The sequence below is a fragment of the Lentzea sp. NPDC005914 genome (genome assembly GCF_040629405.1).
Lineage (GTDB): Bacteria > Actinomycetota > Actinomycetes > Mycobacteriales > Pseudonocardiaceae > Lentzea.
Genome location: NZ_JBEXVQ010000047.1, coordinates 1 through 55,570, shown reverse-complemented (window position 1 = coordinate 55,570; position 55,570 = coordinate 1). Strand labels below are relative to the sequence as shown.

The 55,570-nt window shown below is 66.9% G+C and carries 60 protein-coding genes and 4 tRNA genes (1 of these 64 cut by a window edge); 20 read left to right on the top strand and 44 right to left on the bottom strand.

Going from position 1 to position 55,570, the window contains the following annotated elements:
• The 6 genes from ABZ345_RS41800 to ABZ345_RS41775 all read left to right on the top strand — a co-directional run.
• On the top strand, positions 1-443 hold the 3' end of the coding sequence (locus tag ABZ345_RS41800) for a hypothetical protein (protein ID WP_359860517.1). It extends 1,093 nt beyond the left edge of the window; the window shows 443 of its 1,536 coding nt (coding positions 1,094-1,536); the start codon falls outside the window, past its left edge; it ends in the stop codon at positions 441-443.
• A 20-nt stretch (positions 444-463) separates the two neighbouring features.
• Positions 464-1,288, top strand: coding sequence for a phosphotransferase (locus ABZ345_RS41795; protein WP_359860516.1), 825 nt, complete (start codon positions 464-466; stop codon positions 1,286-1,288).
• A 39-nt stretch (positions 1,289-1,327) separates the two neighbouring features.
• Positions 1,328-1,639: a zf-TFIIB domain-containing protein gene (locus tag ABZ345_RS41790; protein ID WP_359860515.1), complete on the top strand. Its 312-nt coding sequence runs from the start codon at positions 1,328-1,330 to the stop codon at positions 1,637-1,639.
• Positions 1,640-1,728: 89 nt separating this feature from the next.
• Positions 1,729-2,175, top strand: a complete 447-nt coding sequence (locus ABZ345_RS41785; protein WP_359860514.1) for a hypothetical protein — start codon at positions 1,729-1,731, stop codon at positions 2,173-2,175.
• Entirely contained in the window at positions 2,172-2,609 is a 438-nt protein-coding gene (locus tag ABZ345_RS41780; RefSeq protein WP_359860513.1) for a hypothetical protein, read from the top strand. Before ABZ345_RS41785 ends, ABZ345_RS41780 begins: the two co-directional genes overlap by 4 nt.
• Positions 2,610-2,717: 108 nt before the next feature.
• A complete protein-coding gene (locus tag ABZ345_RS41775; RefSeq protein ID WP_359860512.1) occupies positions 2,718-2,999 on the top strand; it encodes a DUF4287 domain-containing protein in 282 nt (93 codons plus the stop codon).
• A gap of 280 nt (positions 3,000-3,279) precedes the next feature.
• Here ABZ345_RS41775 and ABZ345_RS41770 read toward each other — a convergent pair whose 3' ends face one another.
• From ABZ345_RS41770 to rplJ, 15 genes are all read right to left on the bottom strand, one after another.
• Positions 3,280-7,176 carry a DNA-directed RNA polymerase subunit beta' gene (locus ABZ345_RS41770; RefSeq protein ID WP_359860511.1) on the bottom strand — a complete coding sequence of 1,299 codons (3,897 nt, stop codon included), beginning with the start codon at positions 7,174-7,176 and terminating at the stop codon, positions 3,280-3,282.
• Between the two features lie 102 nt (positions 7,177-7,278).
• Positions 7,279-10,764, bottom strand: a complete 3,486-nt coding sequence (locus ABZ345_RS41765; RefSeq protein WP_359860510.1) for a DNA-directed RNA polymerase subunit beta — start codon at positions 10,762-10,764, stop codon at positions 7,279-7,281.
• Between the two features lie 516 nt (positions 10,765-11,280).
• Positions 11,281-12,135 (bottom strand): hypothetical protein, encoded by an 855-nt coding sequence (locus ABZ345_RS41760; RefSeq protein ID WP_359860509.1) that lies wholly within the window; start codon positions 12,133-12,135, stop codon positions 11,281-11,283.
• Between the two features lie 29 nt (positions 12,136-12,164).
• Positions 12,165-12,665, bottom strand: coding sequence for a hypothetical protein (locus tag ABZ345_RS41755; RefSeq protein ID WP_359860508.1), 501 nt, complete (start codon positions 12,663-12,665; stop codon positions 12,165-12,167).
• Positions 12,665-13,897 (bottom strand): MlaD family protein, encoded by a 1,233-nt coding sequence (locus ABZ345_RS41750; protein ID WP_359860507.1) that lies wholly within the window; start codon positions 13,895-13,897, stop codon positions 12,665-12,667. The genes ABZ345_RS41755 and ABZ345_RS41750 overlap by 1 nt, the downstream gene beginning before the upstream one ends.
• Positions 13,894-15,030 (bottom strand): MCE family protein, encoded by a 1,137-nt coding sequence (locus ABZ345_RS41745; RefSeq protein ID WP_359860506.1) that lies wholly within the window; start codon positions 15,028-15,030, stop codon positions 13,894-13,896. Before ABZ345_RS41745 ends, ABZ345_RS41750 begins: the two co-directional genes overlap by 4 nt.
• Positions 15,027-16,193 (bottom strand): MCE family protein, encoded by a 1,167-nt coding sequence (locus ABZ345_RS41740; RefSeq protein ID WP_359860505.1) that lies wholly within the window; start codon positions 16,191-16,193, stop codon positions 15,027-15,029. Before ABZ345_RS41740 ends, ABZ345_RS41745 begins: the two co-directional genes overlap by 4 nt.
• A complete protein-coding gene (locus ABZ345_RS41735) occupies positions 16,190-17,191 on the bottom strand; it encodes an MCE family protein (RefSeq protein ID WP_359860504.1) in 1,002 nt (333 codons plus the stop codon). Before ABZ345_RS41735 ends, ABZ345_RS41740 begins: the two co-directional genes overlap by 4 nt.
• Positions 17,188-18,219: an MCE family protein gene (locus tag ABZ345_RS41730; protein ID WP_359860503.1), complete on the bottom strand. Its 1,032-nt coding sequence runs from the start codon at positions 18,217-18,219 to the stop codon at positions 17,188-17,190. The genes ABZ345_RS41735 and ABZ345_RS41730 overlap by 4 nt, the downstream gene beginning before the upstream one ends.
• A complete protein-coding gene (locus tag ABZ345_RS41725) occupies positions 18,216-19,532 on the bottom strand; it encodes an MCE family protein (protein ID WP_359860502.1) in 1,317 nt (438 codons plus the stop codon). Before ABZ345_RS41725 ends, ABZ345_RS41730 begins: the two co-directional genes overlap by 4 nt.
• Complete coding sequence (locus tag ABZ345_RS41720; RefSeq protein ID WP_359860501.1) at positions 19,529-20,338, bottom strand: ABC transporter permease; 810 nt, start codon at positions 20,336-20,338, stop codon at positions 19,529-19,531. The genes ABZ345_RS41725 and ABZ345_RS41720 overlap by 4 nt, the downstream gene beginning before the upstream one ends.
• A 2-nt stretch (positions 20,339-20,340) precedes the next feature.
• Complete coding sequence (locus ABZ345_RS41715) at positions 20,341-21,126, bottom strand: ABC transporter permease (RefSeq protein ID WP_355553828.1); 786 nt, start codon at positions 21,124-21,126, stop codon at positions 20,341-20,343.
• Positions 21,123-22,190, bottom strand: coding sequence for an ABC transporter ATP-binding protein (locus ABZ345_RS41710; RefSeq protein WP_359860500.1), 1,068 nt, complete (start codon positions 22,188-22,190; stop codon positions 21,123-21,125). The genes ABZ345_RS41715 and ABZ345_RS41710 overlap by 4 nt, the downstream gene beginning before the upstream one ends.
• A 312-nt stretch (positions 22,191-22,502) precedes the next feature.
• Positions 22,503-22,889, bottom strand: a complete 387-nt coding sequence (gene rplL / locus ABZ345_RS41705; protein WP_359860499.1) for a 50S ribosomal protein L7/L12 — start codon at positions 22,887-22,889, stop codon at positions 22,503-22,505.
• A gap of 55 nt (positions 22,890-22,944) precedes the next feature.
• Positions 22,945-23,499 (bottom strand): 50S ribosomal protein L10, encoded by a 555-nt coding sequence (gene rplJ, locus ABZ345_RS41700; RefSeq protein WP_359860498.1) that lies wholly within the window; start codon positions 23,497-23,499, stop codon positions 22,945-22,947.
• A 245-nt stretch (positions 23,500-23,744) separates the two neighbouring features.
• Between rplJ and ABZ345_RS41695 the strand changes: the two genes are divergently transcribed.
• Positions 23,745-24,446, top strand: coding sequence for a hypothetical protein (locus tag ABZ345_RS41695; protein ID WP_359860497.1), 702 nt, complete (start codon positions 23,745-23,747; stop codon positions 24,444-24,446).
• Positions 24,447-24,473: 27 nt separating this feature from the next.
• Here ABZ345_RS41695 and ABZ345_RS41690 read toward each other — a convergent pair whose 3' ends face one another.
• A complete protein-coding gene (locus ABZ345_RS41690) occupies positions 24,474-25,325 on the bottom strand; it encodes an NAD(P)-binding domain-containing protein (protein WP_359860496.1) in 852 nt (283 codons plus the stop codon).
• 84 nt (positions 25,326-25,409) lie between these two features.
• Between ABZ345_RS41690 and ABZ345_RS41685 the strand changes: the two genes are divergently transcribed.
• The gene (locus ABZ345_RS41685; RefSeq protein ID WP_359860495.1) at positions 25,410-26,378 is read left to right on the top strand and encodes a helix-turn-helix domain-containing protein; all 969 of its coding nucleotides are present in this window, start codon (positions 25,410-25,412) and stop codon (positions 26,376-26,378) included.
• Between the two features lie 63 nt (positions 26,379-26,441).
• Here ABZ345_RS41685 and rplA read toward each other — a convergent pair whose 3' ends face one another.
• The 12 genes from rplA to ABZ345_RS41625 all read right to left on the bottom strand — a co-directional run bounded on the left by rplA (position 26,442) and on the right by ABZ345_RS41625 (position 34,277).
• The gene (rplA, locus tag ABZ345_RS41680; protein ID WP_359860494.1) at positions 26,442-27,152 is read right to left on the bottom strand and encodes a 50S ribosomal protein L1; all 711 of its coding nucleotides are present in this window, start codon (positions 27,150-27,152) and stop codon (positions 26,442-26,444) included.
• A gap of 77 nt (positions 27,153-27,229) precedes the next feature.
• A complete protein-coding gene (gene rplK, locus ABZ345_RS41675; protein WP_030478269.1) occupies positions 27,230-27,664 on the bottom strand; it encodes a 50S ribosomal protein L11 in 435 nt (144 codons plus the stop codon).
• A gap of 87 nt (positions 27,665-27,751) precedes the next feature.
• Positions 27,752-28,579, bottom strand: a complete 828-nt coding sequence (gene nusG / locus ABZ345_RS41670) for a transcription termination/antitermination protein NusG (protein ID WP_359860493.1) — start codon at positions 28,577-28,579, stop codon at positions 27,752-27,754.
• A gap of 40 nt (positions 28,580-28,619) precedes the next feature.
• On the bottom strand, positions 28,620-29,033 hold the full coding sequence (gene secE, locus ABZ345_RS41665) for a preprotein translocase subunit SecE (protein WP_359860492.1): 414 nt from the start codon (positions 29,031-29,033) through the stop codon (positions 28,620-28,622).
• A 34-nt stretch (positions 29,034-29,067) separates the two neighbouring features.
• A tRNA-Trp gene (locus ABZ345_RS41660) sits at positions 29,068-29,140 on the bottom strand.
• A 173-nt stretch (positions 29,141-29,313) separates the two neighbouring features.
• Complete coding sequence (locus tag ABZ345_RS41655; RefSeq protein ID WP_359860491.1) at positions 29,314-29,721, bottom strand: MaoC/PaaZ C-terminal domain-containing protein; 408 nt, start codon at positions 29,719-29,721, stop codon at positions 29,314-29,316.
• Positions 29,718-30,167, bottom strand: a complete 450-nt coding sequence (locus ABZ345_RS41650; protein ID WP_359860490.1) for a MaoC family dehydratase N-terminal domain-containing protein — start codon at positions 30,165-30,167, stop codon at positions 29,718-29,720. The genes ABZ345_RS41655 and ABZ345_RS41650 overlap by 4 nt, the downstream gene beginning before the upstream one ends.
• Positions 30,168-30,240: 73 nt before the next feature.
• A complete protein-coding gene (gene rpmG / locus ABZ345_RS41645; RefSeq protein ID WP_015105301.1) occupies positions 30,241-30,405 on the bottom strand; it encodes a 50S ribosomal protein L33 in 165 nt (54 codons plus the stop codon).
• A gap of 88 nt (positions 30,406-30,493) precedes the next feature.
• Positions 30,494-30,566: transfer RNA gene (locus ABZ345_RS41640), tRNA-Met, on the bottom strand.
• A gap of 46 nt (positions 30,567-30,612) precedes the next feature.
• Positions 30,613-30,685 (bottom strand) — tRNA-Thr (locus ABZ345_RS41635).
• Between the two features lie 72 nt (positions 30,686-30,757).
• The gene (locus ABZ345_RS41630; protein WP_359860489.1) at positions 30,758-33,364 is read right to left on the bottom strand and encodes an EAL domain-containing protein; all 2,607 of its coding nucleotides are present in this window, start codon (positions 33,362-33,364) and stop codon (positions 30,758-30,760) included.
• Positions 33,365-33,524: 160 nt separating this feature from the next.
• Positions 33,525-34,277 carry a PhzF family phenazine biosynthesis protein gene (locus ABZ345_RS41625; protein ID WP_359860488.1) on the bottom strand — a complete coding sequence of 251 codons (753 nt, stop codon included), beginning with the start codon at positions 34,275-34,277 and terminating at the stop codon, positions 33,525-33,527.
• Between the two features lie 30 nt (positions 34,278-34,307).
• On the opposite strand from ABZ345_RS41625, the gene ABZ345_RS41620 reads away from it, so the two are divergent.
• Together ABZ345_RS41620 and ABZ345_RS41615 are read left to right on the top strand one after the other, a co-directional pair.
• Positions 34,308-35,102: a GNAT family N-acetyltransferase gene (locus ABZ345_RS41620; RefSeq protein WP_359860487.1), complete on the top strand. Its 795-nt coding sequence runs from the start codon at positions 34,308-34,310 to the stop codon at positions 35,100-35,102.
• A gap of 164 nt (positions 35,103-35,266) precedes the next feature.
• On the top strand, positions 35,267-35,476 hold the full coding sequence (locus ABZ345_RS41615) for a hypothetical protein (RefSeq protein ID WP_359860486.1): 210 nt from the start codon (positions 35,267-35,269) through the stop codon (positions 35,474-35,476).
• Between the two features lie 120 nt (positions 35,477-35,596).
• Here the strand turns inward: ABZ345_RS41615 and ABZ345_RS41610 are convergent, their stop codons facing one another.
• From ABZ345_RS41610 to ABZ345_RS41600, 3 genes are all read right to left on the bottom strand, one after another.
• Positions 35,597-36,022 (bottom strand): carboxymuconolactone decarboxylase family protein, encoded by a 426-nt coding sequence (locus ABZ345_RS41610; protein WP_359860485.1) that lies wholly within the window; start codon positions 36,020-36,022, stop codon positions 35,597-35,599.
• Between the two features lie 82 nt (positions 36,023-36,104).
• Positions 36,105-36,839: an SDR family oxidoreductase gene (locus ABZ345_RS41605; RefSeq protein WP_359860484.1), complete on the bottom strand. Its 735-nt coding sequence runs from the start codon at positions 36,837-36,839 to the stop codon at positions 36,105-36,107.
• On the bottom strand, positions 36,836-37,651 hold the full coding sequence (locus tag ABZ345_RS41600) for an NAD(P)-binding domain-containing protein (protein WP_359860483.1): 816 nt from the start codon (positions 37,649-37,651) through the stop codon (positions 36,836-36,838). The genes ABZ345_RS41605 and ABZ345_RS41600 overlap by 4 nt, the downstream gene beginning before the upstream one ends.
• Before the next feature lie 83 nt (positions 37,652-37,734).
• Here ABZ345_RS41600 and ABZ345_RS41595 point away from each other — a divergent pair, with 83 nt between their 5' ends.
• Entirely contained in the window at positions 37,735-38,088 is a 354-nt protein-coding gene (locus tag ABZ345_RS41595; RefSeq protein WP_359860482.1) for a helix-turn-helix domain-containing protein, read from the top strand.
• Here ABZ345_RS41595 and ABZ345_RS41590 read toward each other — a convergent pair.
• From ABZ345_RS41590 to ABZ345_RS41580, 3 genes are all read right to left on the bottom strand, one after another.
• Entirely contained in the window at positions 38,078-38,896 is an 819-nt protein-coding gene (locus tag ABZ345_RS41590) for a hypothetical protein (RefSeq protein WP_359860481.1), read from the bottom strand. The genes ABZ345_RS41595 and ABZ345_RS41590 overlap by 11 nt on opposite strands.
• Complete coding sequence (locus tag ABZ345_RS41585) at positions 38,893-39,570, bottom strand: protein phosphatase 2C domain-containing protein (protein ID WP_359860480.1); 678 nt, start codon at positions 39,568-39,570, stop codon at positions 38,893-38,895. The genes ABZ345_RS41590 and ABZ345_RS41585 overlap by 4 nt, the downstream gene beginning before the upstream one ends.
• 79 nt (positions 39,571-39,649) lie before the next feature.
• Positions 39,650-39,730, bottom strand: a tRNA-Tyr gene (locus tag ABZ345_RS41580).
• Positions 39,731-39,849: 119 nt separating this feature from the next.
• Between ABZ345_RS41580 and ABZ345_RS41575 the strand changes: the two genes are divergently transcribed.
• On the top strand, positions 39,850-40,341 hold the full coding sequence (locus ABZ345_RS41575; RefSeq protein ID WP_359860479.1) for a YajQ family cyclic di-GMP-binding protein: 492 nt from the start codon (positions 39,850-39,852) through the stop codon (positions 40,339-40,341).
• Entirely contained in the window at positions 40,338-41,210 is an 873-nt protein-coding gene (rfbA, locus tag ABZ345_RS41570; RefSeq protein WP_359860478.1) for a glucose-1-phosphate thymidylyltransferase RfbA, read from the top strand. Before ABZ345_RS41575 ends, rfbA begins: the two co-directional genes overlap by 4 nt.
• Here rfbA and htpX read toward each other — a convergent pair.
• From htpX to nuoB, 4 genes are read right to left on the bottom strand one after another with little or no spacing between them, the layout of a single operon-like run.
• On the bottom strand, positions 41,207-42,067 hold the full coding sequence (gene htpX / locus ABZ345_RS41565; protein ID WP_359860477.1) for a zinc metalloprotease HtpX: 861 nt from the start codon (positions 42,065-42,067) through the stop codon (positions 41,207-41,209). The genes rfbA and htpX overlap by 4 nt on opposite strands.
• Before the next feature lie 18 nt (positions 42,068-42,085).
• On the bottom strand, positions 42,086-42,538 hold the full coding sequence (locus ABZ345_RS41560; protein ID WP_359860476.1) for a 4Fe-4S binding protein: 453 nt from the start codon (positions 42,536-42,538) through the stop codon (positions 42,086-42,088).
• Complete coding sequence (locus ABZ345_RS41555; protein WP_359860475.1) at positions 42,535-43,062, bottom strand: NADH-quinone oxidoreductase subunit C; 528 nt, start codon at positions 43,060-43,062, stop codon at positions 42,535-42,537. The genes ABZ345_RS41560 and ABZ345_RS41555 overlap by 4 nt, the downstream gene beginning before the upstream one ends.
• Entirely contained in the window at positions 43,059-43,484 is a 426-nt protein-coding gene (gene nuoB / locus ABZ345_RS41550) for an NADH-quinone oxidoreductase subunit NuoB (protein ID WP_359860474.1), read from the bottom strand. Before nuoB ends, ABZ345_RS41555 begins: the two co-directional genes overlap by 4 nt.
• A 225-nt stretch (positions 43,485-43,709) precedes the next feature.
• On the opposite strand from nuoB, the gene ABZ345_RS41545 reads away from it, so the two are divergent.
• A complete protein-coding gene (locus ABZ345_RS41545; RefSeq protein WP_359860473.1) occupies positions 43,710-44,741 on the top strand; it encodes a LysR family transcriptional regulator in 1,032 nt (343 codons plus the stop codon).
• Between the two features lie 23 nt (positions 44,742-44,764).
• Here ABZ345_RS41545 and ABZ345_RS41540 read toward each other — a convergent pair whose 3' ends face one another.
• Together ABZ345_RS41540 and ABZ345_RS41535 are read right to left on the bottom strand one after the other, a co-directional pair.
• Positions 44,765-44,914: a hypothetical protein gene (locus ABZ345_RS41540; RefSeq protein WP_158102858.1), complete on the bottom strand. Its 150-nt coding sequence runs from the start codon at positions 44,912-44,914 to the stop codon at positions 44,765-44,767.
• Between the two features lie 147 nt (positions 44,915-45,061).
• The gene (locus tag ABZ345_RS41535; protein WP_359860472.1) at positions 45,062-45,856 is read right to left on the bottom strand and encodes a transglycosylase SLT domain-containing protein; all 795 of its coding nucleotides are present in this window, start codon (positions 45,854-45,856) and stop codon (positions 45,062-45,064) included.
• 488 nt (positions 45,857-46,344) lie between these two features.
• Between ABZ345_RS41535 and ABZ345_RS41530 the strand changes: the two genes are divergently transcribed.
• Positions 46,345-46,572 carry a hypothetical protein gene (locus ABZ345_RS41530; protein ID WP_359860471.1) on the top strand — a complete coding sequence of 76 codons (228 nt, stop codon included), beginning with the start codon at positions 46,345-46,347 and terminating at the stop codon, positions 46,570-46,572.
• On the opposite strand, the gene ABZ345_RS41525 is transcribed toward ABZ345_RS41530, so the two are convergent.
• The 3 genes from ABZ345_RS41525 to ABZ345_RS41515 form a co-directional block, all read right to left on the bottom strand.
• Positions 46,569-46,946 carry a hypothetical protein gene (locus ABZ345_RS41525; RefSeq protein WP_359860470.1) on the bottom strand — a complete coding sequence of 126 codons (378 nt, stop codon included), beginning with the start codon at positions 46,944-46,946 and terminating at the stop codon, positions 46,569-46,571. The two genes, ABZ345_RS41530 and ABZ345_RS41525, sit on opposite strands and share 4 nt — an antisense overlap.
• Positions 46,947-47,160: 214 nt before the next feature.
• Positions 47,161-48,024: a CU044_5270 family protein gene (locus ABZ345_RS41520; protein WP_359860469.1), complete on the bottom strand. Its 864-nt coding sequence runs from the start codon at positions 48,022-48,024 to the stop codon at positions 47,161-47,163.
• The gene (locus ABZ345_RS41515; protein ID WP_359860468.1) at positions 48,017-48,586 is read right to left on the bottom strand and encodes an RNA polymerase sigma factor; all 570 of its coding nucleotides are present in this window, start codon (positions 48,584-48,586) and stop codon (positions 48,017-48,019) included. The genes ABZ345_RS41520 and ABZ345_RS41515 overlap by 8 nt, the downstream gene beginning before the upstream one ends.
• 778 nt (positions 48,587-49,364) lie before the next feature.
• Here ABZ345_RS41515 and ABZ345_RS41510 point away from each other — a divergent pair.
• On the top strand, positions 49,365-49,742 hold the full coding sequence (locus ABZ345_RS41510; protein WP_359860467.1) for a MerR family transcriptional regulator: 378 nt from the start codon (positions 49,365-49,367) through the stop codon (positions 49,740-49,742).
• Positions 49,743-50,204: 462 nt separating this feature from the next.
• On the opposite strand, the gene ddaH is transcribed toward ABZ345_RS41510, so the two are convergent.
• Positions 50,205-51,017 (bottom strand): dimethylargininase, encoded by an 813-nt coding sequence (ddaH, locus tag ABZ345_RS41505; RefSeq protein ID WP_359860531.1) that lies wholly within the window; start codon positions 51,015-51,017, stop codon positions 50,205-50,207.
• Positions 51,018-51,164: 147 nt separating this feature from the next.
• On the opposite strand from ddaH, the gene ABZ345_RS41500 reads away from it, so the two are divergent.
• The 4 genes from ABZ345_RS41500 to ABZ345_RS41485 all read left to right on the top strand — a co-directional run bounded on the left by ABZ345_RS41500 (position 51,165) and on the right by ABZ345_RS41485 (position 55,447).
• Positions 51,165-51,605 (top strand): Lrp/AsnC family transcriptional regulator, encoded by a 441-nt coding sequence (locus tag ABZ345_RS41500; protein WP_109628898.1) that lies wholly within the window; start codon positions 51,165-51,167, stop codon positions 51,603-51,605.
• Positions 51,606-51,610: 5 nt separating this feature from the next.
• The gene (locus ABZ345_RS41495) at positions 51,611-52,351 is read left to right on the top strand and encodes an enoyl-CoA hydratase (RefSeq protein WP_359860466.1); all 741 of its coding nucleotides are present in this window, start codon (positions 51,611-51,613) and stop codon (positions 52,349-52,351) included.
• 211 nt (positions 52,352-52,562) lie between these two features.
• Positions 52,563-54,401, top strand: a complete 1,839-nt coding sequence (locus tag ABZ345_RS41490; protein WP_359860465.1) for a 2-oxoacid:acceptor oxidoreductase subunit alpha — start codon at positions 52,563-52,565, stop codon at positions 54,399-54,401.
• Positions 54,398-55,447: a 2-oxoacid:ferredoxin oxidoreductase subunit beta gene (locus tag ABZ345_RS41485; protein WP_359860464.1), complete on the top strand. Its 1,050-nt coding sequence runs from the start codon at positions 54,398-54,400 to the stop codon at positions 55,445-55,447. The genes ABZ345_RS41490 and ABZ345_RS41485 overlap by 4 nt, the downstream gene beginning before the upstream one ends.
• The last annotated feature ends 123 nt before the right edge of the window (positions 55,448-55,570 follow it).

Here is a 55,570-nt window from a genome sequence, read left to right as displayed (position 1 = left end):
GGGTGTGGCCGGGAGCGATCGCCCACTACCTCGAGCACTACGACATCGCGCCGGAAACCCAGTTCCTGGGCCACATCCGGTCGCGGGGGTGGCAGCTGCCCGCGCGGCTGTCGTCACCGGTGCGGGCGCGTGCGCTGGCGTTGGCGCTCGACGCCGACGAAGCCGAGCCCGGTGTCGACAAGGACTGGGACCTCGCCGTGCGGTGGGTCGAAGCCATCGTGGAGAGCTTCAACATCCACCCGTACTACTACTCGATCGGCAGGCCGAAGGAGCAGGCGCTCTGCCTGACCCGTGAGGGCGACCAGTGGGCGGTGTACTGGCTCAACAACGGATCGAAGGAGCGCTACGCCCTGTTCGACTCCGCCGAGATGGCCTCGACCTACCTCAACGGCTACCTCGCGCAGTACTGCCAGAACATGCGCCAGCCACCCGCAGGGCAGTGACGGCCTGATTCACTGTGCCCGTGGACGAACTCGTCGCCGCGATGGCCTCGCTGACCGGCTCGAACGCGGCTCCCGAGATCCTCGGCGGCGACCGCGGTGACGTCGTGGTGGTGCGCGTCGGCGACGAGGTCGCCAAAGCGCACCCCGCAGACACCGACGTCGAGGCCCTCGCGCAACGGCTGGAGATCGCGGCAGCGCACCCGGAGCTGATGCTGCCGCCGCTCAAGCCGCTGCAGTTCGTCGACGACCGCCCCGTGACGGTGTGGCCGTACGGGACGCCGGTGAGCCAGACGGATCCCGACGCGGCGCCGTGGGAAGAGAGCGCGGTGCTGCTGGCGCGCCTGCACTCGTTGCCCGTGCAGGGTCCGGTGGCAGGTGCTCCGGAACGGATCGTGCGGGCCATCAAGGCTCTGCCGCCCGAACTGCCGCACGCCGACGTCGTGTTGCGGGCGTTCGACGTCCTGCCGCCGTTGAACCTGGCCGGACGGGCCCTGATCCACGGCGACTGGCACCTCGGGCAGCTGGTGCACCGAGGCTCGTGGCGGCTCATCGACGTGGACGACCTGGGTGTCGGCGATCCGGTCTGGGACCTGGCGCGACCTGCGGCTTTGTTCGCCGCGGGGGTCCTGCCCGGCGACCTCTGGGCGAGGTTCCTCAACACCTACCGTGAAACGGGTGGTGTGGCGCTGACGACATCGGAATGGGATGCCCTCAACATTCCGGCTCAGGCGTACGTTGTTCAGATGGCAGCGCGGGCACTGGTAAGTGGCCTGCAGGCAGTGGAACCGCTGGTCGATGCGTGTCGTCGGATCATCGCGACGCACGACAACGGCGACCGCGGCTAATATCGTATTTGTCCGGTCCCACCCAGGAGGCTCACCACGATGCAGTGTCCCAAGTGTCATGCGAACATGCGCACGTTCGACCGCATGGGCGTTCACATCGAGCAGTGCGACGGCTGCCGCGGCGTCTTCCTCGACTACGGCGAGCTCGAGTCGATCACGCGCCTCGAGGCCCAGATGCACACGCCGCCGCCCGCGGCCCCGGCCCCGCCGCCCGTCGCCTACCCGCAGCCGGTCCAGCCCGCCTGGGGCGCCGCACCGCAGCAGGTTCACCACCACCACGGCGGCCACCACGGCTACGGCTACGGCCACCGCAAGCACCACGGCCTCGCCGGCCTCTTCTTCTCCTCCTGACGCGCTGACGGCCCCGGATCTCTGCTCCGGGGCCGTTGACGACTACCGAAAAAGTGGTGGATAATCGGTAGTCAACGGGAGGAGTAGCCATGTCTGTCGCGACCGAGGCCGCCCACATCCGGGACCTCTTCGAAACCATCGAAGAGCTTGAGTCCGTGGCGTCATCCCTGGCAGAAGACGACGAACGCCGCCACAAGCTGGACGGCGTAGTAGCCCGCACCCTCCGCCAAGCCCCACCCGTCCGCCCGGTGGTGGCAGGCGAACTCCTGGACCTCACGGAGAAAACCGTGAAGGCCTGGGCCCGCGAAGGCGTACTGGCCATCCACAGCCAGGAACCGCGCATGCTCCTGGACACCGTGCGCCTGCACGAGGTCCTCCACCTGGTGTCCGACCTCCGCCGCGCAGGCAAGTCCCGCGGCCTCATCGACGAAGTCCACCGCCGCCTGAGCGACCAGTCACTGCTGGACCGGTCCGACCTCGCCTCGTCCCTGGACGAGATGCGCAGCGGCAAGGGACGCGTGGTCCGCTCAGTTTGATCCAGGTAGTAGAAACCCACACAGCACACGCCCAGGCCAACGGCCTGCGCGGCCGAGCCCGCCTGGCCTACGAACGCTTCCTGGACGAACTGGCCCATTCAGGCTGCACCGCCCTGGGCTACCGCGTGACGGGCCCAGAACCTCTCCCACGCCTCTGCGTGAAACACCTCCGCGGCCCAGACCGCGTAGTGGTGGCCTTCCCGTCACCGGACGAGGTCTGGATCCTGCTGGTGGGCCCACACGACGACGACCCCGGCCTCGACCTGTACGAAGCCCTCTACGAGATGGCCGGAGTCCGCCCGAGGTTGTCGGAGAAGCGCACCAAGCCCCGCTGCTGCACCGACGAGTCCGGCGTCCCACCTCTGGTGGACGAAAACCTGGTCGACGACCTGGTCATCCGGGCAAGGGCCCTGGCCCGAGCCCGCCGCCGCTGACGCACCTCCACCCCGAAGGCCGTCACCTCAGACGTCGCCGACAAATTTTCTTGTCAGGACAGAGATAGTTGTCTAGGCTTCGTTCAGACACGACGAACGGAAACCACGATGTCCTTCCAGGCCTACCTCGACGGCGCGGAGAAGAAGACCGGCAAGACCCCGGCCGAACTGCTGGCAGCGGCCACCGAACGCGGGTACGACGCCACCACGAAGGCAGGCGTGGTCCTGGAGTGGCTCAAGACCGACTACGACCTGGGCCGAGGCCACGGCATGGCGCTCTACCACGTGCTGAAGAACGGCACGCAGATCAGCGAGAAGCACGTGGGCACCAAGGGCAGCCACCGGGACGAGTCCACAACGCTGCGCCTCGACGGCATCGCCAACCGCTGACAGCGAAGCCGAAGGCGAGCAAGGCTTTGAGCGCGAGGTTCCGGTGGGGTGGTCCCGTCACCCACCCGAACCGCACCACCTACGCAGCAGCAAGCCGCCGAGAGCACCAGGCGTGCCATCAACCTGCGAGCGGCGCCGGCTGGTCTTTGATCAGTTGGCGGGGTCCGGGGCAGAGCCCCGCGCCTGAAACAGAAACCCGCACGCCACAACCCAGCCACCAACGCAGAACGGCCCCCGGAAGCCGAAGCTCCCGGGGGCCGTCCCACGTCAACTCGAACGACTAGCGGTAGTCCCGCCCGAAGTCGTAGTCGTCCAACGGCACCGCGGCACCAGTACCAGTCCCGAAGACGTCCGGCGTGTAGTAGCCGTCATCGTACGAAGGAATCGCGTACGCGGCGGCACGCGCCTCCTCGGTCGGCTGGACCTGGATGTTGCGGTAGCGGTTGATGCCCGTACCAGCCGGGATCAACTTACCGATGATCACGTTCTCCTTCAGACCGATGAGCTTGTCCGAACGCCCGTTGATGGCAGCGTCGGTCAGCACACGGGTCGTCTCCTGGAACGACGCGGCCGACAGCCACGAGTCCGTTGCCAGCGACGCCTTCGTGATACCCATCAGCACCGGACGACCGGCAGCCGGCTCGCCACCCTCGGCGACCACGGCGCGGTTGCCGGACTCGAAGTCCGCCCGCTCGACGAGCGAGCCGGGCAGGAACTCCGTGGCACCCGAGTCGATGATCGTGACCCGGCGGAGCATCTGCCGGACGATGACCTCGATGTGCTTGTCGTGGATGGCAACACCCTGGGCGCGGTACACCTTCTGCACTTCCTGCACCAGGTGCAGCTGGGCCTCGCGCGGGCCCATGACGCGCAGGACCTCGTGCGGGTCCGGAGTACCTTCCAGCAGCTGCTGACCGACGTGCACGTGGTCGCCGTCCTGCAGCGGGCCGGTCGCCGTGTTGGCGAGACGCTGACGCTTGGACAGCTTCTCGAACACGATCTCCTCGGAACCGTCGTCCGGGATCAGCGTGATCTTCCAGAAGCGGTCGCCGTCCTCGATGCGGACGCGGCCGTCGACGTCGGCGATCGGCGCCTTGCCCTTCGGGACGCGGGCCTCGAAGAGCTCCTGGACACGGGGCAGACCGGTCGTGATGTCGTCACCGGCCACACCGCCCTGGTGGAACGTGCGCATCGTCAGCTGCGTGCCGGGCTCACCGATCGACTGGGCGGCGACGATGCCGACGGCCTCGCCGACGTCGACCAGCTGGCCGGTGGCCATCGAGCGGCCGTAGCAGGACGCGCACACGCCGACCGCGGACTCACAGGTCAGCACCGAGCGGACCTTGACGCGGACGATGCCGGCCTCGACCAGCGACGCGAGCGCCGGGTCGCCGAGGTCGTCGCCGCGGTTCAGGACCAGGTTGCCCTGGGCGTCGGTGATGTCGTCCGCGACGGTGCGGGCGTAGACCGAGGTCTGCGCGAACTCGTGCAGGCCGACCTTGTCGCCCATCTGCTCGCCGACGGTCATCTGCACACCACGGGTGGTGCCGCAGTCGACCTCGCGGATGATGACGTCCTGCGAGACGTCCACCAGACGACGGGTCAGGTAACCCGAGTCGGCGGTGCGCAGCGCGGTGTCGGCAAGACCCTTACGAGCACCGTGCGTCGCGATGAAGTACTCCAGCACCGACAAGCCCTCGCGGAACGAGTTCTTGATCGGGCGCGGGATGTACTCACCCTTCGGATTGGTGACGAGACCACGCATACCCGCGAGCGAACGGACCTGCGTCATGTTGCCGGCAGCACCGGACTGCACGATGACGCGGATCGAGTTGTCCTCGGGGAAGTTGTCTTCCATGATCTCGTGGACCTGCTCGGTGGCCTTGGTCCACACCTTGACCAGCTCGGAGTTGCGCTCCTCGTGGGAGAGCTGACCGCGCTGGTAGCGCTTCTCCACCGCGTCCGCGAGGCGCTCGTGCTCCTCGAGGATGTCCTGCTTCGCGGCGGGGACGAGGACGTCCGAGATCGCGACGGTCACACCGGAACGGGTGGCCCAGTGGAAACCGGCGTCCTTCAGCTTGTCCAGCGTCCGGGCGACGGTGACCATCGGGTACCGCTCGGCGAGGTCGTTGATGATGATGGCCTGCCGCTTCTTGGGCATGACCTCGTTGATGAAGGCGTAGTCCTGCGGCAGGATCTCGTTGAACAGCACGCGACCCAGCGTGGTCTCCGCGAGCCACGGCTGACCGGGCTCCCAGCCCTCCGGCTCCTGCCCCTTGGGCGGGTTCTTGTCGGAGACGCGGATCTTCACCATCGACTGCAGGCCCAGGACCTTGCGGTCGAACGCCATCAGGGCCTCGGCGGGCGACGAGTAGAAGTGGCCCTCGCCGATGTCGCCGGGCTTGTGCCGGGTCAGGTGGTACAGACCCGTCACCATGTCCAGACGCGGCATGGCCAGCGGCTTGCCGGACGCCGGGGACAGGATGTTGTTCGACGACAGCATCAGGACGCGGGCCTCGGCCTGCGCCTCGGCGGACAGCGGCAGGTGGACTGCCATCTGGTCACCGTCGAAGTCGGCGTTGAACGCCTCACAGACCAGCGGGTGCAGCTGGATGGCCTTGCCCTCGACCAGCTGCGGCTCGAAGGCCTGGATGCCGAGGCGGTGCAGCGTGGGTGCGCGGTTGAGCAGCACCGGGTGCTCGGTGATGACCTCTTCCAGCACGTCCCACACGGCCGGGCGCGCACGCTCGACCATCCGCTTGGCGGACTTGATGTTCTGCGCGTGGTTGAGGTCGACCAGCCGCTTCATGACGAACGGCTTGAAGAGCTCCAGCGCCATCTGCTTGGGCAGACCGCACTGGTGCAGCTTGAGCTGCGGGCCGACCACGATGACCGAACGGCCGGAGTAGTCGACGCGCTTGCCGAGCAGGTTCTGGCGGAACCGGCCCTGCTTGCCCTTCAGCAGGTCGGACAGCGACTTCAGCGGGCGGTTACCGGGACCGGTGACCGGGCGGCCGCGGCGGCCGTTGTCGAACAGCGCGTCAACGGCCTCCTGCAGCATCCGCTTCTCGTTGTTGACGATGATCTCGGGCGCGCCGAGGTCGATCAGTCGCTTCAACCGGTTGTTGCGGTTGATGACGCGGCGGTACAGGTCGTTCAGGTCGGACGTGGCGAAGCGGCCACCGTCGAGCTGCACCATCGGGCGCAGGTCCGGCGGGATGACCGGGACGCAGTCGAGGACCATGCCCTGCGGGTTGTTGCGGGTCGCCTGGAAGGCGGCAACGACCTTGAGGCGCTTGAGCGCACGCAGCTTCTTCTGGCCCTTACCGCTGCGGATCGTCTCGCGCAGGATGTCGGCCTCGGCGTCGACGTCGTAGTCACCCAACAGCTTCTGGATGGCCTCCGCGCCCATGGCACCGGTGAAGTAGTCGCCGTAGCGGTCGTACAGCTCGCGGTAGAGCAGCTCGTCCGCGATCAGCTGGGCCTTGTCCAGCTTGGTGAACGTGGACCAGATCTCGTCGAGGCGGTCCAGCTCGCGCTGGGCGCGGTCGCGGAGCTGGCGCATCTCACGTTCGCCACCCTCCTTGACCTTGCGGCGCACGTCGGACTTGGCACCCTCGGCCTCGAGCTCGGCCAGGTCGGCCTCGAGCTTCTGGGCGCGGGCCTCCACGTCGGCGTCGCGGCGGTTCTCGACGCGCTTGCGCTCGACCTGCATCTCGCTCTCGAGCGTCGGCAGGTCGTTGTGGCGCAGCTCGGCGTTCACGCCCACGATCACGTAGGCGGCGAAGTAGATGATCTTCTCGAGGTCCTTGGGGGCCAGGTCGAGCAGGTAGCCCAACCGGCTGGGAACGCCCTTGAAGTACCAGATGTGCGTGACCGGAGCGGCGAGCTCGATGTGGCCCATGCGCTCACGACGCACCTTCGCACGGGTCACCTCGACGCCGCAGCGCTCACAGATGATGCCCTTGAAGCGAACGCGCTTGTACTTGCCGCAGTAGCACTCCCAGTCCCTGGTGGGACCGAAGATCTTTTCGCAGAACAAGCCGTCCTTCTCAGGCTTGAGCGTGCGGTAGTTGATGGTCTCGGGCTTCTTGACCTCGCCAAAAGACCACTGGCGGATGTCGTCCGCGGTCGCGAGACCGATGCGGAGCTCATCGAAGAAGTTGACGTCGAGCACGTCTACTCTCTTCCCCTTTTTAGATCGGTGGCAAAAGGAGCTGGTCGGAAGGTCGGGGAGAGCTACGCGGGAGGCATTGCCCTCCCCGACCGGGCGAGGTGACTAGTTGACGACGTCGTCCACGGAGGGCGACTCGGACCTCGACAGGTTGATGCCGAGGTTCGCGGCCGCGCGCTCCAGGTCCTCGTCGTCGCCGTCGCGCATCTCGATCGCGGCACCGTCCGAAGACAGCACCTCGACGTTGAGGCAGAGCGACTGCAGCTCCTTGAGCAGCACCTTGAAGGACTCCGGGATGCCGGGTTCCGGGATGTTCTCGCCCTTGACGATGGCCTCGTAGACCTTCACGCGGCCGAGCACGTCGTCGGACTTGATGGTGAGAAGTTCCTGCAGGGTGTATGCGGCGCCGTACGCCTGCATCGCCCAGCACTCCATCTCACCGAAACGCTGACCACCGAACTGCGCCTTACCACCCAGCGGCTGCTGCGTGATCATCGAGTACGGGCCGGTCGAACGAGCGTGGATCTTGTCGTCGACCAGGTGCAGCAGCTTCAGGATGTACATGTAGCCGACCGACACCGGGAACGGGTACGGCTCACCGGAGCGACCGTCGAAGAGCTGCGCCTTGCCGTTCTCCTTGACCATCCGCTCACCGTCGCGGTTCGGGATGGTGGAGCCCAGCAGGCCCGTGATCTCTTCTTCCTTCGCACCGTCGAACACCGGCGTGGCGGTCTTCGTGCCCGGCTCGACGTCGTACAGCTCCTCGGACAGGTTCTTCGCCCAGTCCGGGTCGCCGTTGATGCTCCAGCCCTGCTTGGCGATCCACCCGAGGTGGGTCTCCAGCACCTGGCCGATGTTCATACGACGCGGCACACCGTGCGTGTTCAGGATGATGTCGACCGGCGTGCCGTCCTCGAGGAACGGCATGTCCTCCGCGGGGAGGATCTTGCCGATGACGCCCTTGTTGCCGTGGCGGCCGGCGAGCTTGTCGCCGTCCTGGATCTTGCGCTTCTGGGCCACGTAGACGCGGACGAGCTCGTTCACGCCCGGAGGCAGCTCGTCGTCGTCCTCACGCGAGAAGACGCGGATGCCGATGACCTTGCCGTACTCGCCGTGCGGCACCTTGAGCGAGGTGTCGCGAACCTCGCGCGCCTTCTCACCGAAGATCGCGCGGAGCAGGCGCTCCTCGGGCGTCAGCTCGGTCTCGCCCTTGGGCGTGACCTTGCCGACGAGGATGTCGCCGGGCTGGACCTCGGCACCGATGCGGATGATGCCGCGCTCGTCCAGGTCGGCCAGGACCTCTTCGGAGACGTTCGGGATGTCCCGGGTGATCTCCTCGGCGCCGAGCTTCGTGTCGCGGGCGTCGATCTCGTGCTCCTCGATGTGGATCGAGGTGAGAACGTCGTCCTGCACGAGGCGCTGCGACAGGATGATCGCGTCCTCGTAGTTGTGGCCTTCCCACGGCATGATCGCCACGAGCAGGTTCTTGCCGAGCGCCATCTCGGCGTTCTCGGTGCAAGGACCGTCGGCCAGGACCTGGCCCGCCTCGATCCGGTCGCCCTCGTTGACGATGGGCTTCTGGTTGATGCAGGTGCCCTGGTTGCTGCGACGGAACTTGTGCAGCGCGTAGGTGTTGCGCGCACCGTCGTCGGCCATGACGGTGATGTAGTCGGCGGAGACCTCCTCGACCACACCCGTCTTCTTCGCGACGACGACGTCACCGGCGTCGACGGCGGCGCGCAGCTCCATGCCGGTGCCGACCAGCGGCGACTCGGAGCGGAGCAGCGGCACGGCCTGACGCTGCATGTTCGCACCCATCAGGGCGCGGTTCGCGTCGTCGTGCTCGAGGAACGGGATCATGGCGGTCGCGGCCGACACCATCTGGCGCGGCGAGACGTCCATGTAGTCGACGTCGGTCGGGTCGATGAACTCGACCTCGCCGCCCTTCTTGCGAACAAGAACGCGGTCGTCGGTGAAGTTGCCCTCGTCGTCGGTCGGCGAGTTCGCCTGCGCCTTGACGAAGCGGTCTTCCTCGTCCGCGGTCAGGTAGTCGATCTGGTCGGTGACCCGGCCGTCGACGACCTTGCGGTACGGCGTCTCGATGAAGCCGAACGGGTTGACCCGCGCGTAGCTCGAGAGCGAACCGATCAGACCGATGTTCGGGCCTTCCGGCGTCTCGATCGGGCACATGCGGCCGTAGTGCGACGGGTGGACGTCGCGGACCTCCATGCCCGCGCGCTCACGGGACAGACCACCCGGACCCAGCGCCGACAGGCGGCGCTTGTGGGTCAGGCCCGCGAGCGGGTTGGTCTGGTCCATGAACTGCGACAGCTGCGAGGTGCCGAAGAACTCCTTGATCGCCGCCACGACGGGACGGATGTTGATCAGGGTCTGCGGCGTGATGGCCTCGACGTCCTGCGTGGTCATGCGCTCGCGAACGACGCGCTCCATGCGGGACAGACCGACGCGGATCTGGTTCTGGATGAGCTCGCCGACGGTGCGCAGGCGACGGTTGCCGAAGTGGTCGATGTCGTCGACCTCGACGGGGATGTCCGTGCCGTCGGCACCGTCCATCTGCGTCTCACCGGCGTGCAGGCGGACCAGGTACTCGATCGTCGTGACGATGTCGTCCTCGGTCAGCACACCAGTGTTGATCTCACTGGTGACACCGAGCTTCTTGTTGATCTTGTACCGGCCGACCTTCGCCAGGTCGTAGCGCTTGTCCTTGAAGAACAGGTTCTCCAGCAGGGCCTGCGCCGACTCCTTCGTCGGCGGCTCGCCAGGACGCAGCTTGCGGTAGATGTCGAGCAACGCCTCGTCGGTACCCGCGGTGTGGTCCTTCTCGAGCGTGGTCAGCAACGTCTCGCTGAACGCGAACCGCTCGCGAATCTGCTCCGTGCTCCAGCCCAGAGCCTTCAACAGCACCGTCACCGGCTGGCGACGCTTGCGATCGATGCGGACACCAACGGTGTCGCGCTTGTCGACGTCGAACTCCAGCCAGGCACCCCGGGACGGGATGATCTTGACGCTGAAGACGTCCTTGTCCGTCGTCTTGTCGACCGCGGTGTCGTAGTAGACACCCGGCGAACGCACGAGCTGAGAGACCACCACGCGCTCGGTGCCGTTGATGATGAACGTGCCCTTGTTCGTCATCATCGGGAAGTCACCCATGAACACCGTCTGGCTCTTGATCTCGCCAGTGGTGTGGTTGGTGAACTCCGCCGTGACGAACAGAGGTGCCGCGTACGTCATGTCCTTGTCCTTGCACTCTTCGGTCGAGGCCTTGACCTCGTCGAAGCGCGGGTCGGAGAAGGACAGTGACATGGAGCCGGAGAAGTCCTCGATCGGCGAGATCTCGTTGAGGACCTCTTCGAGGCCACCCGTCGGGGTCTCGTCGCCGGCGTCGACGCGGCGCTGGAACCACGCCTCGTCGCCGGTCAACCACTCAAAGGACTGGATCTGCAGGTCGAGCAGGTTGGGCGTCGAAAGCGGCTCGTTAATCTTCGCGAACGAGACCCGCTTCGGCGCTCCAGGGATCCCCGACGTGGAGTTGGTCGCAGCAGTGGCCTTGGTCGCGCGAGAGATCGCCAAGATGCGTCCTTCCAGGGACAAATAGCTGGCTAGAGCGAACTAGCACGGCTGTCAAGGGTGCGGCGCTGCTCGACTAATCCACGCTCTCGGCGAAGGGCAAGCGGAAAATGGGCAGCGCAAAGGGGCAGTCTAGCCACGCGCACGGCGACTGTCGAGAGGCACCTGGAAGGACCCTCCTCTTGCTCACCGACAGAGTGACCCTGCATGAGCGTGCAGTCAAGATGTGGACAGCCGATCCACTCTGTGGATGGAGCGCGGTTCACCGACCGTCACCCATTTGACCAGCACAAACACGCGTGCGGCCGATTTGGTGGGAAGTTGGCGGCTTCAAGTGAACTTACAGAGCGCCACGAGATTTGTGTGACTGAGATCACGCGTGTCGGGGCTGGCGAAGGGTGTCTCAGCAGTGCTTTCAGGGCACTCCTGGGGTCTTCGCCGCAGAGTTGATCTTAGGACCCGGTGATCAACGGCTGCGCATCGGCCCGGGCCAAACGATCGAGGCTGGGGCGGCGGAGGTCAGCAGCCCTGGAGCTGGCGGGTCTGGTCGGCCGTCGCGCCGAACATCTCCATGTTGTCGATCTTCCACCGGCCGCCGTCGTCGACCGCGCTCACGCGGAGCATGGCGGTGCCGCCGCCCGACTGGTTGTCGGTGGTGCGGGTGGTGACCTGGTCGGCGAACACGAGCACGGTGGCGTGGCCGTCCTTCAGGGACGAGACGGCAGAGGAGACGACTCGGACGGTCACGACCAGCTTCTGCTGCGGCGCGACCTCCTTCACCGGGCCGAACACGGCGTTGTACTGGCACAGGGCCTTGCCGGTGAGCAGCTCGCGGGCCGCCTTCTCGGTGGACTCCACGTCGGCGAAGTTGTACGAGAACGACTTCTCGACGGCCTCGCGGATCTGGCCGTTCACCGCCGAGGTGGTCGCGGAGTCGACCAGCGCGGCGTCGTACGACACCGAACGGGACTTGACCCAGAAGAACGTGCCGAGCCCGCCCAGCAGCACCGCGACGACGAGCAGGGCCACCGGCAGGATCCAGGCGGGCTTCGACGCGCCCGGCTCGTCGGCCACCGGCTCGGCCTCGGCCGCGTCAGCAACCTCGGCCTTGGCGGCAGCAGCCTCGGCCTTGGCAGCTGAGGCCTTCTTCGACGAGGAAGGGGGCGGTGCCCACAAGACCGGCTCTGGCGCCTTCAGCTCCTCGGCCTCCGCCTCCTCCTCCAGCTCCTGGACCTCCGGAGCCCCGACGAGAGCGTCGGGAGCCACGGCCTCCTCGCCGGCGGGCGCGTCGGAGGCCCGTCGACTGAGACCGGCGACCTTGGGACGGCCTCCGGCGGGCGGCGTGGGGATGGGGCGGCGGCGGGAAGGGGGCACTGCACTCGTTCCAATCAGCTCTGGCCGGATCAGACGCCCGCCCGCAGCGGGCCCAGCTGGCTCAGCTTCCAGCCGTCGTCCGTGCGGGTGAGCTTGGTCAGGTACCGGTTGATCTTGGTGACCTTCTGGCCGTTGTCCGGGGTCACGGTGCTCTCGACCACGGCGATCATCGACGCGGTGCCCGCGCGGTCGTCGAGCTCGGTGATGGCGCTGTCGAGGACCTTCGACGACGTCACGGACTTGGCGTCGACCAGCTGCTTCTTGCGCGAGTCCTTGTCCTTGTCGATCTCCGCGCGCAGCTCGCCGGTCGACGAGTTGAGCCAGCGCTGCAGGTCCTCGTCGACCTTCTTGTAGTCCAGGGTCAGGAAGTTCGTGATGCCCACCTGGCCCGAGCGCAGGGCGTCGTCGCGCGTGGTGGCGAACGAGGACTCGGACGAGTGTGACGCCGAGTACCAGGCCACGCCGAAGTACGCGGCGTACCCGAACGTCAGCACGGCCAAGACCACGGCGATCACGGTGAAGATCCGCACTACTTCTTCTCCTCTGGCAAACCCAGCAGCTGGCCCAGCGACGTCAGCAACGGCAGCTCCGGAGCCGCCTGCTGGCCGGTCGGCTCCAGGCCCGGCTGCGTCGTCGCGTTGCCGACCGGTGTCGTCGGCGTTCCACCGTACGGCGCATTCTGAGAGCCTCGCACCGAGGTCGCCGAACCGCGCGCGAGAGCGCAGTACGCCTGCGTGTTCAGCGGCGGCGCGGCGGAGGTGTCGTTGCCCTGACGGATCTTCGTGCCCTCGTAACCGACGGTGCACGGCATCGGGTCGAACACGTTCAGCGCGAGGCCGAAGTGCGCGGACCCGTCGCCCGGCGCCACGGTGAAGCCACCACCGACGGCGATGGGGTACGTCACCGCGATCTGCTCCAGACCATCACGCCTGGTCACGAGGATGTTCGAGGTGGTCAGCAGGTTCGCGAACACCACCCCGAGGTTCGGCCCGCTCTCCTTCAGCAGCGCCGACACCTGCTCCGCGGCCGGCGGCACCGCCACGATCAACCGGCGGATGTCGCCGTCGGAGGCCTTCAGCTGCTCCGCGATCAACCGCAGGTCACCGCTGAACGACCGGATCGCACCACCCTGCGCGGCCTGCGTGGACAGCACGATCTTGCCGTCCTTGAGCAGTTGCGTCGTCTGCGGCAGGTGCTCGGAGGCAGCCGCCGTGAACGCCGCGGTGTTGTCGATCAGAACCTGCAGGTCGCCGCCGGTCCCGCTGAACGCGGTGTGCAGCTCGTCGACGACCGTGCGCAGCGAGTCCGTGGGCACCGACGAGGCGAACGCGTCGAGGTTCGACAGCAGGCCGTCGACTGGAGGCGGCGTCTTGGTCGCCGACCGCGGGATGACCGACCCGGCCTCGAGGAACGGGCCGCCGTCGGTCTTGGGCCGCAGGTCCACGTACTGCTCACCCACGGCCGACCGGTTGGCCACCACGGCCTCGGTCGACGAGGGCACGCGCGGCGCGTCCGAGTCGAGCTCCAGGTCGGCCTCGATGCCGTCCGAGGTCAGCCGCAGCTGCCCGACCCGGCCGATCGTGACGCCGCGGTACGTGACCTCGGCGTTGGTGAAGATGCCGCCCGAATCCGCGAGCTGCATCGTCACGACCGTTGACGACGACTTGAACAGACCGACGTACGTCGCGCTGACGTAGGAAATGCCCAGCAACGCGACCAGCACGAACGCGCCGATCTTGACCTTCGTCCCGCGCGTGATCACTTGCGACCACCTCCCAGCAGGCCGCCGAGCAGGTCGCCCAGCCCAGATCCGTTGCTCTGACCGAGGCCCGGCAGCGGGATGTTCGGCAACGGCAACGGCGTGCCCGGGGTCGGGATCAGCGAGTCCAGCGGGGACTGCCTCGACCGTCCGAGGTTGTCGAGGATGTTGCCGAGGTTGAGGTCGAGGTCGGCGTAGAGGTTCGTGTAGTCGCCCTTGATGCCGTCGACCGCCGCGTCCGGGAACGGGTAGGTCAGCAGCAGCTCGAACGCCTTCGGCAGGTTCTGCCCCGACTCGGCGAGCTTCTGCAACGTCGGCTGCAACGCTTTCAGGTCCGCCACGATGTCGTCACGGCTCTTGTTCACCGTGTCCACCGCGACGTCGGAGAGCTTGTCCAGCGACTGCAGCAGCGTCACGAGCTGCGTGCGCTGCTCGGCGATCACCCGCAGGCCCGGCTCGAGGTCCGTCAGCGCCACCGCGATCTTCTCCCGCTGCTGCGCCAACGTCCCGGCCAGCCGGTTGATCGAGTCCAGCGCGCGGACGATCTCCGCCTTGTGCTTGTCCAGCTCCCCGACGAACGTGTTCAGGTTGCCCAGCAACTTGCGGATCTCCTGCTCGTTGCCCTGCATCGCGTTGTTGAGCTCCTTGGTGATGTTCTGCAGCTGCGCCACACCACCACCGTTGAGCAGCAACGACAACGCGCCGAAGACCTCTTCGACCTCGGGGTTGCGGTTGGTCCGGTCCAGCGGGATCACCGCGTTGTCCGCGAGCTTGCCGGAACCGTCCTTCGGCTTGCCCAGCTCGACGAACTTCTCGCCCAGCAACGCCGACTGCCGCAACTTCGCGAACGCGTTGGCCGGCAGCTGCACGTCACCGTTGACCAGCATCGTGACCTCGGCGGTCCAGCCGTCCTTCGCGAGGTCGATCTGCTCGACCCGCCCGACCGGCACGTCGTTGACCTTCACGCCCGCCTGCGGCACCAGGTCCAGCACGTCCTTGAACTGCGCCTTGACCCGGTACGGGTGGTCGCCGACGTCGGCACCGCCGGGCAGCGGCATGTTGTAGACGCCGTCGAACCCACCCGAGCCGCAGCCCGTCAGAGCCAGCGCCGTCAACGCGATCAGGAGCTTCTTCATCGTGGCTGCCCCCCGACCGGCAGGGGCAGCGGAAGCTTGCCCGCGTTGAGGTCGCTGACGATCTGCGCCGGCGACTGCAGCGGCACCGCACCCGACAGGATCGGCTCCAGCTGCTTGCACGTCTGCGCGAGGATCGGCGGCACGTTGTTCGGCGTCGCCTGCTGCACCAGCTTGCAGACCAGCACGATCGGCGGCTGGTTCAGCTCGTTGATGTCCGCGCGGGTGTCGAGCGTGCCGGACGCCGCGTTGTAGGAGTTCTGCAGGTTGCCCAGGGCCAGCGGGGCGACGTCGAGCGTCTCGGCCAGCGCCGCTCGCTGGTTCACCAGCACCTGGGTGATCGAGGCGAGCTTGTCCACATTGGACTTGAGCAGCGCGCGGTTGTCCTTGATGAAGCCCTGCACCTGCTGCAGCGCGGTCGCCAGCTCGTTCAGCGCGGCACCGAGGTCACCGCGCTCGTCGGCCAGCAGCTTCGTCACGTCGGCGAGCTGTTTGTTGAAGTCCCGCACCTGGCTGTCGTTCGCCGCCAGCATCGCGGTGAACTTCTGCAGGTTGTCGACGGTCGCGAACAGGTCCTCTTTGGACCCCGACAGCGTCCGCGTGGCCTGGCCGAGGTTCTTCAACGTGTCGTTGAGCGCCTGGCCGTTGCCCTCGAGGTTCTTCGCAGCCGAGTTCAGCAGGTCCGCCAACGCACCGTCAGCGTTCGCGCCGTTCGGGCCCAACGCGGTCGTGAGCTTGTCCAGCGACTGGTAGAGCTCGTCCAGCTCGACCGGCGTCGCGGTGCGCTCGCGCGGGATCACGGCGTTGTCGCCCATCGTCGGCCCGCCGGTGTAGGCGGGCGCGAGCTGCACGTACCGGTCGCTGACCACGCTCGGCGAGACCACGACGGCCTGCGCGTTCTGCGGGATCCGCACGTCGCGGTCGACGGTGAAGACGACCTTGACCGTCTTGCCCTCCGGCGTGACCTCGTCGATCGTGCCGACCTTCACTCCGAGCACCCGCACGTCACCGCCGGGGTAGACGCCGACGGCCGCGGCGAAGTGCGCGGTCACCTTGCGCTCGTTCATGCCAGAGAAGATCCACCACAGCGCCGCGGTCACGACCAGCGCGAGCACGCACGCCATCGCGATCCCACGTCCCAGCTTGGAGCCGGCCACGTCAGTCATCGCTGCACCCCCGGAGGCAGGCAGCCTTCCTCGTTGAACCCGACGACGCCGAGGTTCACCGAAGGCGGCAGCAGACCGCAGATGTAGGTGTCGAACCAGCGGCCGTTGCCCAGGGTGTTCGCGAACACCCGGTAGAACGGCGCCAGCAACGTGAGACTGCGGTCGAGGTTGTCCTGGTTGCGCTGCAGGATCGTGGTGACCTTGTCCAGCTGCTGCAGCGCGGGCTTGAGCTGGTTCTGGTTGTCCTGCACCAGGCCGCTGAGCTCCCGGGCCAGGTCGCGCGTCCCGGTGAGCAACGAGCTGATCGCCTCGCGCCGCTTGCGGATCTCGCCGAGCAGCAGGTTGCCGTCGGAGAGGAGCTTCTCGAACTCCTCATTGCGGTCGGCCAGCGTCTTGGTCAGCTTCCTGGTGTTGTCCAGGAGCTTGGCCAGCTGCTCGTCCCGCGACGAGATCGTCTTCGACAGCGCGGACAGGCCGTCCAACGCGCCCCGCACGTGCTCCGGCGAGTTCTTGAAGGTGTCGGACAGCACCGTGAAGCTGTCCGCGAGCTGCTTGGTGTCGATCTGGCCGACGGTCGTCGCGAGCCCGTTGAACGCCTCGTTCACGTCGTACGGCGCAAGCGTGCGTTCCTTCGGGATCGGGTCGCCCGGCGACAACGGCTGGATGCCCTGCGGATCGAGCGCCAGGAACTTCTGGCCCAGCAACGTCTTGATGCGGATCATCGCGGTCGTCCGGTCGCCCACCCAGGCGTCCTTGACCTTGAACGTCACCCGCACCCGGTCGCCGTTGAGCTTGACCTTGGTGACCTTGCCGACCTTCACGCCGGCGACGCGGACCTCGTTGCCCGGCACCAGTCCCGCCGCCTCGCTGAAGTCCGCGGCGTAGCTCGTGCCACCGCCGACGATCGGCAGGTCGTCCGAGTAGAACGCGGCCAGCAGCAGCAGGACGATCAGTGTCAGGCTGATCGCGCCGGTCCTGATCGGGTTGCGCTGTTTCATCGGCGGCACCTCTGCTGTGTCACCGGCAACGCCGTGATCGGAATCGGGTTCGAGATGACCGGCGGCACGGAGACCTTGCCGCTCGCCTCGCACAGGTAGAAGTTGAACCACGAGCCGTAGGTCGCGGTCCGCGTGATCGTCTCCAGCTTGCTCGGCAGCCGTTGCAACATGCCGTCGACGATCTGCTCGTTGTCCGCCAGCGTCTGCGAGACCAGGCCGAGCTGCGCGATGTCGTTCTTCAACGGCGCGCGGCCCTGCTCCAGCAGACCGGCGGTCGCGTTGGTCAGGTCCCCGAGCGCGCTGATCGCGTCACCGATCGGCTGGCGGTCCTGCGAGAGGCCGGAGACCAGCTGCTGCAACGTGACCACGAGGTTGTTGAAGTCCTCGTCGCGCGAGTTCACGGTGTCCAGCGCGGTGTTGAGGTTGTCGACGACCTCGCCGATCACCTTGTCCTTGCCGGCCAGCGTGCTCGTCAGCGACGCGGTGTGCTGCAGCAGGCTGTCGATCGTGCTGCCTTCTCCCTGCAGCACCTGGATGATCTCGAACGACAGCTTGTTGACGTCCTCCGGCGAGAGCGCCTGGAAGAGCGGCTTGAAGCCGTTGAACAGCACGGTCAGGTCGAGCGCGGCCTTGGTCCGTTCCAACGGGATGGTGCCGCCCTCGGCCAGCACCGCCTTGGTGTCACCGGTACCGGCCTCCAGCGCGATGTACCGCTGTCCCACCAGGTTGCGGTACTTGATCGTCGCCGTGACGGACTCGGGCAGCTTGCGGTCGCCGTCGATCGAGAACTCGACCTCGGCGGTCTTGCGGTCCACGACCTTGATGTCGTCGACCTGCCCTACTCGCACACCGGCGATGCGGATGTCGTCACCCTCGTTCAACGCCGTCACGTCGGTGAACCGCGCCTTGTAGTCCGTCGCGCTGGCGAGGTTCACGTTGGCGATGGTCACCGCGAGCAGCGTCGTGGCGACGATCGTGACCAGCGCGAAGGCGATCAGCTTGAGCAGCGGGGCGAGAACACCCTTCACTTGACCGTCACCTCCGATCCGCGCACGAGCGGTCCGAGCAGCAGGCTCGACCAGCCGGGCATGTCCCGCGGGTCGACGCCGATCCGCGGTCCGAAGAGCGCCGCGATCAACCTGGCCTCCTCCGGCGAGTTGGCGAGCCGCAGCACGTCCTGCGCCGACGACGTGGAGGTGTTGCCGGCGTTGGCGGGCGGCAGGATCCCGTCGTTGGCCACACGGGCGGGCGGCGGCGCGCTGGAACCGTCCTTCACCGGACCCTCCGGCGGGTACTGCGGGAACGGGTCGGGCCGCGGCACGAGGTCGTAGCAGCGGGGACCGCGCTTGTCCTTGTACTCGGGCTCGTCGAGGTTCGGCTTGTACTTGCCGCGGTTCTGCGTGATCTCCAGCGTGATGTGCAGGCCGGGCTCGTTGGTGCCCTCGCCGAACGCCTTGCTGATGAGCGGCTCGAACTCCGCGAGCCCCTTGAGCAGGCAGGGGTACTCGGGCGCGTACTTGGCCAGCAGCTCCAGCGTCGGACGGCTGGTGTCGGCGAGCCCGATGATGTTGTTCTTGTTGACCGTGACGAAGCTCGTGACGTCCTGCGACGTCGTGGTCAGCGAGCCGTACAGCGCGAGCAGGTTGTCCCGCTGCTCCACGACCGTCTTGGTCGTCGTGGTCATGTCGTTGAGCGCCTGCAGCAGATCCGGCGCCGCGTCCGCGTAGACGTTCGACACGTCCGCGAGCTTGGAGATGTTCTCCTTCAACGCGGGCAGCTGCGGGTTGAGCTCACCGAGGTAGTGGTCCAGCGACACCAGCGTCTCGCCGAGCGGCTTGCCCCGCCCGTCCAGCGCCTGCGACAGCGCGGTCAGCGTGGTGGCGAGCTTCTCCGGCTGGATGGCCTGCAGCACCGGCATCAGGTTGTCCAGCACGCGTTCCAGTTCGATGGCGCTGCTGGTGCGGTCCTGCTCGATGACCGCGCCCTCTTTGATGGCCGCGTTCTTCTGCTGCGGCAGCACGAGGTTGACGTACCGCTCACCGAACAACGTCTTGGGCAGCAGGCGCGCGCTGACGTTGCCGGGGATCTCGTTCACCTTGTCCGGCAACAGCGCGAGCTCCAGCTCGGCGCCGTTCCCGCTGCTGCGGATCGCCTTCACCGACCCGACGATCAGCCCGCGCACCTTCACGTCGCTGGCCGTCTGCAGCTGGTTGCCGATGTGGTCCGTCTTGAGCGTGACCTTCACGTAGTCGCCGAAGGCGTCCTTGTACAGCGCCACCGTGAGCGACAGGAACATGGCGATCGCGAGAAGAAAGGCGATGCCCAGCACGCGTTTCTTCATCCCGCGATCCTCACCGTCGTCGTGGCACCCCAGATGGCGAGGCTGAGGAAGAAGTCCAGCAGCGCCGTCGTCACGATCGCCGTCCGCACCGCCCGTCCCACGGCCACACCCACACCGGCCGGACCGCCACTCGCGCGGTACCCGTAGTAGCAGTGCGTCATGATGATCACGACCGCGAAGACCAGCACCTTGCCGAACGACCAGAGCACGTCGATCGGAGGCAGGAACAGGTTGAAGTAGTGGTCATAGGTACCGGCTGACTGCCCGTAGAACTCCACCGTGATCGTTCTCGCCGCCAGGTAGCTCGTCAGCAGTCCGATCACGTACAGCGGGATGATCGCCACGAAGCCGGCGATGATCCGGGTGGTCACCAGGAACGGCAGGCTCGGGATGCCCATGACCTCGAGCGCGTCGATCTCCTCGGAGATCCGCATCGCACCGAGCTGAGCCGTGAAGCCGGAGCCCACCGTGGCGCTCAACGCGAGGCCGGCCACCAGGGGCGCGATCTCGCGGGTGTTGAAGTAGGCGGACACGAACCCGGCGAAGGCCGATGTGCCGATCTGGTTGAGGGCGGTGAAGCCCTGCAGACCGACGACGGTGCCCGTGAACACCGACAGCCCAACCATCACGCCGATCGTGCCGCCGATGACCGCCAGCGCCCCGGACCCGAAGCTGACCTCGGCCAGCAGCCGGAGCGTCTCCTTCATGTACCGCTTGAGCGCACGAGGCGTCCACGCCAGCGCCTTGATGTAGAACGCCAGCTGGTCGCCGAACCCGTCCAGAGTGGACAGCGCCTTGTTCGCCATCGTCAGCTCCCCTTCGCGGGCACGACCTGCAGGTAGATCGTGGTGAGAACGAAGTTGACGAAGAACAGCAGCAGGAACGTGATGACCACGGCCTGGTTCACCGCGTCACCCACGCCCTTGGGCCCACCGGCGGGGTTGAGCCCCCGGTACGCGGCCACGATGCCCGCGATGAACCCGAAGATCAGGGCCTTGAGCTCGCTGATCCACAGGTCCGGCAGCTGGGCCAGCGCGCTGAAGCTCGCCAGGTACGCACCGGGCGTGCCGTCCTGCATGATCACGTTGAAGAAGTAGCCACCGAGCACGCCGACGACGCTCACCATGCCGTTCAGCAACACCGACACGAGCATCGCGGCCAGTACTCGCGGCACCACGAGTCGTTGGATCGGACTGACGCCGAGCACTTCCATGGCGTCGATCTCTTCGCGAATCTTGCGAGAGCCGATGTCCGCGCAGATCGCGCTACCGCCCGCACCCGCGATCAACAACGCCGTCACGATCGGGCTGGCCTGCTGAATGATCGCGAGCACGCTGGCCGCACCCGTGAACGACTGCGCGCCGATCTGCCTAGTGAGCGATCCGAGCTGCAACGCGATGACCGCACCGAACGGGATCGACACCAGCGCGGTCGGCAGCACCGTCACGCTGACGATGAACCAGCTCTGCTGAATGAACTCCCTGAGCTGGAAAGGCCTGCGGAACGACGTCCGCACGACGTCGATCCCGAGCTGGCAGAGCTTTCCGGTCTCCCGCAGCGCACCGGCGCCGGGAAAAGTCGTGGGCGCGGTCACAGCACACCACCCTGACGTGGCCAGGGGCTGGGCGTAGGAGCCTGCGCGGGCGCACCCGCGTGCACGTTGTACCGAGCCAGGTCGTCCTGCGTCAGGCTGGCGATGATTCCCTGCTGCGCTTCGTGCGGCAGCTGGTGAATGATCGACATGACGCGGTCCTTGCGCCTGCGCACCGCATCCCGGAACGGCAGTCCCGGCGTCGGCTCCAACTGCGGCACGACACCCCGCATGTCCTCGTCGGGCGACCCGTCCGAATGCCCGGCGTCCGCGTGCGCCTGCTCGGCGGCCATCGTGGCCTGGTCCTTCTCCTCGGACATGCCGATGGGCCCGAGCCGCCGCCCGTTGAGGAACTGCTCGACAACGGGTTCGTCACTGGTGAGGAGAACTTCCCTCGGCCCGAACATGACGAGTTCCCGCCGGAACAACATCCCGAGGTTGTCGGGCACGGTCCGCGCAATGTTGATGTTGTGCGTGACGATCAGAATCGTCGCGTCGATCTGAGCGTTGAGATCAATCAACAACTGGCTCAGATACGCCGTGCGCACCGGGTCCAGCCCGGAGTCCGGCTCGTCGCACAAAATGATCTCGGGATCCAGCACCAATGCCCTCGCGAGCCCTGCCCGCTTGCGCATACCGCCGGAAATCTCGCCCGGCAGCTTCTTCTCCGCCCCGACGAGACCGACCATCTCCATCTTCTCGAGGACGATCCGCCGAACCTCGGCCTCCGTCTTGCGAGTGTGCTCCCGCAGCGGAAACGCGATGTTGTCGTACAGGTTCATCGACCCGAACAACGCGCCGTCCTGGAACAGCACGCCGAACATCTTCCGAATCTCGTACAACCGGTGCTCGGAGCACCGCACGAGATCCGTCCCGTTGATGACGATCTTGCCCTGTTCCGGCTTGAGCAGCCCCACCAGCGACTTCAGGAACACGCTCTTGCCGGTACCCGACGGCCCGAGCATCACGCTGACCTCACCGGGCGGGAGCGTGAGCGTGACGTCCTGCCAGATGGTCTGCTTGCCGAAGGACTTGGTCAAACCCTCGACGACCACCTCGACGCCCATCCGCACCTCCGCACACGCCCGAGGACGCCGTGGCGATCGGCGTCACACTGGGGCAACGAGTTCGTTCGCGGCAGGTTACTCACCAGTTGGCCTAACGGCGGTTGCGTTCCGATAACGCCACACAGCGTGACCTCGCAAAACGGTCAACGCCACCTAGACCACTGCCTGACAACCGGGAAATCTCGCCGAAATGTGAGTCCGGGCACATCAGCACAAAGTCGCGAAACACAAAACGGGCGTGCACCCCCGTTGAAAGGTGCACGCCCGTTTCAGGCACTGCAAGGCAGAGCGCAAACCCCCGAAGGGGTCAGATCACTTGAGGGTGATCTTGGCGCCGGCAGCCTCGAGCTTCTCCTTGGCGGCGTCGGCGACGTCCTTCGCCACGCCCTCGAGGATCGCCTTCGGAGCGGACTCGACCAGCTCCTTGGCCTCCTTCAGGCCCAGGCCCGAGACGACCTCGCGGACGACCTTGATGACCTGGATCTTCTTGTCACCGGCGGACTCGAGGACGACGTTGAAGTCCGTCTGCTCCTCGACCTCGGCGGCCGCGGGGCCGGCCGGGCCGGCAGCGGCAACGGCGACGGGCGCCGCGGCGGTGACCTCGAAAGTCTCCTCGAACTGCTTCACGAACTCGGACAGCTCCAGGAGGGTCATCTCCTTGAAAGCGTCGAGCAGCTCTTCGGTGCTGAGCTTCGCCATGATCGGCGTTCCTTTCTATTTCCCGCGCGAAAGCGTCGGGTGTGTCTTCGGGTGATCAGCTTTCGGCGGGAGCGTCGGCTTCGGCGGCGGGAGCCGCGGCGGCCTTCTTCTCCTGCAGGGCAGCAGCCAGGCGAGCGACCTGGGAAGCCGGGGCGTTGAACAGACCCGCGGCCTTGGCCAGGTTGCCCTTCATCGCGCCCGCGAGCTTCGCGAGCAGCACCTCACGGCTTTCGAGGTCCGCGATAGCGGCGACCTCTTCGACCGAGAGCGGGCGGCCATCCATGTAGCCGCCCTTGATGACCAGGGCCTTGTTGTCCTTCGCGAAGTCGCGGATCGCCTTGGCGGCGTCAACGGGCTCGCCTTCGACGAACGCGATGGCGGTCGGACCGGACAGGAGAGCCTCGAGGCCCTCGACTCCGGCGTCCGCAGCGGCCAGCTTGACCAGCGTGTTCTTCGCGACGGTGTACTTGGTGCCCGCGCCGAGAGCGCGACGCAGCGTGGTGAGCTGCGCCATGGAGAGGCCACGGTACTCAGTGACAACCGCTGCCGAGCTGGTGCGGAACGAATCCGCAAGCTCAGCGACCGCCGTAACCTTCGTGGGCTTCGCCATGATCGCCTCCTCTCTGGGCTGGGTTAGACCGCCAGCCGAGAAGGCTCCGAAACAACAGAAACGCCCACGCGCACAAGCAGCACGGGGCGTCACAACGAACTTGAGCCTCGTCCTCCCTGCGCGGGCCGCCCGTGTTGCAACGGGGCCTTCGTTCTCCTCGCGGAGAAAACCAGCGGTCTTCGGTAGAACCACCGATGAGACTACGCGAGTCGTGTCCGCCGATCCAAATCGGCATGATGTGACCTGTGACCGACGAGCCCGGCAAGGACCTCGCGCCCCGCCAGCCGCAGCCCCCTGCCCCTCAGATGGACCCGGAGCAGCTGCGGCAGTTCCAGGAGTTCCAGCGCTTCCAGGAGTACCAGCGCTACCAGGAAGCCACGGGCCAGGCTCCCACATCGCCGAAGCACCCCCGCGGCAAACGCTGGTGGCTCGTCGTCCTGGCCAGCCGCCTCTTCTGGCGCGCCCTCTTCCTGCTCTTCGTGGTCATCGCCTCGATCTGGGCCTACAACCACTACTTCGGCCGCGACGAGGCGGGCGACATCGCCCAGGACAGCGGCGGCGTGACCGGCGCGGCCCAGGGCCTCTCCGCCCCGGCAGGCCTCCAGGGCACGGTCGGCATGTTCTACAAGCACGTCTCCTTCGCCGACACGACCCGCGCCTGCACCCTCTTCCTGCGCGACGACACCCGCCAAAAGTTCGCCAACGCCCACAACGCAAGCGATTGCGGGGCAGCGGTCAAGGCCCTGAAAGCCCAGGTCACCAGCGTCGACAAGTACCAGCAGGTCCAGTTCCCGCCGGACATGCTCAAAACCCCGACCACCACCAAGGTCACCATTGACTCCTGCGACCTCACCGTCGAAGGCGGTCCCCGCCTGGGCACCTTCGTCGTGGAGAAGGTCAACGCGGGCTGGGTGATCACCGACTGGTCCCCGAGCACCTGTGGCTGATCGGGACGCGCACCGCTGATGTTCCTGCTAGCCGCGCGCAAATGACTCGACGGCGCGGGCCAGGCTCTCCTCGCCGTGACCGTCGGCGACCTGCCGATCCACCAGGTCCTTCAGCGAGTCGAGTGCCGCGAACGGGACACCCTGCGATTCGGTGGCCCGGATGAGGAGAGCCAGGCCCGACTGGTTCATCGCGAGGCTCGACTCCCCGCCGGCGTAGCTCCCGCTGTCGATCTCCTCGGCGAACGTGTGTAGCGCGGGATGCATGTCCGTCAGCCAGGACAACAGCATCGACGTGAGGTCGGTGGCCTTGATGCCACCGGCTCGTGCCAGTGCCGCCGCGTGCAGGAACCCGCCGAGCAACCCGTACATCCCGGAGAGGATCGCCACGTCGTAGCCGGACGCACGACCGGCGTCCTCGCCCAGGAACGTGACTTTTCCCAGCAACGCCAACTGCTCGGACCACCGCTCGTGCACCGCCGGTGAGCCGCTGTAGTTGATCGCCGACGCGTCGGTGCCGATCGTCTGCGGCACCGCGTACACGGCTCCGTGGAGGTAGTCCGCGCCGTTCTCGGCGGCCCAGCGCGCCAGGTTGCGCGCCTCCTCGGGAGTGCCGGAGGTGAGGTTCACGAGAGCGCGCCCACGCACGTCCACGCCGTGCAGAACCTGTTGTGCCGCCTGGTTGTCGAGCACGGCGACGACCACCAGCCCACTCGCCGCCACCGCCTCGGCCGGAGTGGCTGCTACCGCGGCAGCCAGCCCGGAAGCCTTTGCGGCAGAACGGTTCCAGACCGCCGTGGGATGTCCTGCTCGCAGAAACGCTTGTGCCACAGCACGTCCGAGGTTGCCGAGGCCCAGCACGGTGATCGCTTCGGGTGTCATGCGTCCAGCTTCGCCGCGCGTGATCACCCCGGCCAGTGACCGGAATGACCCCTTTCGCCAAATTCCTGCCATAGGGTGGCGGACATGAGCGCCGGACCCGTGGCCCTGATCGTTCCCAGCGACTTCGGCGTGCCCGACCTTTACGAACTGGGCATCCCAGCGGCCGTCTTCGGCACTCCGCAGCCCGACCTCGCCGACCCCTGGTACGAGCTCTGGTTGTGCCGCACCGGAACCCGTGCGCGCGACACCAGACCGGGGTTCACGTTGCACAGCACCCACGGGCTCGATGACGTGGCCAAAGCGGCCACCGTCATCGTGTCGTGGGTGCCGGACGAGGTCATCGAGGACAACGCGCCGGTCCCGCGCGAACTGGTCACGGCACTGCGCCGAGCCCACGACAACGGCGCACGAATCGTGTCGGCGTGCGTCGGGGCGTTCGCGCTGGCCGAGGCCGGTTTGCTGGACGGCAGAAGGGCCACCGCGCACTGGATGCACACCGCGCTGCTGGCCGAGCGCTACCCGAAGGTCCAGGTCGACGACTCGCAGCTCTACATCGACGAGGGCGACGTGCTGACCAGCGCCGGCATGTCCGCGGGGCTCGACCTCTGCCTGCACCTGGTGCGCCGCGACCTCGGCGCCCACGTCGCGAACCAGCTCGCCCGCCGGATGGTCGTGCCAGGACATCGACCGGGTCACCTGGGTCAGTACGTCGACCTCTCGGTCCCGGCCGAGGACGAGGACGGCCTGGCGCCGGTGCTCGACTGGGCCCGCGCACGCCTCGACGAGCCGTTGACGATCGACGACCTGGCCCGCAAGGCCGCGATGAGCCCGCGGACCTTCTACCGCAAGCTCCAGGCCACCACCGGCACGACGCCGCTGCAGTGGTTGCTGAACGAACGCATCACCAGAGCACAGGTGCTGCTGGAGTCGACCGACCTGCCGATGGAGAAGATCGCCGGGTTGAGCGGCATCGGCACGGCGAACAACCTCCGCCACCACTTTCTGAAGCAAGTGGGGAAGTCCCCGAGCGACTACCGCCGTCAGCGGCGCTGAACGAGCAGAAAGGCCCCCGGCCGAAGCCGGGGGCCTTTCACAAACGATCTAGAACCGCGAGGCTCAGGCCTCGTCGACCAGCATGTTGCGGGTGCGAGCCGGGTCGACCGGGATGCCAGGGCCCATCGTCGTGGAGACGGTGACCTTCTTGACGTACCGGCCCTTGGCCGCGGACGGCTTGGCGCGGAGGATCTCGTCCAGCGCGGCCGCGTAGTTCTCGACCAGCTTCTCGGGCTCGAACGAGACCTTGCCGATGACGAAGTGCAGGTTGGCCTGCTTGTCAACGCGGAAGTTGATCTTTCCGCCCTTGATCTCGTTGACCGCCTTCGCGACCTCGGGGGTCACGGTGCCGGTCTTCGGGTTCGGCATCAGGCCACGCGGGCCCAGGATGCGGGCGATGCGGCCGACCTTCGCCATCTGGTCGGGGGTCGCGATCGCGGCGTCGAAGTCGAGCCAGCCACCCTGGATGCGCTCGATCAGGTCCTCGGAGCCAACGGCGTCCGCACCGGCGGCCTCGGCCTCAGCGGCCTTGTCGCCAACTGCGAAGACGATCACGCGGGCGGTCTTGCCCGTACCGTGCGGCAGATTCACGGTGCCGCGGACCATCTGGTCGGCCTTGCGAGGGTCGACGCCGAGGCAGATCGCAACCTCAACGGTCGAGTCCAGCTTCACCTTGGACGTTTCCTTGGCGAGCTTGGCGGCCTCGAGCGGCGAGTACAGCCGCTCCCGGTCCACCAGCTCTGCTGCGGCCTTGTAGGCCTTGCTGCGCTTCATAACTCTGTCCTTCGTGGATCAGTTCGTGGTGAATGAGCCGCGCTCGGCTCTCCCACGCTTGCTAAAAGAGGGTGTGGTCAGCCTTCGACCGTGATGCCCATGGAACGGGCGGTGCCGGCGATGATCTTCGCGGCCTGGTCGATGTCGTTCGCGTTCAGGTCGACCATCTTGACCTGCGCGATGCTGCGCACCTGCTCCATGGTCACCTTGGCGACCTTGACGCGGTGCGGCTCGCCGCTGCCCTTGTCGACACCAGCGGCGGCGAGGATGAGTCGCGCGGCCGGCGGGGTCTTCAGCTTGAAGTCGAACGAGCGGTCTTCGTACACGGAGATCTCAACCGGCACGACCTGACCGCGCTGCGACTCGGTCGCGGCGTTGTAGGCCTTGCAGAACTCCATGATGTTGACGCCGTGCTGACCCAGCGCGGGACCAACGGGAGGCGCCGGGTTGGCGGCACCAGCCTTGATCTGCAGCTTGATGATCGCTGACAGCTTCTTCTTCTTGGGAGGCATTGTCCGTACTTCCTGTTATTGCAGTGTCCGCGCGCGGCTCTGCCAGCCGCAGCGTGGCCGATCGGTCTTCCGGTGAGGGAAAACCGCTCAGATCTTGGAGACCTGGCTGAACGACAGCTCGACCGGCGTCTCCCGGCCGAAGATCGACACCAGGACCTTCAGCTTCTGGCCGTCCGCGTTGACCTCGCTGATCGTCGCGGGCAACGTCGCGAACGGGCCGTCCATGACGGTGACCGACTCGCCGACCTCGAAGTCGACCTCGATCGTCGGCTTCGACACGGTGGTGGAAGCGGCCTTCTTGCCCTCGGCCGGCTTCTGCTCCTGCTGCGGGAGCAGGAACTTCAGCACCTCGTCGATCGTGAGGGGCGAGGGCTTCGAGGTGGCTCCGACGAACCCGGTCACGCCCGGCGTGTTGCGGACGGCGCTCCAGGACGCGTCGGTGAGCTCCATGCGGACCAGGATGTAGCCGGGCAGCACCTTGCGCTGCACCAGCTTGCGCTGGCCGTTCTTGATCTCGGTGACCTCTTCGGTCGGCACCTCGACCTGGAAGATGTAGTCCTCCATGTCGAGCGTGTGGATACGAGTCTCGAGGTTCGCCTTGACCTTGTTCTCGTAGCCGGCGTACGAGTGCACGACGTACCAGTCGCCGGGCGCGCGGCGCAGGGCCTGGCGCAGCTCTTCGGCGGGGTCCTCGGGCTCTTCGTCGATCGGCGTCTCGTCGATCGCGAGAACGTCGGCGTCTTCCGAGGCGACGTCGGATTCGGACGCGTCGCTCTCGTCCGCGACGTCGGTGTCCTCGTCCTCGGAGTCCACAGCGTCAGACTCGACCGTCTCGTCGAGCGCGGTGTCCTCGGACACCTCGTCGTCGATGAGGTCGGTCTTCTCCTGGGCGTCTACGCCGTTATCGGAGGTCACTGTGGATCTCGCTTCCTGATTGCAGCGGCAGCTGTCCGGCTCAGCCGAACAACTCGAAAACAGCCGCGCCGAAGCCGAGGTCGAGAGCCCACACCAGCGCAACCATGAACACCACGAACACCAGGACGACGCCGGTGTACGTGACGAGCTGCTTGCGCGTCGGCCAGATCACCTTGCGGAGTTCGCCGACGACCTCGCGGATGTAGCGGAAGAACCGCCCGATCAGCGAGGGACGCTTCTCTTGTCCTTCACGGGCCTTGGTCGGGCGACCCTTCTTGGCGTCCTCGTCCGACTCGTCGGACTTGACGACGCTCTTCTTCGGCTCAGCGCTGCTGCCGTCCTTGCGGGCGGCTGGGCGAGAGGAGGCACGACGTTCACGTCGCGCCGCAGCAGTGGACGGCCGGACAGCGCCTTCGCGCTCCTCCGGCTGGTCCTGCTCGCGGCCCTCGCTCATGCCGTCCTCCACTCCACCCATGACGCTTTGACAGCAGGGGCGACAGGACTTGAACCTGCAACCTGCGGTTTTGGAGACCGCTGCTCTGCCAGTTGAGCTACACCCCTTTGAGATCCCGAACGAGACCCCCTGGCGCACAAGATTGAAAGTGTACGGGAGCATCCCCGGACCACTCCAACCAGACCGCTCAAGCATTCGCCGAGCGGCCTGTCGCACAGCCTACCCATACGAGTGCCGAGAAGACGAATCAGGGTCGGGCAACTGCGCCCGACCCCGTGTGTCAAAGAACACGTACGCGAGCAAAAGCGCCGGTCAGGACCGACTTGCCGTCGAAGGCCGCGTTGATGTTGACCTTCACAGTTCCGTCCTCGAAGACCTTGGTGATCTTCGCGGTCACGTCGACCTGCGCGCCCTCGTCGTCGTTGGGCACCACGACGGGCCGGCCGAACCGGCAGCCGTACTCCACGATCGCGCCGGGGTCGCCGATCCACTCCGCGACGATCCGCGACGCCACGGCCATCGTCAGCATGCCGTGCGCGATGACGTCCGGGAGGCCGACGTCCTTCGCGGTCTTCTCGTTCCAGTGGATCGGGTTGAAGTCCAGCGAGGCGCCCGCGTAGCGCACCAGGTCGTCGCGCCTGAGGCGGACGGACAGCGCCGGCAGTTCGGTGCCAACTTCGAAACTCACGCGTCTTCTCCCCTCACGACGAGCATCGACCTGGCGGTCGTGACGGGCGCGCCGTCGACCGTGCTGATCTCCGTCCGCACGGTCACCATGTCGTTGCCCATGCGGGACGTGATGGCGTCGATGTGCGCCACGCACACGAGCTGGTCGCCCGCGGTGATGGGCCGGTGGTGCGTGAAGTTCTGGTCGCCGTGCACGACCCGGCTGTAGTCGAGCTCCAGCACCGGGTCGAACATGACCGTCTCGTTCGTCTTCATCGACACCACGATCGCGAACGTCGGCGGCGCGATGACATCCCTGTGCCCCAACGCCTTCGCGGCTTCGGGGTCGCGGTACGCCGGGCTGGTCGCGCCGATGGCGTCGGCGAACTCGCGGATCTTCTCGCGGCTCACGTCGTACGGCTGCGACGGCGGATAACTACGTCCGGTGAAAGCGGGGTCGAGAGGCACCCGAAGAGCCTATATGCGACGAGGCCCGCCCCAGGTGTGGGACGGGCCTCGTCGAAGAATCGCTGCTACGCGCTCAGCGGGTTTCCTTGTGCGCGCGGTGCGTCTTGCAGTTCGGGCAGAACTTCTTGATCTCCAGGCGGTCCGGGTCGTTGCGCCGGTTCTTCCTGGTGATGTAGTTCCGGTGCTTGCACTCCTCGCACGCGAGGGTGATCTTCGGGCGTACGTCGGTTGCAGCCACGGTCCTTGCCTTCCTGAGAGCGCACTTGCCCCGGCCCCGGAGTGAGGCGACCGGTGCGGGCTTACCGCCCGGCGGGGATCTTGCTGAGTAGCGGTGGCCGGACTTGAACCGGCGACACAGCGATTATGAGCCGCTTGCTCTACCAACTGAGCTACACCGCTTTAACACAACTCAAGCCGCAGCGCTCAGCACTGCGGCCAGTTGTAGAGCCCCTTTACGGAATCGAACCGTAGACCTTCTCCTTACCATGGAGACGCTCTGCCGACTGAGCTAAAGGGGCCAGCTCTTCGTTCCTGCTGACACGCAGAACTCTACAACAGGCGTCCACCAAGAACGAAATCGGGGGGCCGCCTCAGTGGACCAAGGTGAGCACCGTCTCATCGCGAGCACCCCTGACCTGCACGGTTCGTGCCCGCAGCCAGGCTTCGAAGCGGTCCTCGGACAGCGGACGCGAGATCAAGTAGCCCTGGGCCACGTCGCAGCCCATGCCGACCAGCTGGTCGCGCGCGGCGTCGTCCTCAACGCCTTCCGCGACAACCACAAGGCCGAGCGAGTGCCCGAGCTCCACGATCGACCGGACCACGGCCATGTCGCCGAGATCCGTGCCCATCCCGAGCACGAACGACTTGTCGATCTTCACCTCGTCCACCGGCAGCTGCCGCAGGTACGCCAGCGACGAGTAGCCGGTGCCGAAGTCGTCGACCGCCAGCACGACACCGATCGCGTGCAGGCGCCGCAGCACCGGCAGAGCGCGCTCGGGATCGGCCATGACGCCCGACTCGGTGAGCTCGAAGGTCAGCAGCCCGGACGGCACGTCGTGGCGTTCCAGGGCCGCCGACACGCGGTTCGGGAAGTCCTCGTCGCCCAACGTCCGCACGGACAGGTTGACCGCGATGGACATCCGCAGCCCGCGGTCGAGCCAGCGGCGCACGCGTTCCAGCGCGCGATCCATCACGAAGTCCGTCAGCACGTCCACGAGACCGGTGGCCTCGACGGCGGGCACGAACTCGTCCGGGTCGACGCGGCCGAACTCCGGATGTGTCCAGCGCACCAACGCTTCCGCGCCCACGACCTGACGTGACGGCAGGGCGACCTTGGGCTGGTAGTGCACCGAGATCTGCCCGGTCTCGACGGCCTGGCGGAACTGCGTCACGAGCTGGAAGCGGCGCAGGAACAGGTGGCCCATCGAAGGCGCGTAGGCCTTCACGGGCGTGCCTTCCGTCGTCGCGCGCACGGCGACGTCCGCCCGCTGCAGCAACGCGTCGGGGTCCGGGTCCTCGGTCTCGGAGTCCGCTTTGGACGCGTAGCCGACGACCGCGGAGGCCTCGACCGTGAGCCGGTCCACCGGGTACGGCACGGAAAGCCCTGCACGCAACCGTTCCGCGATCTCGTGGGCATCGCCTGCGCGCGGGTCGTCGAGGTAGGCCGCGAACGCGCCACCCTCCAACCGCGCCAGGGGGACGTCGGCACCGAGAGCGTCGCGCAGCCGGCGTCCGGCCGCGACGACCATGCGGTTTCCCCAGGCCTGGCCCAGTGCGTCGGACACCGTCGACAGGATGTCGAGGTCGATCCGCAGCACCACACCCTTCTGGGAGTCGTGCAACGGCTCGGCGCACGCTTCGCGGAAGCCAGGTCGGTTCAGCAGACCGGTCAGCGGGTCGTGGTAGGCGTCGTGGCGCAACCGGGCCAGCAGGCGCCGGTTGTCGACGGCCGTCGCGAGGTGCGAGGCCAGGGTCCTGAGCAGCTGGATGTCCGCCTTGCCGAACCCGCGCCAGCGGGAGAGCCGGTCGTGCGCCTCGACCGCGCCGAGCAGCTGGGTCGCCCCGCGCAACGGGACGACGAGCGCTTCTTGCGCGTCGCGGCGGAGCAGAGCCTCGGTGACGTCCTCGGTCGCGTCGGCCACGCGGTAGTAGCGGACGTGCGTGCCGGGCAGCTGCAGGATCGGGTCCTCGCGCACGGCCCTCGGGTCGGTCGCGGTCATCTCCTCGGGCAGCGGTTCGCCGGCGACGAGGGTGATCATGGCTTCCTGCGGGTCGGTGCGCAGGCGCAGCACGACCCTGTTGGCGTTGAGCTGCTCGCGGATGCGTTCCGCGATGAGCTGCCACTCGTCCTCTTCGACGCCCGTCGTCAGGTCGTCGTCGGGCTGGCGCGGGCCGGTGCCGTGCTGTCCCGACCTCGCGACACGGAGGCTGACCTCGCTCAACGCCTCGAGGTCGCGCTGTTCGCGCAGCAGTCCCGAGTAGGCGAGGTAGGTGGCCACGATGCCCGCGAGCACCAGGATGATCAGGGCGGCGCCCCACGGCGTGGTGGCGACGATCTGATAGCCGACGAGACCGGCCGAGGTGTTCAGCAGCGCGACGACGAGCGTCTGCAGCACGAGACGGACGCTGTTGCCGACGCGCATCGACTTGCCCATGAGCCGCAACGCGCAGAGGCCCAGCACGCTCGCGAGCAGCGGCACGGTGATGGTGCCGACGAACGCGCCCGCCCAGAACGGCCCACCGGCGCCGATCATCCTGTTCACGGCCTCGGCCGCGGCGAACGCGACGGAGATCTCCATGAACATGAGGCCCGCGTTGTACACGGCGCGGTCCAGGATCCGCCTGCCGAGCAACGTGCCCACGCCCGCGACCACGTGCGCGGCGAGCACGACCTCGAACGGGGCCACCAGAAGCCCGAGCACCAGCGGGATCTCGGTGAAGGAGATCGTCCACGCGACGCCGCTGCGGACGTCGACGTTGATGGCGAGCTGTTCCGCCAGCAGGAAGCCGACTACGAGAAGGGGGCCGATCCAGAAGAGAGACGTGGTCTCTTTGTCCGGAAGCCAGGCCGCGACCATGCCCGCGCAGACGACGCCGGCCACCAGCAGGGTGACGGCGAACGCGCTGAACGCGCGGTTGGTCGACTTGGCCGACCAGGCGGCCGAGTCCGACACGGGGGCCGACGCTCGGTCGGACATCCAGCCTCCTCGTCGGCCTGGGGTGGGGGGGACCTCTAGGCGTGACTGAGGGGTCCCGCACTTGGCGATCAGGACCCCTCCAGGGGCACCAATGTACCCCGCTCGGGGGACGAAATGGCAGGTCGAGCACCCCTAGTGACTTCGATTCACCCAGACGTGGTTACACGCTCAGGTGTCCTCGGAGCACTGTGACCGCCTGCCCCGAGAGCAGTACGCGATCTTGGGCGAGGGTCGCCCGCACGAACCCTCCGCGCGGCGACGCCTGCTCCGCCAGCAGGTCAGCGCGCTGGAGCCGAGGCACCCAATAGGACGCCAGCGTGCAGTGGGCCGAACCGGTGACGGGGTCCTCCGGGATGCCGGCGGCCGGATAAAAACAGCGACTCACGATGTCCGCGTCGCCGTCGCCGGCGGCCGTCACGATTACTCCGCGTGACGAGATCTGTGTCAGTCCTTGGACATCAGGTCGCAAGGAACGGACTTCCGCGGCGCTTTCCAACTCGATCAGGTAGTCGAAGCGCCCACGTGAGACGGACTTGATCGTCGCATGTGGAAGCGCTTCCGCTAGTCCGATTGGCGGGTCAGTCAACTCTGGCGGGTCCGCCGGGAAGTCCATCCGGATCCATCCATCGTCATTCACGCATGTGAGGACCCCACTACGCGTGGTGAACTTCTGCTCCCCGCCCAGCACGTGCGCGGTGGCGAGCGTGGCGTGCCCGCAGAGGTCGACCTCGAGTTCCGGGGTGAACCATCGAAGGTGGTTGTCGGGGGTGACGAACGCCGTCTCGGCGTGCTTCATCTCGGCGGCGATGTTCTGCATCCAGGCGTCGTCGCGCGATTCCGTCAGGAGCACGACAGCGGCAGGGTTGCCCGCGAAGGGCCGGTCGGTGAACGAATCCACCACGTAGATCTCCACACCCCGACCCTGCCATGCTCAGATGGGGTTGTGAGCGAGATTTTCACGTACCGCGAAACAGATCCGGACTCGCTGGCGCCGACCTGGGGACCACTGCGCACCCACGGGCTGGCCTGGCAGCCGGGCTGGAACCTGCCCGCGCTGCTCGACGAGTGGGAACCCCGTCTCACGGGACTGGACGACCCGGACACCGCCGCGATCGTCACACTGCCCAGCCACGAGACCGCCGACGCGCTTCCGTTGATCCAACGCGGTTTCGCGCCGCTGATCGTGATCGCGGAACGCCTCGCGGGTGCGCCCGTGCCGTCTCGGCCCGCACAGGTGCGAGTGCGGCCGGCCACGCACGCCGACCTCGACGTCGCAGTCGAGCTGAACATGAACACGATCCGGTACGACACCGCGTTCGGCATGGTCACCGAACGCGCGAACAGCGCGGAACACCTGCGGACCTCGCTGGCCGCGGCACTCGACCGCGACCACGAGGCGATGTGGCTCGCCGTTCGCGACGACACGCCCATCGGCATGCTCTACCTCGACATGCCGCAGGACGCGCAGTGGATGGAGCGCTACACCGACGTCCGTCCGTTCGCCTACCTCGGACATCTGGGAGTACGGCCGGACGCACGTGGCAGCGGGGCGGGAGGCGCTCTCGTGAGGCACGCTCACTCCCTGTTGGACGCCTCCGGAGTGGCATCGACGCTGCTCCACCACGCTCTGCCGAACCCGCGCTCGACGCCGTTCTGGTACTCGCACGGCTATCGGCCGAGCTGGACGCTGTGGGTTCGCCGTCCGGCTTTGCGCACGTCGCACGGCGTGTCTTCGTGACCCGAACGGCGTAGTGGCGCATGATCTACCCGTTCACACAAGCGAAGAACCCAAACGAACCCGTACTTGTGGAACGAATTCGGCCTCTATTTCGACAAAGGGGTAGCGGATTCGGGCACCACACCTGGGGGGTCGAGATGGAACTCAGCGGAAGAGCAAGGTCAATGCTGCGGGCCGTCGAGGCGGGCCGTGCCGAGGTCACCGGCGGCACAGAGCCCGAGCTGTACGTCGACGGACTGCCCTGCTGCGACCAGATGGCGACGCACGACCTCGTGCACGCGGGACTGCTGCGCCCCACGCGGCCAACGAGCTTCGGCCGCCGCGTCTGCGCGGAACTGACCGACGACGGCCGGGCGGCGCTCGCCGCGAGTTGATCGGCGTGTTGATCGCCCAATGATCGAACATCTGTTCGACATGGGGTATGCTGCGCGCTGAGGCCGGCACGCAAGAGAGAGGAAGCTCTTGCGCGCCGGCTTCAACCTTCCCCTGTGGACTCAGGCCACCTTCTGCTGCGTGCCCACGTTCATCCGGTTCCAGAGGTTGATCGCACCGATGGCGATCATGAGACCGGCGAGCTGCTCCTCGTCGTAGTGCCTGGCGGCCTCTTCCCACACCTCGTCGCTCACGTGCACCTGCGTGACCTGTTCAGCGAGCGCGAACCCGGCCTTCTCGGCGTCGCTGTAGTACGGCACGTCCCTCCAGCCGGCGACGGCGTAGACCTTCTCGTCCGCCACCTTCGCCTCACGCAGGAGCTTGGTGTGGTAGTCGATGCACGCGCCGCAGCCGTTCATGATGCTGACGCGCAGGCAGATCAACTCGACGTAGTCCTTGTCCAGTCCCGTCTTCCCCGCGGCCGCGGACAGGTCGAGCAGGGCCTTCATGGCACCGGGTACCGACAAGATCGGGTTGGCGATCCTCATCTTCGTTCTCCTGTCTTCAACGTCTTCTGCCTTCTCGACCCGGCAGGCGACGCAGGTGTGACAGGTTCTTCGAAGATTTTTTCTACGCGCTGAGCCCCTTGCCGAGACCACCGTCGACGGCCAGCTCGGACCCGGTGGTGAAGGTGGCGTCGAACGCCAGGAACAGCACCGCGTCCGCCACCTCGTTCATCGTGCCGTGGCGCTTGAGCGGCGTGATCCGGTCGCCCTGGTCCTTGAACTGCTGCAGAACCTCTTGCGGCACACCGGTCACGCCCATCGACGGCGTGTCGATGAAGCCGGGGCTGACGACGTTGACCCGGATGCCGCGCGGGGCCAACTCGGCTGCGAGACCCCGGGAGAACGCCCTGACCGCTGCCTTCGCGCCCGCGTAGACGCTCAGGCCGGGCGTGCCCAGGTTCACGGCGACACTGGTGGTGAAGACGATCGAGCCACCTTCCCTGATCAGCGGGGCCAGGTGCTGGGCGGTGAAGAACGCGCCCTTGGTGTTCACGTCGAACGTGCGGTCGTAGTCGGTCTCGGTGGCCGTGTCGAACGGCGTGAGCGTGGAGAAGCCGACGTTGATGAAGAGCAGGTCGATGTCGTGGAGTCGTTGTGCGACTTCGGTTCTGAGGGCTGCCACGTCGTCGAGGTTCGCCGCGTCGGACGCGACGGCGTGGGCTTTGACGCCCTCGGCCTTCTCGATCGTGCGGCCGGTCAGCAGGACCTCGGCGCCTCCGTCGATCAGCTTGTCCACGACCGCGCGGCCCATGCCGTGCGTGCCGCCCGTGACGACGGCCTTCTTGCCCAGGTACTTCACCGGATCTCCTCGATGACGCTCGCGATGCTGTGCGCGCCGTGGCCGTTGCTCTGGGCGCGCCGGAACAGGTCGTGCAGGGCTTTTGGGACCGTGGTGTCGAGGCCTTGCTCCTCGCTGGCCCTGGTGAGCAGACGCAGGCCTTCCACGTTGATGTCCAAAGCGGACACGTCGGTCTCGTAGTTCCGGTGCGCTGTCTGCTCGCCCATCTCGGGCAGGAAGGTGCCGACGGTGGCGAGCCAGTCGGTGGCCAGCGGCGTGAACTGCTGCGCAGTGATGCCGGCGGTCTGGATCAGCGCTTGTGCCTGGAGGTAGCCGCCGAACGTCGACCACATGATTCCGAGCAGGGCCAGGTCGTACAGGGCGGCCAGGCCGGCGTCCTCACCGACGTGGACGGGCTCGCCGAACGCTTCGAGCACGTGGTGCTCGGGTTGGCCGCTGTACAGGATCCGGGCCTGCTTCGTGCCGATCTGCTGCGGCACAGCCATGATCACGCCGTCGACGTACTCCACGCCGTTGCTCTTCGCCCACTCCGCGGTTGCCCGTGCGTCTTGGGGCGTGCCGGAGGTCAGGTTGACGAGCGTCTTGATTTTGTTCGTCAGCAGTGGTTTCTGAACGTCGTAGGTTGACAGGCACGTCACCACGACGTCCGCGTCGAACGCTTCTTCTGGTGTGGCAACGCTTTTGGCGCCAGGAAGCGTCTTCGGCGTCCGGTTCCACACGGTCACTTCGTAGTCCTGGTCGACCAGGGCGGTGGCGAGCGCGCTGCCCATCCGGCCGAGGCCGAGCACGCTCACGGTTTTCTTGATCCCCATGCCTTGAATGGTCGTTCTGACGCTGTCAGGACGACAAGTACCTACTATTTTGTCAGGTACCCACCTTTTGGTAAGGATCCAGCATGCTGCCTCGGAAGTACTCCTGCGGACTCGACGCGGCGATCGACGTGATCGGCGGCCGGTGGAAGGCGCTGATCCTGTGGGCGCTGCACCACGGCCCGGTGCGCACGGGCGACCTGCGCCGGTCCGTGTCCGGAATCAGCGAGAAGATGCTGATCCAGGTGCTGCGCGAGATGGAGGCTGACGAACTGGTGCACCGCGAGGTGTTCCACGAGGTGCCGCCTCGCGTCGAGTACTCGTTGACTCCCCTGGGCGTTCGACTCAACGAGGCGCTGCTGCCGTTGGGCGACTGGGGCGAGGACAACATGCAGGCGATCGCGCGCCGCCGCGGCGTGGAGCCGGCGCCTAGGCATTGAGCAGCAGGCGTTCCGACCACTTCGGCAGCTCGTAACCACGAGCCACGGCGGCTTCCCTGACGCGCACCCGGAGCGGGCCGGGCAACCGTGCCACGTCCAGCCGCTGCTTGATCCTGCTGCTGCCCACGAGCAGAAGGCGGGCCGCGGCCGCGTCATGACGTTCGCCGGCCCGCGGGTCCTCGAGCGCGGCGATGATCTCCGCGATCGGCGTCTCGCGCAGGATCAGGCCCGGAACGTCCTCGTAAGGCGGGTACATCGACGGTTTGCCGACTCCGGCAGCGGACCAGGCCAGCAGCTGCAGCACGCGGGTGACGGAATCGAGGCCCTGCAACCGCTTGCGCGCCTCGATCACGTGACTGGAGTCGTCCGCCATCGCCCAGTGGCCGACCAGGTCCCCCGCCATCTCCTCCAACGCGGGCGGCATCGCGGCGATCCACGCCAGGCGCTCAGGCCGTTCACTGTTGCTGTTCGACAAGTACGGCAGGCCGTGCTCTCCCAGCCAGCGCAACAACTCCGCGCCGTCCGCGAGTTCCCCGTGGCCGCTGTCCCACTGCCAGTTGAGCGACACCCCGTGGTGCGCCACGACCTCGGTGAGCGGCTCGCCCCGCACGTCGAAGAACTCGAACCGGAACTGGCCGCGACAGGCGCACACGTAGCCCGGCAACGAGCCGATCCTCATGGCCGCCCGCAGCCGATCGCGGTCCTCGGCCCGGGACAGGTCGACGACGATCTCGCCGTACCACTCGATCTCGGAGATCCGGACGCTCGCGGCATCGCGCAGAACGTCGTCCAGCGCGGTGAGGCTCATCGCTCGAGATAGACGACAGTCGCGTCGTCGGAAACCTTCTTGCGCGGCCAATCGACGGTCTTGGCGTCTTCCTTTTCGACCGCGCGCATTTTGCGGATCAGATCGTCCGGCCCGTTCGCCGTCATCAGTTCGAGCGCCTTGGGCCAATCGAAGAGATTGAACAGATCGACCGCACGCGCGGCGCCATCGGAGAGGATCGCGACCCGCTTGACGTCCTGCAGCGGGATTTCCCCGGTGAGCGCGTGCTCGACGTCGCCGGCGTTCGCACCGGCCGTGCGGTTGGTGCTCGTGTCGCTCACGACGTGCAGCTCGCGCTTGGTGTCGACCACGACGGTGGCGTCACCGAGCACCAGATACCGCAGCACGTCGTCCTTGATCTGGACGAGGCCCACGGTCGCGCTGGGGCTGTCGGGATGATCGAGATCGCAGCTGCCCGAATGCAGCTCACGGGTCTGCTTGATGGCCTCTGCCAGCGCCGGAGCGGGCCCGAGGTGCGCGAACCGCAGCAGTTCCGCGGCCAACTGGTCGGCGAACCAGCCGACACCGTGCTCGCAGCCGTTCTCCTCTTTCGCCGTCACCCCGTCGAGCACGGCGAGCAGGTTCGGCCCGACGAGCGCGCGGTCCTCGCTCGGCGCGGTCGCCCGTCCCGCCTCGGTTGCCATCTGCGTGCGCACAGCGTCCCCCTCTGCACCAACACCGGATGTACGACGATGGGCCTCCGACCTGTCCGGTCGGAGGCCCATCGGTCCTGCGTGGCGGGCAGAGGATTCGAACCTCTGTAGCTTTCGCGACGGATTTACAGTCCGCTCCCATTGGCCGCTCGGGCAGCCCGCCCCACACCGCCGTAACGGTGCGGGCAGAACGATACATAACCCCGTCGAGAACACTCAAATCGGGGTACCCCAGTAGCATCGACGCTGGCTGTGACCCCGAGAGCGTTGAGGAGTGAAGTCGTGGCAGACCCGTCGTTCGACGTGGTGAGCAAGGTGGACCGGCAGGAGGTCGACAACGCGCTCAACCAGGCGGCCAAGGAGCTGAGCACGCGCTTCGACTTCCGCGGTACCAACACCACCGTGGCCTGGGCCGGTGAGGAGGCGATCGCCTTCACCTCGGAGACCGAGGAGCGCTGCAAGGCGGCGATCGACGTCTTCCAGGAGAAGCTGGTCAAGCGCAACATCTCGATGAAGGCGTTCGAGATCGGCGAGCCCGCGGTGTCCGGGAAGGTGTTCAAGGTCACGGGAAACCTCGTGCAGGGCATCACCTCGGAGAAGGCCAAGGAGATCGCCAAGAAGATCCGCGAAGAGGCACCCAAGGGCGTCCAGGCCCAGATCCAGGGTGACCAGCTGCGGGTGTCGGGCAAGAAGAAGGACCACCTGCAGGACGTCATCGCCCTGCTGAAGGGCTCCGACTTCGGGATTGCCCTGCAGTTCACGAACTACCGGTGAAGGGCATCGTCTTAGCCGGTGGCAGCGGGACCCGCCTGCACCCGATCACGCAGGCGGTCTCCAAGCAGCTGCTGCCGGTCTACGACAAGCCGATGATCTACTACCCGCTGTCGGTCCTCATGCTGGCCGGCATTCGCGAGGTGCTGATCATCTCCACGCCGGTGGACCTGCCGCACTTCCGGCGGTTGCTGGGCGACGGATCGCAGTGGGGCATGAGCTTCTCCTACGCCGAGCAGGCCGCGCCCAACGGTCTCGCGGAGGCGTTCGTCATCGGCGCGGACTTCGTCGGCGACGACGACGTGGCGCTGGTGCTGGGCGACAACATCTTCTACGGCCAGGGTTTCGCGTCGACGCTGCAGCAGCACGCGTCCTCTTTGGACGGATGCGTGCTGTTCGGGTACCAGGTGAAGGACCCCGAGCGGTACGGCGTGGGCGAGGTCGACTCGACCGGCACGCTGCTCTCCATCGAGGAGAAGCCCGCGAAGCCGAAGTCGAACAGGGCGATCACCGGGCTCTACTTCTACGACAACGGTGTGGCGGACATCGCGTCGAAGCTCAAGCCGTCGCCGCGCGGCGAGCTGGAGATCACCGACGTCAACCTGCACTACCTGCGCGAGGGCCGGGCGCGGCTGGTGGACCTGAGCCGCGGGTTCGCGTGGCTCGACACCGGCACGCACGACTCGCTGGTCGAGGCCGGGCAGTTCGTGCAGGTGCTGGAGCACCGGACCGGCGTGCGCATCGCGTGTCCCGAAGAGATCGCGCTGCGCATGGGCTTCATCTCCGCTCAGGAGTGCTACGCGCTCGGCGAGAAGCTGGGCAAGTCCGGGTACGGCGAGTACCTCATGGCCGTGGCGAAGACCGCACGTTAGCGGCGCGCCATCTCCTCCAGCCTGCGGATGCGGTCGGCGATCGGCGGGTGGGTCGAGAACCACTTCGCGAACTGCTCCCCCGAGCGGAACGGGTTCGCGATCATCAGGTGGCTCTGCGACACCACCTCCGGCTCCGGTGCGAGCGGCGCCGCCCGCGTTCCCAGCTCGATCTTGCGCAGCGCGTTCGCCAGCGCCAGCGGGTCGCCGGTGAGCTGCGAGCCGGACTCGTCGGCCTGGAACTCGCGCGACCGGCTCACGGCCAGGCGCACGACGGTGGCCGCGATCGGGCCGAGCAGCGCGATCAGCAGCAACCCCAACGGACCTGGGCCGTCGTCGTCATCGCCGAAACCGAAGATGCCGGCGAGCAGGGCCAGGTTCGCGAGCATCGTGATCACGGCGGCCAGCGCGCCGGCCACGCAGCTGATCAGGATGTCGCGGTTGTAGACGTGGGCGAGCTCGTGGCCGAGAACCGCGCGCAGCTCGCGTTCGTCCAGCAGCTCCAGGATGCCCGTGGTGCAGCACACGGCGGCGTTGCGCGGGTTGCGGCCCGTCGCGAACGCGTTCGGTGCGATGGTCGGGCTCAGGTAGAGCCTCGGCATGGGCTGGCGCGCCTTCTGCGACAGCTCACGCACCAACGCGTAGAGCACGGGCTGTTCGACCTGGGACACAGGTACTGCGCGCATCGCACGCAGCGCGAGCTTGTCGGAGTTGAAGTACGCGTAGGCGTTCACGCCCAAGGCCAACACCAGGCCGATGACCAGTGCCGTCCGGCCGAACAGCCCGCTGACCACCACGATCAGCGCGCTCATCCCGCCGAGCAGTACGGCCGTCTTCAACCCGTTGAAGTGCTTGTGCACGGTTTTCGCCTCCGGGTTTTACGTCCTACCCCTCAACGAACCAGGCCTCCTGCCAGTTCCGGTCGCGGTTTCCGGGGCGGCCTCCGCGGCCGGGTCGAGCGGTGGTGGCGGCGGTACCTTCTCGACCCACGTGGCCAGCACGTCCCGTTCGTGGACCAGCTCCGCCACGGCGCCGTCGCCCTCGATCGACCCCGTTCCCGGATAGCCGAACTCCGGTGCCCAGTGCAGGGCGTCGAACGGGCAGACCTCGACGCAGATGCCGCAGTACAGACACTGGCCGTAGTCGATCGCGAACCGGTCGAGCACGTTGCGGCTGCGCGGCCTTGCGCTTCCGGGCTGCTGCTCGACCTCGGTGTGGCTCGTGATGTGGATGCACCAGTCAGGACACTCGCGCGCGCAGATCATGCAGACAGTGCAGTTGGCGTCCAACAGCGCGATGACGCCCCTTGAACGCGGCGGAAGGTCGGTCACTGGTTCTCCTCCTCGCGGCGCGGGCCCCACGACGGGTCGGGCACGCCAGGTGGTGCGGTGCGGCGGCGACTCGGGGCGCTCGTGTTGTCCTCGCCCGGCTCCAGCGCACCCGGCCAGGGGCGCACGACGCGTGAGGCCAGCACGAAGTCCTTGCGCAGCGGATGGCCTTCGAAGCTGTCGGGCAGCAGCAGGTGCTCAGGCTCGCTGCCGACGGCGATGCCGAACATCTCCGCGGCCTCGCGCTCGTGCCACCGCGCGCCCTTCCAGAGGTGGGCGACGCTCGGCAGCGCGTCGGTCTCGCCGATCTCCGTCCGCAGCATCACGCCTTCGCGCGTCCGCGGGTCGATGACGTGCAGGAACACCGCGTGCCGCTGCCCGGCCGCGCCCGGCCTGCCCGCGTCCTCGACACCCAGCCAGTCGAACATGACGTAGCCGTTGCCGTGCTGCGCTGTTGCCGTCGCGAGCCAGTCGGCGAGCTCGACGTGGTGGATCGTCTGACCGAAAGCGGTCTTCGGGGTCGTCATGCGTTCACCAGCCCGTGCAGAGCCTTGAGGCCTTCGAGCAGCGCTTCGGGACGTGGCGGACAGCCCGGAACGGCGACGTGGACCGGCAGTGCCTGGTCGATGCCCTTGGTGACGCAGTAGGAGTCCCAGTACGGGCCGCCGGTGTTGCTGCAGGCGCCCACGGAGATCACGTAACGCGGTTCGGGCATGGCCTCGAAACTGCGGATCACAGCGGGCAACATGGCGTCCGTGACGGTGCCGGAGACGACGAGAACGTGGGCCTCGCCCGCGCCGGCGACCGGCGTGACGCCGAGGGCAGGAAGGCGGTCGAGAGCTGCCATCACTTCGACTCCGCAGCAAGCGAGCCCGAGTTCGAGGACGGTGACCCGGTAGGTGGTGCCCCAGTTCAGGACAACACTGTCCGGGCGAGCGGAAACGGTCACAACCAGCGAGGGTAATACTTGGGGGCCCACCAGCTTGCGCCTGGCGGACCCCCACCCCCCAATGATTCCCCCCGGAATCGGCTCCCACGCGTGGTCGCCGCGGATAGCTTTGTACACCGCACGATAAGAGTCCAGAGATTTACGAACAGGATCTGCAGATCATTTCCCTGCGAAATGCGGTCAAGTTCAGTTCAACTGATCGGTAGAACATCAGAGAGGGTTCCGATGTCCGGCTCGTCCCAGTTGGTGCTCCCCACGAGCACCTCCCTGCACCGCCTGCTGAACATGCCCGGCGCTCTCCTGGATACCACGATGGACCAGCTCAGGACGCTGTTGACCGTTCACGAGACCAGGTCGGCGCTGCGGGCGGCACGGGCGTTGGGACGCGAGCAGTCGAGCGTGCAGAAGCAGCTGGACACGTTGAACAGGAACTTCCAGGAACTGTGCGGCGAACAGCTGGTGGTGAAGCAGGGACGCGGAAAAGACGTGCTGTTCACGCAGACCGGTGAGTCGCTCGTCGAATTGGCGCGGGACACGCTCGCGGAGTGGCTCGACGGAATTCACGAGTGCCGCCGCAAGCTCGGCACGACCGTCACCGTCGGCACCACGCGATACATGCTCGACACGCTCGCGAAGGCGTGGCACCACGTCGCCGACGAGTTCCGCGAGCGCGACGTGGACCTCAAGGTCGTGCACATCCGCACCAAGGACATCTGGACGAAGCTGGACACGCAGGAGGTCGACGTGGTGTGCGGCAGCGTCGTGACGCGGGCCGGCGCGGGGTGGGAGCGACCCGAGTTCGACGTGATCGAGTGGCGGCGCGGCGGCCTGGCGTTGCTGACGAACCTGCCGCCGACGGTCGTCGGTGACCGGGTGCGAGTGCCGTCGTTGCGCTCGGTGCCGCTGGTGGTGCCGGGGGCCGGGTTGATCGCCGAGTTCCTGCGCGGCTGGTTCGGGCCCGACTACCGCCAGGGGCTCGACATCGCGGCCGAGATCGACGAGATCCAGTACGGCATCTCCCTGCTGCGCTCGAACCTCGTCCAGGGAGCCATGATCGTCACGTCTGGTTTGGGCGTGGTGGCGTCGAACAACGAGCTCCGGGAGGGCGGAGGGCTCCGCGTCGTCGAGCTCTCAGATGACTCGCTGGAGCGGCTTGTGGGCGTTTTCGCCCGAACGGACGAGCTGTCGAAGCATCCGGCCGATCATCCGTTGAACCTGCTGTGGTCGGCCTTCAAAGCAGAAGCGCCCCGGCCGTAGCCGAGGCGCTCACTGTCCTTACTTCACTTCTTCGCGGGTGTCATGGCGTCGTGCTCAGGCCTCCGCTGTTCGACTTTGGGACGTTGCTGGGCTTTGGCCATCTTGGCCAGCCAGCTCGTCGCCTCCGAGCGGATCTTCGCCAGCTCGTCGTCGCGTGCCTGTTGCTCGTTCATCGGCCACTCCCTGCGTTCGGGGATCGCTTCGATGGGAGCACTACCGGGCGTGTGCCCGCTAGGGCCGCCATGCTTGTGGGTGAACCTGATTGACAGCATCGCTCGCCGATAGGTTTCGCGCACCCCGACACGGCGCAATTGGCGCCTTTAGTACCCCCGGTACCCGCCACCCAGGCCGATGCTGACCAAACCCGGGTGGTTCTGGAAGCCGCCGTAGCGCGCGTACGTGTAGCGCACGCCGGCGATGATGTTGTCGACCGGCGCGAGGATGTTGTCGTAACCGGGCAGCTTGTACGCGCGGAACGTCGGGTCGATGCACTGCATGAGGCCCTTGGACGGCGTGCCGCGCAGAGCGTTGGAGTCCCAGTTGTTGACGGCGTTGGGGTTGCCGTTCGACTCCTTCATGATGATCGTGTAGATCGCCTCGACGCTGCCGTTGTCGATGTTCGTGCCGTTGGCCTGCAGGACCTTGATGGCTTCCTTGATCCAGCCCTCGACCTCGCGCTGCTTCGCGGGCTTGCGCATCTCGATCAGACGCTCGGCCTCGGCCTTCGCAGCCGCCTCGCGCTGGGCGTGGGCGTCCGCGGCGACCTTCGTGGCCTGCTCGAACGTCTGCTGCGCGTACATCTGCTGGAACTGCAGCAGACGGCCGACCTCTCCACCGGGGTTCACGTCGTGGATGGTCTGGATGTTCTTGGCCTGCTGGTCGGGGAGAGCGCCCAGCTCGGCCGCACCCGAGGCGAGCTCCGTGGCGGAGCCGCTGGTGGCAGCGTTGGCGATGGCGGCGGTGCCGGCGGCGACACCTGCTGCGACGACGATCGCGCTCACGCGGTGAGCGAGCGGAACCTTGTCGTCCTCGGCGCGATGCGCACCGATCTTCACTTCTTCGTTGGGCACGACCGTGTACACGGTTCGGCCGGCGGCCTTGCTGTGCCGGGCCAAGGGGGAGCCTCCTGCGTCGGGGAGCTTGGTCTCCGGCAAACCCGGCGGGGGATTCCAGGCGGACTTTGGACCCTAGTGCTGATGGTTCCTGTGTCCTGCCAGTGACCAAACCGTTATCGGCGGGCGAGAACGTAACCTCGCGTCACGAGCGCAGGCAAGCTTGAGCGCCCGTTGGGTGACTCTCGTCACGTTTCCGATGAGTTGGGCTATCCGTTGCTGACAGACAGTCAGCGAGCCGCTTGCATCCTGCTTAAGTTCATCGTTGCCTCCTGACGAACTGGCGGAGCTGTCTGTTAGTTCGGTGTGAGCCCGGCTCTCGTTATGGGTTACGTCCACGACCACGCGATCGAGTGATGCTGTCACGCTTCGTAGTTGGTTTTGGTTGTGTGGCGCTGACCTGCGCGTTCTTGATCGCTGGACAGCGTTTTCTGCAGTCTGATGAGGGGTACGGAGCGGCGGCCCTTGCGGTTCACGGCACTATGAATCTCATGGGGGACCAAGATCGAGAGGCGGCCCGTCGAGCCGTGCGCGAGGCACGCCTGGAGGCTCAGCGCCCCTGGTGGCAGAAGCGCTTCACGGCATGGCTCTTCTCGGTGCCGTCCCGGTTCTGGCGCTCGCTTCGGTGGTGGGGCGCGGAGCTGAGTGAAGTACTGCTGTGGTGGATCGTCCTGGCCGTTTTGTTCGGCGTCGGCCTGCTCGGCTGGTGGGTGTTCTAGCGGCTCCGCTGCTGTTCGAGAGCCTTGAGCACCCAGTCAGGGCTGTCGCCGGGACTGTCGTTGAACGCGAGCGCGGCGTCCGGCTGGTGCCAGTGCACGAGGTTGACCACGGTCTGGAAGAGCTCCAACAACCCAGGCCCCTTGCGGATGCCACCGCCGACCACGACGGCGTCGTACTTCTTCTGCCTCAGCTTCTCGACAAGCTTGGCCTCGGCAGCGCCGCCCAGCTCGGTGAAGTCGATGAGGACCAGGTCTTCGGTGAGGCCCAGCTCGGCGAAGAGCTTGCTGCCTTGTTCGATGCCTGCGGCGACCGGGGCCGGGTCGAAGCCGGGGATGGTGTGGGGGTCGAAGCCGATCACGAGGATGGTGGGCACCCTGGCGAGGTTAGGCCCCCGGCGCCGTCAGCGAGCCGAAACCGGAGCGACAAGCCGTGCCGTCGACCCGTACGCGGATCTGGAGCGCGCAAGCCTGTGCGCCTTCGACGGCGACGTGATGGCCTGTTTCGTGCCGAAGATGCGGTACGTGCGGTGGGCGCTCGAGATTTGAACGACGAAGGCCCCCGACGGGAGCCTTCGTCCCAGAGCACCTCTAGACGCGGTCGCCCACCTGGTCGACGAACCCGGTCGCGTCCAGCGGCTCGTTCTTCGTGCCGAGGTACTCGTAGGTGTCCTTGTCGAACACGATCACCGTCGGCTGGGCCTCGGGCAGCGACCCCTCCGGTACCGGCCAGCTGATCCCGATCCCGGGACGGCCGGACGAGACGTTCTGCACCACCGTCAGCCCCGGCACGCGGGTCGCCGCCTCGAACAACGCGGCCCGCTGCGGCCCCGGCAGGTACGCGCCGCTGAACATGGCCAGCACGTCCTTGCCGTACGAGTTGACCGATCGGCCCTTGTCGTCACCCTGCAAGAACTTCAGCATGTCGTCGGCCGTGGCGGGCAGATCGTCCCGGTACGCGCGGCGTGGCGTGCACTCCTCGGTCGCGCCCGTCGGCCGGTCGTACTTGTCGCGCACCTTGCTGCGGCCGTCGACGCAGCCGGACGTGGTGGTCTGCGTGGAGTTCCCGCTGGTGCTGATCCGGCCATCACGGGTGCCGTCGACCGAGAACCAGGCCTCATACTCGCCCCTGCGCAGGTAGTAGAACTGGTCGGGCCGAGGCACCTCGTCGGGCTTCGAACGGACTGCCGCGGCGGCGTGGTTCAGCAACTGCACGGCGGTTTCCACCGGGGCAGTGGGAGCGGCGTCGGTCGAGTCCGGTGAGTCGGAGGGCAGCACCATCGCCACGGCGGCGACCGATGCCGCCGCGGTGAGCGTGGCAATGGCGATGATCCCGGCGCGACCACGCTTGGGCGGTTTCATGCCCGCCACGAACTGCGCACGTGCGGCCGCCAACTGGTCGGCGGACTTGAGCGGGGTCTCGTCCAGTTCCCGGACGAGCTGAAGGTCATCCATTGTTGAGCAGCTCCTCGACCTCGGTGTGGTTGTCGGTTCCCAACGCTTCCCGGACCTTGCGGCGAGCCCGGTTCAGCCGGGACCGCACCGTGCCCACCGGAATCGCCAGCGCCTCGGCGACCTCGAGATAGCTGAGCTGTTCCCACGCGACCAGCAGCAGCACGTCCCTGTCCTCGATGGACAACGCCGCCATCGCACCGGTCAACATGGACCGCATGGCCTGCGCGGTGACATCCGCGGCCACCCGGTCGGCGTGGTCACCCACGTAGGTCCCGACCAAGTGCGTCCGATACCGGCGCACCTCCTCCCGCCTGTGCTGACCGACCAGGTTGGTGGCGATGCCGTACAACCACGGCCGGACGTCTGGGCGAGACGTGTCGTAGCGCGCCCGCTTGGAGAAGGCCACGAGGAACGTCTCGGCGAGCAGGTCGTCGGCGGCCTGCTGACCGAGGCGCCGGGCGAGGTAGCGCTGGATGTGCGGTGCGTGCCGGTCGAAGATCAGAGCGAACTTCTCGGGCACGTGCAGCGACGCCTCGATGAGCTCCGCGTCGGTTGCTGTCATGGTGGCCTTTCGAGCGAAGGGTCTTCGCCCTGTTATCAGCAGAACGGCGCGGACGAGTTCACGGCGCTGAGCGCAGGTCCATCGTGCGGCCCCTAGATGCGGCCTCTCGGATCGGGCCAGGTGAGAGCAGCTACGTCACCCAAAAGAGGAAATCTATGGTGGCGGAGGTAGACATCCTCTCCCGTTGGCATGTACAGTTCTCCTCGTTGGCCGAGAGATAACATGGCACGGGAGATGACGAACTACCCGTGAGCAAGACGGTCAGGTGTGCCGGAGCTGAAGTTGGAGCTCCAGGCAGGTGACCAAGGGCCGCCGGCGAGCAGTGACGCAGTGCGCAAGAAGATCGGAGCCGGTGGCTGCACGATCAGCAAGACGCAGTTGAAGTTGCAAGTGCAAGACAGTCATTTGCCGGAGCCAAGCAGCAAAAAGGCTCGGTAGGTGACCAAGGGCAGTCGGCGAGGTGAGTCCGGCATGTGCGTGATGTCCGGTGCCGATTGCCACGTGAGAAAAGGAAAATCAGTACCCAGAGGAGAAGGGAAGGGTTGCACACCATCGGATCGCCCGCCTTCGGCTGAACTCCGCCGAACGGGTACCGCAGTTCCATCAGATTGGAAGGTGGTCTTCGGTTACGCACACGCGATCCCCGCAGTGCCCGCTCCGAACAATGGGCACGCGGACAGAGGAAGCCGATCTCACGGTCGGCTAGGTGGAAGTGAACCCAACAACCCTTGGGGCCCCGGTGCTTCGGCGCCGGGGCCCCTCGTGATGTGGAGGCGCGATGACCCCTGACACCAACAAACCTGCGGACCACGAACCGCAGACCACAGCAGAGAGGTTCGACGACGAGCACTACCCCGCCTACTCGATGGGCCGGGCCGCGGAACTGCTCAACACCTCGGCGAACTTCCTGCGCAGCCTGGATGAGGCGAAACTCATCGAGCCACAGCGCTCGTCCGGCGGTCACCGCCGCTACAGCCGCCATCAACTGCGCCTGGCCGCCCGCGTACGCGCGCTGGTCGACCAGGGCACAGGCTTGGATGCGGCATGCCGCATCGTCACGCTGGAAGACCAGCTCGAGGAAGCTCAGGCGCTCAACGCCAAGCTCACACCGCCGTCAACGCCTGACGAGCCTTATCCGCCGCTGCAAAGCGTGTGACCGATTCGAGGATCGGGTCGTCGATGCGGGAGGTCGACGGAACGCCTCCACGCGACTGATCTGCGCTGGCGAAAGCTGGATCAGCTTTCACCGAGCGCAGGTCAAGCCGTGGGCGTGTCGATTATTCCTATCCGCAATGCGGCGTCTAGACATGAGATCTGGTGACTCAACGCCAGCCGAGCAGAGATGCGTCTATGACACTTGCAGTTCAGCAGCGGCCAATCAACGCCACGGTCTACAGGCGTTCCCGCAGCTGATGTCGCGGAGCGGGCGGGCCATAAGATCGACGTCCGGTTGAAGGTCTACGCGAAAGGTTCGCGACGGCTAGAGGGACAGTCCAATGACAAGATCGACGGAACCGGTCAGTGACGGAGATCGCCTGACCTCAGACGCAGATCTGCGCTGGTGAAGGCCTGTTTGAGGTCTCCAACCAGCGCAGATCCATCGACTGCGTGGGCGAGGTCAGCCGCGCAGTTCCATCGTGCAGCACTTCGGGCCGCCGCCCGACTTGCGCAACTCCGAGATGTCCACCAGCACCGGCTCGAACCCGCGGCGCGCCACCTGCTCGGCCAGGTGAGTGGCCTCCAGGGGCATGACGACGTGCTTGCCGTCGGACACCGCGTTCAGGCCCAGGCAGACCGCGTCGGCGTCGTTGGCGATCACGGCGTCCGGGAACAGGCGGCGGAGCACCTGCTGCGAACCCGGCGAGAACGCTTCCGGGTAGTAGGCGACCAGGGGGGACGGGGACTGGTCGTCGAGCATGAACAGGGCTACGTCCAGGTGGTAGAAGCGCGGGTCTACCAGTTGCAGGGAGACGACTGGGACGCCCAGAACTTCCTGCGCCTCGCCGTGGGCGTGGGGGTCGGTGCGGAAACCCGTGCCGGCCAGCAGTAGTGAGCCGGTCCAGGTGAAGTCGCCCTCGGCCTCGTTCACCGCGGTGGGCATGACCACGGACTTGTAGCCGGCGCCCAGGAACCAGCGGCGGAAGTGGTCGGCTTCGGCCGAGCGCTGGTCGGCCCTGAAGCGCGAGCCCAGGACTCGGCCGTCGATGACCGTGCCGCTGTTGGCCGAGAAGACCATGTCCGGCAGGCCGGCTACTGGCTCGATGACCTGTACGTCGTGGCCCAGGCGTTCGTAGGTTTCCTTCAGCGCGGTCCACTGCTCCACTGCCAGCGAGGTGCTGGTGGGCTGAGTGGGATCCATCCACGGGTTGATGGCGTACTCCACCGTGAAGTACGTCGGCGGGCACATGAGGTACCGACGGGTGGTCGGCATGCGCGTCGGCGCTAGGGGCTGAGCGATGTCTAGCGTGATCGGCTCGCCGGGCCCGGAGATGGATACGGTCATGGATCGAAATGTAAATCCCATGTGGACCCTCGATCAACGCCGCGACATTGCGTTAACTAGGGCAGAATGTTGCGTGTGGACAGCATCGACCAGCGAATCATTTCGTGTCTCATGGCCAACGCCCGATCCAGCTACGCGGAGATCGGCAAAGAGGTCGGGTTGAGCGCCCCCGCTGTGAAGCGGCGGGTGGACAAACTCCTGGACAACGGGGTGCTCAGGGGGTTCACGGCCGTCGTGGATCCCGAGGCGCTCGGGTGGGGTACTGAGGCGTTCGTGGAGGTGCACTGCAAGGGGAACGTGGCGCCGCACGACATCCAGCACCGGTTGGAGCCGATGGCCGAGGTCAGCGCGGCTTACACGGTGTCCGGGGCGGCGGACGCGATCGTGCACCTGCGGGCCGCGGACATCCATCACCTGGAGACGGCGCTCGAGAGGCTCAGGGCCGTCGAGATCATCGACCGGACGGTGTCCACGGTGGTGCTGTCGCGGCTGCTGGATCGGCCGCTGGCACCCTAGGGGCCATGGCTGAGGTTCTGCTGGAGCTCGACGACTCCATCGCCGTGATCACGATCAACGATCCGGAGCGGCGCAACGCACTGACGATCGACCTGTCCAACGAGCTGGCGGACAAGGTCGAGCAGGCGGAACGAGAGGCCAACGCGCTGATCGTCACGGGTGCTCCGCCGGCGTTCTGCGCGGGCGCGGACCTCACGCAGCTCGGCAACTCCAAGGACGAAGGCCTCAGGAACATCTACCGAGGGTTCCTTGCGGTGGCCAACGCCACTATTCCCACCATCGCGGCGGTCAACGGGGCCGCGGTGGGTGCTGGACTGAACCTCGCGCTCGCGGCGGACTTGAGGATCGCTGGGCCGAAAGCGCGGTTCGACGCGCGGTTCCTGCAGCTCGGGATCCATCCCGGCGGCGGCATGACGTGGATGTTGCAGAAGATCACCAACGTGCAGACGGCGACGGCCATGACGCTCTTCGGACAGATCTTGGACGCGGACCAGGCGTTGAAGACCGGACTCGTCTACGCAACCGCCGAAGACCCACTCGCAGTAGCAAAAGAGCTGGCCAAGGCGGCTGCCGAGGCGCCGGGAGCACTCGTGCGGACCATCAAGGCGACGATGCGGACGACCGATGCAATGCACGACCACGCGGACGCGGTGGAGACCGAGCTGCGGCCACAGGTCGCTTCGATCGACACTCCAGAGTTCGCTGCCAGGCTGGCCGCGATGAAGGCTCGGATCAGCGGTCGTTAGGTGTTACCTTGAGTAACAGGTATTGAGGGTGACGTGTGCCGCATTCGGGTATCCGCTGGTAGTGCTGTGCTTACCGTTTAGTTAAGGACCCGGTACGGCAGATGGGACAGTTTGTCTCGCCTAGTGGTACGCGGCCGGTCTGGGAGGCGGTCCTGGCGACTACCCTCGATGTGGGGCACAGCCACCCTTGGAGAGAGGTATCGGCGTAGGAATGAGCACTGAGACCCGCAAGCTGGATCGCGTCGTGATCCGCTTCGCCGGCGACTCCGGTGACGGTATGCAGCTCACCGGAGACCGGTTCACGTCGGAAGCGGCGGCGTTCGGCAACGACCTCGCCACGCAGCCCAACTTCCCCGCCGAGATCCGCGCACCACAGGGCACCCTCCCCGGCGTTTCGTCGTTCCAGCTCCACTTCGCCGACTACGACATCCTGACGCCCGGTGACCGCCCGGACGTGCTCGTGGCGATGAACCCCGCCGCGCTCAAGGCGAACGTCGTCGACCTGCCGGACGGCGGCATCCTCATCGTCAACACCGACGAGTTCACCAAGCGGAACCTGACGAAGGTCGGGTACGACTCGAACCCGCTCGAGGACGACTCGCTCGAGAAGTTCCAGGTGCACAAGGTCGCCATGGCGACGATGACCATCGGTGCGCTCGAGGAGACCGGGCTCGGCAAGAAGGACGCGGAACGCGCGAAGAACATGTTCGCGCTCGGCCTTCTGTCGTGGATGTACCACCGGCCGACCGAGGGCACGGAACGGTTCCTGCGCGAGAAGTTCGCGAAGAAGCCGGACATCGCCGAGGCCAACGTCCTGGCGTTCCGCGCCGGCTACTACTACGGCGAGACCACGGAAGCCTTCGCTGTCACGTACGAAGTGGCGCCCGCGAAGCTGAACGTCGGCACGTACCGCCAGATCACCGGCAACACGGCGACGGCGTACGGCATCGTCGCGGCGGCGCAGCGCTCCGGCCTGCCCGTCGTGCTCGGCACGTACCCGATCACGCCGGCGTCGGACATCCTGCACGAGCTCAGCAAGCACAAGAACTTCGACATCACGACCGTGCAGGCCGAGGACGAGATCGCGGGCATCGGCATCGCCCTCGGCGCGTCCTACGGCGGTGCGATCGGCGTGACGTCGACGTCCGGCCCCGGCATCGCGCTGAAGTCCGAGACCATCGGCCTCGCGGTGATGACCGAACTGCCGCTGCTCGTGATCGACGTGCAGCGCGGTGGCCCGTCCACCGGTCTGCCGACGAAGACCGAGCAGGCCGACCTGCTGCAGGCGATGTTCGGCCGCAACGGCGAGTCGCCGGTGCCGATCGTCGCGCCGCAGTCGCCGTCGGACTGCTTCGGCGCCGTGCTCGACGCGACCCGCATCGCGCTGAAGTACCGCACTCCGGTGCTGTTCCTCTCCGACGGCGCGATCGCGAACGGCTCCGAGCCGTGGCTGATCCCGGACGTCGACTCGCTGCCGGACCTGTCAGTCGAGTTCGCGACGGACCCGGAGAACTTCCAGCCGTACTCACGTGATCCCGAGACGCTGGCCCGTCCGTGGGCGGTGCCCGGTACCCCTGGTCTGCAGCACCGCATCGGCGGTCTGGAGAAGCAGGACGTCACCGGCAACATCTCCTACGACCCGGAGAACCACGACCGGATGGTCCGCCTGCGCCAGGCCAAGATCGACGGCATCGAGGTGCCGGACGTCGAGGTCGACGACCCGTCGGGCGAGGCGAAGGTCCTGGTCGTCGGCTGGGGCTCGTCCTACGGCCCGATCGGCGCGGCCGCCCGCCGCGTCCGCAAGCTGGGTCTGCCGGTCGCGCACGCGCACCTGCGGCACCTCAACCCGTTCCCGAAGAACCTGGGCGAGGTGCTCCGCGGGTACGACAAGGTGATCGTGCCGGAAATGAACCTGGGCCAGCTGGCGTTGCTGTTGAGGGCGAAGTATCTGGTGGACGCGATGTCGTACACCAAGGTGCAGGGCTTGCCGTTCAAGGCGGAAGAGCTGCAGGACGTGCTCGCTGACGTGATCAAGGGGGTGTCGGCGTGACTGCGATCGACCTCGGGATTCCGGGACTGACCGGAGTTCCCACCACCGACGAGAAGCAGACGGCCAGGGACTACAAGTCGGACCAGGAAGTCCGCTGGTGCCCCGGCTGCGGCGACTACATCGTGCTCAACACCATGCAGTCGTTCCTGCCGTCGCTCGGTCTGAAGCGCGAGAACATCGTGTTCGTCTCGGGCATCGGGTGCTCGTCCCGCTTCCCGTACTACATGAACACCTACGGCATGCACTCCATCCACGGCCGTGCGCCGGCCATCGCCACGGGTCTCGCCGTGTCGCGGCCGGACCTGAGCGTGTGGGTGGTGACCGGTGACGGTGACGCGCTCTCCATCGGCGGCAACCACCTGATCCACACGTTGCGGCGCAACGTGAACCTCAAGATCCTGCTGTTCAACAACCGGATCTACGGCCTGACCAAGGGCCAGTACTCGCCGACCTCCGAGGAAGGCAAGGTCACCAAGTCGACGCCGGTCGGATCGCTCGACCACCCGTTCAACCCGGTGTCGCTGGCACTGGGCGCGGAGGCCTCGTTCGTGGGCCGGGCACTCGACTCGGACAAGGCGGGTCTGACCTCGGTACTGCGCCAGGCGGCCGAGCACCGCGGTTCGGCGCTCGTCGAGATCTACCAGAACTGCCCGATCTTCAACGACGGCGCGTTCGACGTGCTGAAGGACGCGGACGAAGCACAGCGGCGGATCATCAACGTCGTCGACGGCGAGCCGATCCGCTTCGGTCGTGAGGGCGAGTACTGCGTGACCCGCGAGGGCTTCGGGCTCGCGGTCGCCAAGTCCGCGGACGTGGACGCGAGCGACATCGTCATCCACGACGCGTCGGACCTGAACCTGTCGTTCGCGCTCTCGCGGCTGTCGACGCAGGACCTCACGCACACCGTCACCGGTGTGTTCCGCAGGGCCGACCGTCCGACGTACGACGACAGCGCGCGGGCGCAGGTCAACGAGGCCAAGGCCACGAAGCCCGCGAACCTGAGCAAGCTGTTGCACGGCAAGGACACCTGGACCGTGGTCGGCTGACCCCGGAACACCCGAAAGGCCCCCACCGGCTTGGGTTCTAGGAGTCGTCGCAACACCCTGGTTGAGGGGTTGCGATGGAGTTCGAGATCCGGGACAGGTCGGTCGTTCAGGGCTCTCGTCGGC

What these genes read in the sequence shown, in the direction of transcription:
- ABZ345_RS41790 (WP_359860515.1), top strand. Translation starts at nt 1,328, where the DNA reads ATGCAGTGTCCCAAGTGTCATGCGAACATGCGCACGTTCGACCGCATG.
- ABZ345_RS41785 (WP_359860514.1), top strand. Translation starts at nt 1,729, where the DNA reads ATGTCTGTCGCGACCGAGGCCGCCCACATCCGGGACCTCTTCGAAACC.
- ABZ345_RS41775 (WP_359860512.1), top strand. Translation starts at nt 2,718, where the DNA reads ATGTCCTTCCAGGCCTACCTCGACGGCGCGGAGAAGAAGACCGGCAAG.
- ABZ345_RS41745 (WP_359860506.1), bottom strand. Translation starts at nt 15,030, where the DNA reads ATGAAGAAGCTCCTGATCGCGTTGACGGCGCTGGCTCTGACGGGCTGC.
- ABZ345_RS41740 (WP_359860505.1), bottom strand. Translation starts at nt 16,193, where the DNA reads ATGACTGACGTGGCCGGCTCCAAGCTGGGACGTGGGATCGCGATGGCG.
- ABZ345_RS41735 (WP_359860504.1), bottom strand. Translation starts at nt 17,191, where the DNA reads ATGAAACAGCGCAACCCGATCAGGACCGGCGCGATCAGCCTGACACTG.
- ABZ345_RS41725 (WP_359860502.1), bottom strand. Translation starts at nt 19,532, where the DNA reads ATGAAGAAACGCGTGCTGGGCATCGCCTTTCTTCTCGCGATCGCCATG.
- ABZ345_RS41720 (WP_359860501.1), bottom strand. Translation starts at nt 20,338, where the DNA reads ATGGCGAACAAGGCGCTGTCCACTCTGGACGGGTTCGGCGACCAGCTG.
- ABZ345_RS41710 (WP_359860500.1), bottom strand. Translation starts at nt 22,190, where the DNA reads ATGGGCGTCGAGGTGGTCGTCGAGGGTTTGACCAAGTCCTTCGGCAAG.
- rplL (WP_359860499.1), bottom strand. Translation starts at nt 22,889, where the DNA reads ATGGCGAAGCTCAGCACCGAAGAGCTGCTCGACGCTTTCAAGGAGATG.
- rplJ (WP_359860498.1), bottom strand. Translation starts at nt 23,499, where the DNA reads ATGGCGAAGCCCACGAAGGTTACGGCGGTCGCTGAGCTTGCGGATTCG.
- ABZ345_RS41690 (WP_359860496.1), bottom strand. Translation starts at nt 25,325, where the DNA reads ATGACACCCGAAGCGATCACCGTGCTGGGCCTCGGCAACCTCGGACGT.
- ABZ345_RS41685 (WP_359860495.1), top strand. Translation starts at nt 25,410, where the DNA reads ATGAGCGCCGGACCCGTGGCCCTGATCGTTCCCAGCGACTTCGGCGTG.
- rplA (WP_359860494.1), bottom strand. Translation starts at nt 27,152, where the DNA reads ATGAAGCGCAGCAAGGCCTACAAGGCCGCAGCAGAGCTGGTGGACCGG.
- rplK (WP_030478269.1), bottom strand. Translation starts at nt 27,664, where the DNA reads ATGCCTCCCAAGAAGAAGAAGCTGTCAGCGATCATCAAGCTGCAGATC.
- secE (WP_359860492.1), bottom strand. Translation starts at nt 29,033, where the DNA reads ATGAGCGAGGGCCGCGAGCAGGACCAGCCGGAGGAGCGCGAAGGCGCT.
- ABZ345_RS41630 (WP_359860489.1), bottom strand. Translation starts at nt 33,364, where the DNA reads ATGTCCGACCGAGCGTCGGCCCCCGTGTCGGACTCGGCCGCCTGGTCG.
- ABZ345_RS41615 (WP_359860486.1), top strand. Translation starts at nt 35,267, where the DNA reads ATGCTGCGGGCCGTCGAGGCGGGCCGTGCCGAGGTCACCGGCGGCACA.
- ABZ345_RS41610 (WP_359860485.1), bottom strand. Translation starts at nt 36,022, where the DNA reads ATGAGGATCGCCAACCCGATCTTGTCGGTACCCGGTGCCATGAAGGCC.
- ABZ345_RS41600 (WP_359860483.1), bottom strand. Translation starts at nt 37,651, where the DNA reads ATGGGGATCAAGAAAACCGTGAGCGTGCTCGGCCTCGGCCGGATGGGC.
- ABZ345_RS41595 (WP_359860482.1), top strand. Translation starts at nt 37,735, where the DNA reads ATGCTGCCTCGGAAGTACTCCTGCGGACTCGACGCGGCGATCGACGTG.
- ABZ345_RS41590 (WP_359860481.1), bottom strand. Translation starts at nt 38,896, where the DNA reads ATGAGCCTCACCGCGCTGGACGACGTTCTGCGCGATGCCGCGAGCGTC.
- ABZ345_RS41555 (WP_359860475.1), bottom strand. Translation starts at nt 43,062, where the DNA reads ATGACGACCCCGAAGACCGCTTTCGGTCAGACGATCCACCACGTCGAG.
- ABZ345_RS41545 (WP_359860473.1), top strand. Translation starts at nt 43,710, where the DNA reads ATGTCCGGCTCGTCCCAGTTGGTGCTCCCCACGAGCACCTCCCTGCAC.
- ABZ345_RS41540 (WP_158102858.1), bottom strand. Translation starts at nt 44,914, where the DNA reads ATGAACGAGCAACAGGCACGCGACGACGAGCTGGCGAAGATCCGCTCG.
- ABZ345_RS41530 (WP_359860471.1), top strand. Translation starts at nt 46,345, where the DNA reads ATGGGGGACCAAGATCGAGAGGCGGCCCGTCGAGCCGTGCGCGAGGCA.
- ABZ345_RS41520 (WP_359860469.1), bottom strand. Translation starts at nt 48,024, where the DNA reads ATGGATGACCTTCAGCTCGTCCGGGAACTGGACGAGACCCCGCTCAAG.
- ABZ345_RS41515 (WP_359860468.1), bottom strand. Translation starts at nt 48,586, where the DNA reads ATGACAGCAACCGACGCGGAGCTCATCGAGGCGTCGCTGCACGTGCCC.
- ABZ345_RS41510 (WP_359860467.1), top strand. Translation starts at nt 49,365, where the DNA reads ATGACCCCTGACACCAACAAACCTGCGGACCACGAACCGCAGACCACA.
- ddaH (WP_359860531.1), bottom strand. Translation starts at nt 51,017, where the DNA reads ATGCCGACCACCCGTCGGTACCTCATGTGCCCGCCGACGTACTTCACG.
- ABZ345_RS41495 (WP_359860466.1), top strand. Translation starts at nt 51,611, where the DNA reads ATGGCTGAGGTTCTGCTGGAGCTCGACGACTCCATCGCCGTGATCACG.
- ABZ345_RS41490 (WP_359860465.1), top strand. Translation starts at nt 52,563, where the DNA reads ATGAGCACTGAGACCCGCAAGCTGGATCGCGTCGTGATCCGCTTCGCC.